This is a genomic window from Niveispirillum sp. (genome assembly GCF_017996735.1).
Classification (GTDB): domain Bacteria; phylum Pseudomonadota; class Alphaproteobacteria; order Azospirillales; family Azospirillaceae; genus Niveispirillum.
On sequence record NZ_JAGOGJ010000003.1, the window covers coordinates 112,474 to 168,291 of the forward strand.

52 protein-coding genes and 1 tRNA gene (2 of these 53 cut by a window edge) are annotated in these 55,818 nt (G+C 65.5%); 31 read left to right on the plus strand and 22 right to left on the minus strand.

Annotated features, from left to right (window positions below; all coding sequences use genetic code 11):
* On the minus strand, nucleotides 1–864 hold the 5' portion of the coding sequence (locus tag KBA48_RS02270; protein ID WP_292903305.1) for an Hsp70 family protein. It extends 387 nt beyond the left edge of the window; only the first 864 of its 1,251 coding nucleotides appear in the window; its start codon is at nucleotides 862–864; the stop codon falls past the left edge of the window.
* A gap of 246 nt (nucleotides 865–1,110) precedes the next feature.
* On the opposite strand from KBA48_RS02270, the gene KBA48_RS02275 reads away from it, so the two are divergent.
* The 3 genes from KBA48_RS02275 (at nucleotide 1,111) to KBA48_RS02285 (ending at nucleotide 2,304) form a co-directional block, all read left to right on the plus strand.
* Nucleotides 1,111–1,485 carry a helix-turn-helix domain-containing protein gene (locus KBA48_RS02275; RefSeq protein WP_292903306.1) on the plus strand — a complete coding sequence of 125 codons (375 nt, stop codon included), beginning with the start codon at nucleotides 1,111–1,113 and terminating at the stop codon, nucleotides 1,483–1,485.
* A gap of 106 nt (nucleotides 1,486–1,591) precedes the next feature.
* Complete coding sequence (locus KBA48_RS02280) at nucleotides 1,592–2,050, plus strand: Fur family transcriptional regulator (protein WP_292903307.1); 459 nt, start codon at nucleotides 1,592–1,594, stop codon at nucleotides 2,048–2,050.
* Nucleotides 2,050–2,304: a hypothetical protein gene (locus tag KBA48_RS02285; protein ID WP_292903308.1), complete on the plus strand. Its 255-nt coding sequence runs from the start codon at nucleotides 2,050–2,052 to the stop codon at nucleotides 2,302–2,304. The genes KBA48_RS02280 and KBA48_RS02285 overlap by 1 nt, the downstream gene beginning before the upstream one ends.
* Nucleotides 2,305–2,470: 166 nt before the next feature.
* Here KBA48_RS02285 and KBA48_RS02290 read toward each other — a convergent pair whose 3' ends face one another.
* From KBA48_RS02290 to purB, 3 genes are all read right to left on the minus strand, one after another.
* On the minus strand, nucleotides 2,471–2,623 hold the full coding sequence (locus KBA48_RS02290) for a hypothetical protein (RefSeq protein WP_292903309.1): 153 nt from the start codon (nucleotides 2,621–2,623) through the stop codon (nucleotides 2,471–2,473).
* Between the two features lie 47 nt (nucleotides 2,624–2,670).
* Nucleotides 2,671–2,823 (minus strand): hypothetical protein, encoded by a 153-nt coding sequence (locus KBA48_RS02295; protein WP_292903310.1) that lies wholly within the window; start codon nucleotides 2,821–2,823, stop codon nucleotides 2,671–2,673.
* 416 nt (nucleotides 2,824–3,239) lie between these two features.
* The gene (purB, locus tag KBA48_RS02300) at nucleotides 3,240–4,535 is read right to left on the minus strand and encodes an adenylosuccinate lyase (protein WP_292903311.1); all 1,296 of its coding nucleotides are present in this window, start codon (nucleotides 4,533–4,535) and stop codon (nucleotides 3,240–3,242) included.
* 414 nt (nucleotides 4,536–4,949) lie between these two features.
* On the opposite strand from purB, the gene KBA48_RS02305 reads away from it, so the two are divergent.
* From KBA48_RS02305 to KBA48_RS02320, 4 genes are all read left to right on the plus strand, one after another.
* Entirely contained in the window at nucleotides 4,950–6,206 is a 1,257-nt protein-coding gene (locus KBA48_RS02305) for a hypothetical protein (protein ID WP_292903312.1), read from the plus strand.
* A 145-nt stretch (nucleotides 6,207–6,351) separates the two neighbouring features.
* Complete coding sequence (locus KBA48_RS02310) at nucleotides 6,352–6,654, plus strand: hypothetical protein (RefSeq protein WP_292903314.1); 303 nt, start codon at nucleotides 6,352–6,354, stop codon at nucleotides 6,652–6,654.
* Nucleotides 6,655–6,659: 5 nt separating this feature from the next.
* Entirely contained in the window at nucleotides 6,660–6,893 is a 234-nt protein-coding gene (locus KBA48_RS02315) for a hypothetical protein (RefSeq protein WP_292903315.1), read from the plus strand.
* Entirely contained in the window at nucleotides 6,890–7,660 is a 771-nt protein-coding gene (locus KBA48_RS02320) for a glycerophosphodiester phosphodiesterase (RefSeq protein WP_292903317.1), read from the plus strand. Before KBA48_RS02315 ends, KBA48_RS02320 begins: the two co-directional genes overlap by 4 nt.
* Here the strand turns inward: KBA48_RS02320 and KBA48_RS02325 are convergent, their stop codons facing one another.
* Both KBA48_RS02325 and KBA48_RS02330 read right to left on the minus strand, forming a co-directional pair.
* Complete coding sequence (locus KBA48_RS02325) at nucleotides 7,661–8,671, minus strand: histidine kinase dimerization/phosphoacceptor domain -containing protein (protein WP_292903319.1); 1,011 nt, start codon at nucleotides 8,669–8,671, stop codon at nucleotides 7,661–7,663.
* A gap of 115 nt (nucleotides 8,672–8,786) precedes the next feature.
* On the minus strand, nucleotides 8,787–9,065 hold the full coding sequence (locus KBA48_RS02330) for a hypothetical protein (protein WP_292903321.1): 279 nt from the start codon (nucleotides 9,063–9,065) through the stop codon (nucleotides 8,787–8,789).
* Between the two features lie 162 nt (nucleotides 9,066–9,227).
* Between KBA48_RS02330 and KBA48_RS02335 the strand changes: the two genes are divergently transcribed.
* Nucleotides 9,228–10,445, plus strand: coding sequence for an argininosuccinate synthase (locus KBA48_RS02335; protein ID WP_292903323.1), 1,218 nt, complete (start codon nucleotides 9,228–9,230; stop codon nucleotides 10,443–10,445).
* 67 nt (nucleotides 10,446–10,512) lie between these two features.
* Here KBA48_RS02335 and KBA48_RS02340 read toward each other — a convergent pair whose 3' ends face one another.
* Together KBA48_RS02340 and KBA48_RS02345 are read right to left on the minus strand one after the other, a co-directional pair.
* Nucleotides 10,513–11,325 carry an arylamine N-acetyltransferase gene (locus KBA48_RS02340; RefSeq protein ID WP_292903325.1) on the minus strand — a complete coding sequence of 271 codons (813 nt, stop codon included), beginning with the start codon at nucleotides 11,323–11,325 and terminating at the stop codon, nucleotides 10,513–10,515.
* A gap of 138 nt (nucleotides 11,326–11,463) precedes the next feature.
* Entirely contained in the window at nucleotides 11,464–11,658 is a 195-nt protein-coding gene (locus KBA48_RS02345) for a hypothetical protein (RefSeq protein WP_292903327.1), read from the minus strand.
* Nucleotides 11,659–12,206: 548 nt separating this feature from the next.
* Here KBA48_RS02345 and dnaK point away from each other — a divergent pair.
* From dnaK to trpS, 4 genes are all read left to right on the plus strand, one after another.
* A complete protein-coding gene (gene dnaK, locus KBA48_RS02350) occupies nucleotides 12,207–14,132 on the plus strand; it encodes a molecular chaperone DnaK (protein ID WP_292903329.1) in 1,926 nt (641 codons plus the stop codon).
* Between the two features lie 190 nt (nucleotides 14,133–14,322).
* On the plus strand, nucleotides 14,323–15,468 hold the full coding sequence (gene dnaJ, locus KBA48_RS02355; protein WP_292903331.1) for a molecular chaperone DnaJ: 1,146 nt from the start codon (nucleotides 14,323–14,325) through the stop codon (nucleotides 15,466–15,468).
* A 172-nt stretch (nucleotides 15,469–15,640) separates the two neighbouring features.
* Nucleotides 15,641–17,206, plus strand: coding sequence for a murein biosynthesis integral membrane protein MurJ (gene murJ, locus KBA48_RS02360; RefSeq protein WP_292903333.1), 1,566 nt, complete (start codon nucleotides 15,641–15,643; stop codon nucleotides 17,204–17,206).
* Nucleotides 17,207–17,282: 76 nt separating this feature from the next.
* A complete protein-coding gene (gene trpS / locus KBA48_RS02365; protein WP_292903335.1) occupies nucleotides 17,283–18,284 on the plus strand; it encodes a tryptophan--tRNA ligase in 1,002 nt (333 codons plus the stop codon).
* A gap of 61 nt (nucleotides 18,285–18,345) precedes the next feature.
* On the opposite strand, the gene KBA48_RS02370 is transcribed toward trpS, so the two are convergent.
* From KBA48_RS02370 to KBA48_RS02380, 3 genes are all read right to left on the minus strand, one after another.
* Entirely contained in the window at nucleotides 18,346–21,213 is a 2,868-nt protein-coding gene (locus KBA48_RS02370; RefSeq protein ID WP_292903337.1) for a [protein-PII] uridylyltransferase, read from the minus strand.
* A 129-nt stretch (nucleotides 21,214–21,342) separates the two neighbouring features.
* Nucleotides 21,343–21,858: a hypothetical protein gene (locus KBA48_RS02375; RefSeq protein WP_292903339.1), complete on the minus strand. Its 516-nt coding sequence runs from the start codon at nucleotides 21,856–21,858 to the stop codon at nucleotides 21,343–21,345.
* Between the two features lie 145 nt (nucleotides 21,859–22,003).
* The gene (locus tag KBA48_RS02380; protein ID WP_292903341.1) at nucleotides 22,004–22,288 is read right to left on the minus strand and encodes a BolA family transcriptional regulator; all 285 of its coding nucleotides are present in this window, start codon (nucleotides 22,286–22,288) and stop codon (nucleotides 22,004–22,006) included.
* Between the two features lie 65 nt (nucleotides 22,289–22,353).
* Between KBA48_RS02380 and KBA48_RS02385 the strand changes: the two genes are divergently transcribed.
* The 6 genes from KBA48_RS02385 to cobT all read left to right on the plus strand — a co-directional run bounded on the left by KBA48_RS02385 (nucleotide 22,354) and on the right by cobT (nucleotide 28,016).
* Nucleotides 22,354–23,286 (plus strand): DMT family transporter, encoded by a 933-nt coding sequence (locus KBA48_RS02385; protein ID WP_292903342.1) that lies wholly within the window; start codon nucleotides 22,354–22,356, stop codon nucleotides 23,284–23,286.
* Nucleotides 23,287–23,400: 114 nt separating this feature from the next.
* A complete protein-coding gene (locus KBA48_RS02390; protein ID WP_292903343.1) occupies nucleotides 23,401–23,997 on the plus strand; it encodes a J domain-containing protein in 597 nt (198 codons plus the stop codon).
* 36 nt (nucleotides 23,998–24,033) lie between these two features.
* The gene (cobS, locus tag KBA48_RS02395; protein WP_292903344.1) at nucleotides 24,034–25,038 is read left to right on the plus strand and encodes a cobaltochelatase subunit CobS; all 1,005 of its coding nucleotides are present in this window, start codon (nucleotides 24,034–24,036) and stop codon (nucleotides 25,036–25,038) included.
* A 238-nt stretch (nucleotides 25,039–25,276) separates the two neighbouring features.
* The gene (locus KBA48_RS02400; RefSeq protein ID WP_292903346.1) at nucleotides 25,277–25,573 is read left to right on the plus strand and encodes a hypothetical protein; all 297 of its coding nucleotides are present in this window, start codon (nucleotides 25,277–25,279) and stop codon (nucleotides 25,571–25,573) included.
* 134 nt (nucleotides 25,574–25,707) lie between these two features.
* Nucleotides 25,708–25,998, plus strand: coding sequence for a hypothetical protein (locus tag KBA48_RS02405; RefSeq protein ID WP_292903348.1), 291 nt, complete (start codon nucleotides 25,708–25,710; stop codon nucleotides 25,996–25,998).
* A gap of 128 nt (nucleotides 25,999–26,126) precedes the next feature.
* Complete coding sequence (gene cobT / locus KBA48_RS02410) at nucleotides 26,127–28,016, plus strand: cobaltochelatase subunit CobT (RefSeq protein WP_292903349.1); 1,890 nt, start codon at nucleotides 26,127–26,129, stop codon at nucleotides 28,014–28,016.
* Nucleotides 28,017–28,035: 19 nt separating this feature from the next.
* Here the strand turns inward: cobT and KBA48_RS02415 are convergent.
* The 4 genes from KBA48_RS02415 to nth all read right to left on the minus strand — a co-directional run bounded on the left by KBA48_RS02415 (nucleotide 28,036) and on the right by nth (nucleotide 33,279).
* Nucleotides 28,036–28,112, minus strand: a tRNA-Arg gene (locus KBA48_RS02415).
* Between the two features lie 80 nt (nucleotides 28,113–28,192).
* On the minus strand, nucleotides 28,193–31,138 hold the full coding sequence (locus KBA48_RS02420; protein ID WP_292903350.1) for a methyl-accepting chemotaxis protein: 2,946 nt from the start codon (nucleotides 31,136–31,138) through the stop codon (nucleotides 28,193–28,195).
* Nucleotides 31,139–31,448: 310 nt separating this feature from the next.
* On the minus strand, nucleotides 31,449–32,615 hold the full coding sequence (hemW, locus tag KBA48_RS02425; protein ID WP_292903351.1) for a radical SAM family heme chaperone HemW: 1,167 nt from the start codon (nucleotides 32,613–32,615) through the stop codon (nucleotides 31,449–31,451).
* Between the two features lie 28 nt (nucleotides 32,616–32,643).
* On the minus strand, nucleotides 32,644–33,279 hold the full coding sequence (gene nth, locus KBA48_RS02430; RefSeq protein WP_292903353.1) for an endonuclease III: 636 nt from the start codon (nucleotides 33,277–33,279) through the stop codon (nucleotides 32,644–32,646).
* A gap of 107 nt (nucleotides 33,280–33,386) precedes the next feature.
* Between nth and KBA48_RS02435 the strand changes: the two genes are divergently transcribed.
* A complete protein-coding gene (locus KBA48_RS02435; RefSeq protein ID WP_292903355.1) occupies nucleotides 33,387–33,884 on the plus strand; it encodes a DUF2244 domain-containing protein in 498 nt (165 codons plus the stop codon).
* Here KBA48_RS02435 and KBA48_RS02440 read toward each other — a convergent pair.
* The 6 genes from KBA48_RS02440 to KBA48_RS02465 form a co-directional block, all read right to left on the minus strand.
* Nucleotides 33,877–34,347: a universal stress protein gene (locus tag KBA48_RS02440; protein ID WP_292903357.1), complete on the minus strand. Its 471-nt coding sequence runs from the start codon at nucleotides 34,345–34,347 to the stop codon at nucleotides 33,877–33,879. The two genes, KBA48_RS02435 and KBA48_RS02440, sit on opposite strands and share 8 nt — an antisense overlap.
* Nucleotides 34,348–34,369: 22 nt before the next feature.
* Nucleotides 34,370–35,137, minus strand: coding sequence for a TIGR02186 family protein (locus tag KBA48_RS02445; protein ID WP_292903358.1), 768 nt, complete (start codon nucleotides 35,135–35,137; stop codon nucleotides 34,370–34,372).
* A complete protein-coding gene (locus KBA48_RS02450) occupies nucleotides 35,134–36,051 on the minus strand; it encodes a sulfite exporter TauE/SafE family protein (RefSeq protein ID WP_292903360.1) in 918 nt (305 codons plus the stop codon). Before KBA48_RS02450 ends, KBA48_RS02445 begins: the two co-directional genes overlap by 4 nt.
* A 205-nt stretch (nucleotides 36,052–36,256) precedes the next feature.
* The gene (locus KBA48_RS02455; RefSeq protein WP_292903362.1) at nucleotides 36,257–36,865 is read right to left on the minus strand and encodes a pyroglutamyl-peptidase I; all 609 of its coding nucleotides are present in this window, start codon (nucleotides 36,863–36,865) and stop codon (nucleotides 36,257–36,259) included.
* Nucleotides 36,866–36,872: 7 nt separating this feature from the next.
* Complete coding sequence (locus tag KBA48_RS02460; RefSeq protein WP_292903364.1) at nucleotides 36,873–38,276, minus strand: hypothetical protein; 1,404 nt, start codon at nucleotides 38,274–38,276, stop codon at nucleotides 36,873–36,875.
* Nucleotides 38,273–39,382, minus strand: coding sequence for a hypothetical protein (locus tag KBA48_RS02465; RefSeq protein ID WP_292903365.1), 1,110 nt, complete (start codon nucleotides 39,380–39,382; stop codon nucleotides 38,273–38,275). Before KBA48_RS02465 ends, KBA48_RS02460 begins: the two co-directional genes overlap by 4 nt.
* Before the next feature lie 578 nt (nucleotides 39,383–39,960).
* On the opposite strand from KBA48_RS02465, the gene KBA48_RS02470 reads away from it, so the two are divergent.
* The 10 genes from KBA48_RS02470 to KBA48_RS02515 all read left to right on the plus strand — a co-directional run bounded on the left by KBA48_RS02470 (nucleotide 39,961) and on the right by KBA48_RS02515 (nucleotide 50,608).
* Complete coding sequence (locus KBA48_RS02470) at nucleotides 39,961–42,681, plus strand: EAL domain-containing protein (RefSeq protein ID WP_292903367.1); 2,721 nt, start codon at nucleotides 39,961–39,963, stop codon at nucleotides 42,679–42,681.
* A gap of 83 nt (nucleotides 42,682–42,764) precedes the next feature.
* Complete coding sequence (locus KBA48_RS02475) at nucleotides 42,765–43,487, plus strand: heme ABC transporter permease (RefSeq protein WP_292903369.1); 723 nt, start codon at nucleotides 42,765–42,767, stop codon at nucleotides 43,485–43,487.
* A gap of 4 nt (nucleotides 43,488–43,491) precedes the next feature.
* Nucleotides 43,492–43,689, plus strand: coding sequence for a heme exporter protein CcmD (gene ccmD / locus KBA48_RS02480; protein WP_292903370.1), 198 nt, complete (start codon nucleotides 43,492–43,494; stop codon nucleotides 43,687–43,689).
* Complete coding sequence (ccmE, locus tag KBA48_RS02485) at nucleotides 43,689–44,156, plus strand: cytochrome c maturation protein CcmE (RefSeq protein ID WP_292903435.1); 468 nt, start codon at nucleotides 43,689–43,691, stop codon at nucleotides 44,154–44,156. The genes ccmD and ccmE overlap by 1 nt, the downstream gene beginning before the upstream one ends.
* A 128-nt stretch (nucleotides 44,157–44,284) precedes the next feature.
* Nucleotides 44,285–44,458, plus strand: a complete 174-nt coding sequence (locus KBA48_RS02490) for a hypothetical protein (protein WP_292903372.1) — start codon at nucleotides 44,285–44,287, stop codon at nucleotides 44,456–44,458.
* Between the two features lie 348 nt (nucleotides 44,459–44,806).
* Complete coding sequence (locus tag KBA48_RS02495; protein WP_292903374.1) at nucleotides 44,807–46,795, plus strand: heme lyase CcmF/NrfE family subunit; 1,989 nt, start codon at nucleotides 44,807–44,809, stop codon at nucleotides 46,793–46,795.
* 13 nt (nucleotides 46,796–46,808) lie between these two features.
* Nucleotides 46,809–47,354, plus strand: coding sequence for a DsbE family thiol:disulfide interchange protein (locus tag KBA48_RS02500; RefSeq protein ID WP_292903376.1), 546 nt, complete (start codon nucleotides 46,809–46,811; stop codon nucleotides 47,352–47,354).
* 131 nt (nucleotides 47,355–47,485) lie between these two features.
* On the plus strand, nucleotides 47,486–47,977 hold the full coding sequence (locus tag KBA48_RS02505; RefSeq protein WP_292903436.1) for a cytochrome c-type biogenesis protein: 492 nt from the start codon (nucleotides 47,486–47,488) through the stop codon (nucleotides 47,975–47,977).
* On the plus strand, nucleotides 47,974–49,395 hold the full coding sequence (gene ccmI / locus KBA48_RS02510; protein WP_292903378.1) for a c-type cytochrome biogenesis protein CcmI: 1,422 nt from the start codon (nucleotides 47,974–47,976) through the stop codon (nucleotides 49,393–49,395). The genes KBA48_RS02505 and ccmI overlap by 4 nt, the downstream gene beginning before the upstream one ends.
* A gap of 70 nt (nucleotides 49,396–49,465) precedes the next feature.
* The gene (locus KBA48_RS02515) at nucleotides 49,466–50,608 is read left to right on the plus strand and encodes a winged helix DNA-binding domain-containing protein (protein ID WP_292903380.1); all 1,143 of its coding nucleotides are present in this window, start codon (nucleotides 49,466–49,468) and stop codon (nucleotides 50,606–50,608) included.
* Nucleotides 50,609–50,657: 49 nt separating this feature from the next.
* Here KBA48_RS02515 and KBA48_RS02520 read toward each other — a convergent pair whose 3' ends face one another.
* Complete coding sequence (locus tag KBA48_RS02520; protein ID WP_292903382.1) at nucleotides 50,658–50,894, minus strand: helix-turn-helix transcriptional regulator; 237 nt, start codon at nucleotides 50,892–50,894, stop codon at nucleotides 50,658–50,660.
* A gap of 124 nt (nucleotides 50,895–51,018) precedes the next feature.
* Here KBA48_RS02520 and ybaL point away from each other — a divergent pair, with 124 nt between their 5' ends.
* Together ybaL and KBA48_RS02530 are read left to right on the plus strand one after the other, a co-directional pair.
* Nucleotides 51,019–52,815 (plus strand): YbaL family putative K(+) efflux transporter, encoded by a 1,797-nt coding sequence (gene ybaL, locus KBA48_RS02525; protein ID WP_292903384.1) that lies wholly within the window; start codon nucleotides 51,019–51,021, stop codon nucleotides 52,813–52,815.
* Nucleotides 52,816–53,026: 211 nt separating this feature from the next.
* Nucleotides 53,027–55,818 carry the 5' portion of a GAF domain-containing sensor histidine kinase gene (locus tag KBA48_RS02530; RefSeq protein WP_292903386.1) on the plus strand. The gene runs 199 nt beyond the window's last position, so the window shows 2,792 of its 2,991 coding nt (coding positions 1–2,792); its start codon is at nucleotides 53,027–53,029; its stop codon lies off the right edge, out of view.

Here is a 55,818-nt window from a genome sequence, read left to right on the forward strand (position 1 = left end):
CAGCCGGCGGATCAGTTGCGGATGCTTCGCCTCCTTCACCAGCCGTTCGACATCGGTCAGGACGGCCGGGCTGTACAGGAAGTTGATCTTGGCCCAGGTAGCCAGATCCACATAAAGATGGTTCGGCGTCAGCAGCCCCGGACGCAGCAGCGGTGACCGATAGCCCAGATGCGGCATCACCGCTTCCAGGCTCAACAGCCGGTCGAAATCCGTGCCGCCGATGCGTACGCCGTCATTGGCCAGGATGTCATCGGCCCGTTCCGTCCGGGGCGCCCGGTCGGGACCAATGCGCACGATGGAAAAGTCCGACGTGCCGCCGCCGATATCGGCGATCAGGGCGATCTGCTCGGCATTGATCTGCGCCTCATAGGCCAGCGCCGCCGCGATCGGCTCATACTGGAAGCTGACATCCTTGAAACCGCTGGCCCGCGCAATGTCGGCCAGTGCGTTTTCCGCCCGCTGGTCGGCGGCATCATCGCCATCGACAAAATGCACGGGCCGGCCATGGACGACATGGGTCAGTTCCCGGCCGCAACGGCGCTCGCCCTCTTCCTTGATATGGCGGATGACCAGGCCGATGACCTCGCGGAAGCCCACGCGGCGACGGCCCAGCAATGTCTCCTCATCGATCAGGCTGGTGCCCAGCACCGATTTGATCGACCGCATCAGGCGCCCGTCGCCCCCCGCCACATAGGCATTGATGGCGGCCCGGCCAAAGGCGGGGCGGTGGGTCTCAAAATCGAAGAAAATGGCGCTGGGCAGCGTATCATGCTCGCCCTCCAGCGACAGCATGCGTGTGCCCGCGTCATCCGCCACGCCCAGCGTGGAATTGGAGGTGCCGAAATCCAGCCCGCACGCCACCATGATCCTGAACCCTTCAACCCGGCAAAAGGGGCCGGTTTCTAAGCTACACAGCGCCGATGGTCAACCCGTGACGGTTTCAACCCGGTTGCGCCCGCCGGTCTTGGCCCGATACAGCGCCCGGTCCCGCATCGCAGATGTAAAACTATATATCAGTGAACTCTTGTCATTTTGCCGACAGATGGTTTGCCGTCCGCGCAGACCCGGCTATGCTGACCCCCTCCATCCCGTTGTTCCACTCCGGTGCCCATGACCCCGTTTGGTAGCCGTGTCCGTCAGCTTCGCGCCCAAAAGGGCGCCAGCCTGAAACAGATGGCGGATGAGCTGGAAATATCCTCGGCCTATCTCTCCGCCCTGGAACATGGGCACAAGGGGGTGCCATCGCCGATGCTGCTGCGCCAGATCTGCACCTATTTCGGCCTGATCTGGGATGCGGCGGAGGAGATGGAGCGGCTGGCCGCCCTGTCAGACCCGCGCGTCACCGTGGATACGGCGGGGCTGACACCCGACCATACGCTGGTGGCCAATCTTCTGGCCCGCGACATCGCGCGACTGACCCCGGCACAGCTATCGGCGCTGTTGGGGCTGCTGGACAGGGAACTGCCAGCCTTGACGCCGGTATAACGTGGATTTATCGAATGAATACGTCCATCCCTCTCGCCTTGGCGCGCGGGATGGTCCATATGTTGGCGCATAATTCGCCATGAGAACCGGATCGGAGACGACGGACATGCCATCCCGCCTCGAACAGCTTTGCGTCCAAAAGGGCCTCAAGATGACTGAACAGCGCCGCGTCATCAGCCGCGTGCTGTCGGACAGCCAAGACCACCCGGACGTGGAGCAGGTTTACCGGCGGGCTGTGGAGATCGATCCGCATATTTCCATCGCCACCGTCTACCGCACCATGCGCCTGTTCGAAGAGGCGAATGTCATCGAGCGGCTGGATTTCGGCGATGGCCGCGCCCGCTATGAAGAGGCGCGGGATGAGCATCACCATCACCTGATCGACGTGCAGACGGGTGAGGTGGTCGAATTCTCCAGCGAGGAACTGGAGACGATCAAGCAGAAGATCGCCGATGAGCTGGGTTACCGCCTGATCGGCCATCGGCTGGAACTCTACGGCGTGCGCAAGGACCGTCCCGTGGTGGAACGGACCTATGTGCCCGGTGGCCACGGTTCGAAGGTCTGATGCACATGGGACGGGACGACATTCCCAAGGAATTTCTGGGCAAACCCTGCGCAGATCATTCGGCGGCGGGGACCGGTGAGTGCTGCCGCTCCGCCGTTACCCGCGCCTATCGGGAGATGCGGTCGCGCGGGGTGCCGGATACCCATTGTCTGGATGTCGCCATGGCCGTCTATCAATGGCACCACCCGGAAGCGGAGGCCGTATCCAGTGCGGCCATCGTCGGGTCCTGGGTATGGGGTCAGACCCGGCACTGAGCCCGGATCACGCATTGGTGAATGTCGGATCATCAGGCTGCCACCCCATCGGGGGCGGGCAATGGCGCCTTCGGCGGCCAGCATGCCGTCTGTACGGCGTCAGTCTCTTCTAAACGGCCGGCCTTCCGGCCGATTCCCCCCGGCGGCTGCCGATGGGGCAGGGGCATCACAGCAGCGTGTTCAGAACCATGGCGATAAAGGCGGCAACGGACAGAACCGTGGCGGCTTCGACCGCGCTGACGCCATCCTTCAGAAAAGCACCGAAGCCGGACAGGACTTCATCGGCGTCATGGGCGGCGGCGTTGATGTAAGCGGACATGGAAAGTCTCCTTGATCTCGAAGGGGGTCGGGGTAAACGGGGCTGGTTTACAGCATCATATTCAGGCTGAGCGCCACCAGGCCGGCGATGGCGAGCACAGTGGTGGCTTCGATCAGATCGGCGACGGTGGGCAGCGAGGCGAAGAAGCTTTCCACAATGTTGTCGTCGGCGGCTTCGATCTGGTTCGTCAGGCTGGTCATCTTCATCTCCGTGGGTTCGTGTCTTTCGATGACCCTGTATCAGCAAAGGGTGTGCCAACTGGATTTTTGGCATATTCTGGAAAATATCCAGGGGCTGTGACGCCATATGCGTCCACAAAGTGGCGAAAATGGCCAAATGATGGCTGGATCGCCCTGCGATCATCGCGACGATTGTCCGAAAATGAACAGGTTGGGGCGCGAGACTGTCCGTCAGCGGACGTTTGGCGCGGCGATGGGGGCCATCGCCCGCGTAGCAGAATGCAACCCCGCCATGCATGAAGTGGGGCCTTTCCAACGCCGCTGTTGGAGGGGCGGTGCCAAAGAAAAAGGCCCCTGCACTGCTGTTTCAAGCAATGCAGGGGCCCCGATCTCACCCACGCTTCACGCCGGCAGCACTTATGCTGCCGGCCCTGCGATCACTCGCCGAACACGCGGCGGAAGATCGTGTCCACATGCTTGGTGTGATAGCCCAGGTCGAAGGCGTCATCGATGGCGGCCGCCGTCAGGTGCTTCATCACATCGGCGTCGGATTTCAGCATGGTGCGGAAATCTTTGCCTTCCAGCCAGACCGGCATGGCATTGCGCTGCACCGCGCGATAGGCGTCCTCACGGCTCATTCCCGCCTGGGTCAGGGCCAGCAGCACGCGCTGCGAATTGTGCAGGCCGCCCAGCATATCCAGGTTCTTCTGCAGATTGTCCGGATAGACCACCAGCTTTTCCACCAGACCCGTGGCGCGGGCCAGGGCGAAATCCAGGGTGACGGTGGCGTCGGGGCCGATCATGCGCTCCACGGACGAGTGCGAGATATCGCGCTCATGCCACAGGGTGACATTCTCCAGCGCCGGGGTGACATAGCCGCGCACGATGCGGCTCAGGCCCGACAGGTTCTCCGACAGTACCGGGTTGCGCTTGTGCGGCATGGCGCTGCTGCCCTTTTGCCCGGGCGAGAAATATTCCTCCGCCTCGCGCACTTCACTGCGCTGCAGGTGGCGGACTTCCGTGGCCAGATTGTCCAGGCTGGCGGCGATGACGCCCAGGGTCGCGAAGAACATGGCATGGCGGTCGCGCGGGATCACCTGGGTGGAATGCGGCTCCACCGTCAGGCCCAGCTTCTCCGCCACATATTCCTCAACGAACGGATCGATATTGGCGAAGGTGCCGACCGCACCGGAGATGGCGCAGGTCGCGATCTCGGCGCGGGCGGCCTGCAGGCGCGTCTTGTTGCGGGCGAAGGCCGCGTAATGGCCGGCCAGCTTCACGCCGAAGGTGGTCGGCTCGGCATGGATGCCGTGGCTGCGGCCGATGGTGGCCGTGTACTTGTGCTCCAGCGCGCGGCGCTTCAGGGCGTCCAGCAGCTTGTCCAGATCAGCCAGCAGCAGATCGGCGGCCTGGGTCATCTGCACGGCCAGGCAGGTGTCCAGCACGTCGGAGCTGGTCATGCCCTGGTGGACGAATCGTGCCTCCGGGCCGACATGTTCGGCCAGGTTGGTCAGGAAGGCGATGACGTCATGCTTGGTCTCGCGCTCGATCTCGTCGATGCGGTCGATCTCCCAGGCCCCGCGATCCCATACGGCCTTCGCGGCCTCGGCCGGGATGACACCCAGCTTGGCCTGCGCATCGCAGGCATGGGCCTCAATCTCGAACCAGATGCGGAACCGGTTCTCCGGGTCCCAGATGCGGGTCATTTCGGGGCGGGAGTAGCGGGGGATCATGATCGTCGGCCCTGGCGCAATAGATGTGGCGGGAAAGGCGGGGCGGACCATAAGGGCATGCGGCGCCGCTGACCAGTGCCGCCCCCGACAGGGTGCCATGCCCGCCACCTGTGGCACGGATGTCACGCATCTTAACCGTACCCGGCCCCACGCCAAAGGTCGGGGTTACAGTTTAATGACACCCATTGTCACAATCATATCGTTCTGATGTGTCGGACAGTAATAGACGGCTCGATCCCATCGTCGATCCCAATCATTTCCACGGCACATCACCGCCATCACTGTTGCGATACGACCACATGTGCGTGGGAACCCGACATCTTGCACGCCAAACAGGTGGTCTGTCACATCTTTGACGCCGTACTGTAATAAACGAGTGCCCCGGAACGGGGCCGCCCACGGGAGGATTTGCCGATGAGAGTTTCGCCCCGGATCACCGCCACGTTCCTGGCCGGTGCTGCGCTGCTTGCCGTTTCCACTGCCCCGGCCCAGGCGCAGCAGGCCCCGGCCGGTGAGGTCGAGGCGCTGCGCGCCCAGGTGCAGGCCCTGATGGCCCGCATCGAAAAGCTGGAAAAGGCCCCCAGCACCCCCGCCGGCCCGCCGGCCAGCAAGGATGCCCCGCTCGTCTCCGCCGATGTCTTCAAGGCGCCGCAGGTCACGCAGTCCGGCAACAGCAAGGTGAAGCTGACCCTGTCGGGCCAGATCGGCCGGGCCGTCGAATTCGCCGATGACGGCTATGACAGTGACACGATGTTCGTGGACAACGCCCAGGCCTCCACCCGCATCCGGGTCTCTGGTCAGGCGAAGCTGGACGATAACTGGACGGCCGGTTCGGACATCGAGTTCGAAACCAGCTCCGGCTCCTCCCGCGCCACCGGCTTCGGCACGGATGCCGGCGCCTTCTCCGTGAATGAGCGCAAGGCCGAATTCTGGGTCCAGCATAAGAGCTTTGGCCGCCTCTGGGTGGGTCAGGGCGACACGGCCACCAATGTGACGTCCGAGGTCGATCTGTCGGGCACGGCCACGCTGGTCAGCCATACGGATGTCGGCTCGCTGTTCGGCGGGGTGCTGTTCCGTAACAAGGCGAACCGTGCGGCCGGCCCCAACATCAATACCGTCTTCAACAATTTCGACGGGTTGAGCCGTGACGACCGCCTGCGCTACGACACGCCCAGCTTCGGCGGCTTCATGCTGTCGACCAGCTTCATCGAAGGCGGGGCCACGGATTTCGCCGCCCGCTATACGGGCAAGATCGGTGATACCGAGGTCGCGGGCGCCATCGGCTATGCCGACAATGACAGCCGCACCGGTTTCGATACCCAGACAAACGGCTCCATCTCGGTCAAGTTCGCCAGCGGCTTCAATGTGACGGCCGCCGCCGGCACCCGCGATGTCGGTCCCCGCGACAGCGACTTCTGGTATGGCAAGCTTGGTTACCTGGCCAATGTGACCGGCCTGGGTAACAGTGCCTTCGTGGTCGATTATCTGGTGCAGAAGGATCTGGCCATCGCCGGTGGCGACGCCAAGGCCTGGTCGGTCGGGTATGTGCAGACGATCGATGCGTTCGCGACCGATTTCTATGTCAGCTATCGCAACCACAGCTATGACACGCGCACGGTCAAGTACAAGGACGTCAACGGTCTGATCTCGGGCGCCCGCGTCCGCTTCTGACCCTTGTTTTCCATCACCGCAGCCCGGTCGGTCGCGGTTCGGCCCGGTTCCTCCGCTGGCGGCGCGGGGAACCGGGTTTTTTTGTCCCGGTCGTTACCATGTTGACCCAATGCCGTTTCATGCTATCTCCCCCTGACGGTTTTTGATGGCGGATCGGGTGATGGACGGGGCGGAAGCGGGGATGGGGGGCTGGCAACTGGCCCTGGTGGTACATGTGGTCCTGACCCTTGCCGCCCTGTGGCCCGGCCGGCGGCTGTTACATCGGGCTGGTCTGCCCGTGGTCTGGCTGGTCTGGCTGGCGCTGCCTTTGCTGGGTTGGGCGGTGTTTGCCAGCCTTCTGGCCTTCAGACCCTGGCCGAACCTGCCGCCGCTTCCGGAAAAGCTGCATCCCCGCGAAAGAATGAAACGCCAGCGGGCCCGGGAACAGGCCGCGAAGGGAGAGGGCTGACAGCCATGCCGCGTTATGGCGATCTGGTGGACATACTGTGGTTCCTGCCGGGCTGGGCTTCCATTCTGGTGGTGGTGCTGACCATCACCTGGACGGTCTGCATGGCGGGCATCGCCTTGGGCAAAACGGGTCGCAACCCGCTCTGGGCCCTGGCGGCGTTTTTCTTTTTCCCGCTGCTGACGGTCGGGCTGTGGGTCGTGGCCTTCACCCGATGGCCCCGGCTTGACCGGAAACCATGAGGGCAGCGACGCGCCATCCCTATCTGGATCATCCCGGCCCCATCCCCTTTGCCCACCGTGGCGGTGGTCGGGAGGCGCCGGAGAACAGCATGACGGCTTTTGCCCGGGCCGTTGATCTGGGCTACCGCTATATGGAAACCGATGTCCAGGTGACGGCGGACGGGCGGCTGATCGTTTTCCATGATCCGGTGCTCGACGGGCTGACCGATGGTCAGGGGCGGGTGGGGACCTTGCCCTGGTCAGAGGTGTCGCAGGCTCGCGTGGGCGGGCGCGAGCCGATCCCGCTGCTGGATGAATTGCTGGAAACCTGGCCGGACCTGCGCCTCAACATCGATCCGAAATCGGACATGGCGGCCGAGGCCCTGGCCGTGGCGTTGCGGCGGCATGGGGCGCTGGACCGTGTCTGCGTCGGTTCCTTCTCCGGGGGCCGCCTGGCCGGACTGCGCCGCGCCTTGGGTCCCGATCTTTGCTCCTCCGCGGGTCCGTGGGATGTGGCGCGGATCTGGGCAGCGGGTCATGGTCTGCCGGTGCCGCCGCCGCGCGGGCCGCATTGCCTGCAGGTCCCCGTCTCTCATCGCGGCCTGACGGTAGTCACGCCCGGGATGCTGCGGGCGGCCCATGCCTGCAACCTGCCGGTCCATGTCTGGACCGTGGATGAGGTGGCGGAGATGGAACGGCTGCTGGATCTGGGGGTGGACGGCCTTATCACCGACCGGCCGACCCTGTTGCGCGATGTTCTGGTGCGGCGTGGATTGTGGGCTGGCTGATCACACGGTGAAGCACAGGCGGGCCTGTGCCCCGGCGCCGGTATCCACCATGCTGAAATCCCCGTCCAACTGCCGGGTCAGCAACTGAACCAGCCGCAGCCCCAGGCTGGACGTCGCCGCGGCATCGAAACCGGGGGGCAGGCCGGTCCCGTTGTCGCTGACCGACAGTTCCACGCGGTTGCCCTGGTCCATCCGCGCCTCCACCCGGATTGACCCGTCATGACGTCCGACGAAGGCATGTTCCAGGCAGTTGCTGACCAGTTCCGCAACCACCAGGGCGGCGGGGATCACCTTGTCGGTGGGCAGGGGAAGGGGGGTGGCGTCGACGGCAACGCTGATCCCGACCGGTGCGCCCGCCTGGACCACATCCTCAACCAGTTCCGACAGGAAGCCGGCAAAATTGCCATGGGCGTTGCCCGGATCGTGCAGCCGCCGCTGGATTCTGCCGATGGTAGCCAGGCGGTTCGACGCCTCTGTCAGGGCGCGTCGCGCCGCGGGATCGGTAACGTCGGCCTTCTGCAGGGCCAGCAAGGCGGAGACGATCTGGATATTGTTGGAGACGCGGTGCTGCAACTCCGCGAACAGCACGGCCCGGTGGGCGGCAAGTTCGCTGGCCTCCTGTTCGGCCTTCCTGGCTCTGGCCCTTTCCAGGCGCACCCGCATCAGCGCCAGGTTCATCACATGGATGATGGCGATGTCGATGGCCACGATCAGCATAAAAAACCCCAGCGCCAGGGCGCCGCGACCATTCAACCCGAACCCGTCGGGCGGAATGAAGAAATACCAGGCCGCCAGCGTGGAAAGCGCGGCCGTCAGGATGCCCGGCCACAAACCGGCAAAGAATGTGGTCAGGATCACTGCCGGAAAGAAGGTCAGGAACGGAAAGCCGGTCGGTAAGGCGTGGTTCGCCATTTTGCGCACGGCCAGCGCCAGGAGAAAGGCGGCCAGCGCAAAACCATAGGCAAAAAGCGGAGACCGTCTGCTGGTTTCGATCGCCAGGAGAAGCGCCATCTTACCGGCCTTCGTGCAAATTAAAGTTTTTCCAGGCGGGACGATAGCAACATTGCCCGATCCCGTCGCGGGGTTAATCACAATCGGCGGAGGCCTGTCCAGAGGGAGACCGGGGTCAGCCCCGGTCGCCATCCGGCGGCATCCGCCGGGTTACCTCTTCATGCACGGCCTGGTCGTGACCGCTGCGGTTGGAGAAGAAAACCAGGGCCATAAGCCCGCCCCCAACGACCAGGGAGCCCAGGATCCCAAGCCCCAGCGCGATAAAGCCATGCAGGCTGATCCCCTGTTCGGGTCCCCCGCCACCCACCGCGTTCCAGGCCATGACGCCGCCGACCGCCGCCGCCAGCAGCATCACCAGCAGGCAGGCGATCATCGCAATCCCACCCCGGCTCATGTTTCCCCCGTCATTTGTCACATGCTCCCGTGCGGGATATGGGGCCTGCCACCGGTGCCGCCCAGCCCCCCGGATGGTGCGGGCTTCACGGTCTGGACAGTTGCGACGGCCCCCGATAACTTCCGTGCCCGGTTCAACCTGTTACCGCAACGGATATTTCCCATGAAAAGCGGCGTGAAGAAAGTCGTGCTGGCCTATTCGGGCGGCCTCGACACCTCGGTGATCCTGAAATGGCTGCAGGAAACCTATGCTTGCGAGGTCGTGACCTTCACCGCCGATCTCGGCCAGGGCGAGGAGCTGGAGCCCGCCCGCAAGAAGGCCGAGCTTCTGGGCGTGAAGCCGGAGAACATCTTCATCGACGATCTGCGTGAAGAGTTCGTGCGCGATTTCGTGTTCCCGATGTTCCGGGCCAACACCCTGTATGAAGGCACGTATCTGCTGGGCACCTCCATCGCCCGGCCGCTGATCGCCAAGCGCCAGATCGAGATCGCCAAGCAGGTCGGCGCCGACGCCGTGGCCCATGGCGCCACCGGCAAGGGCAATGATCAGGTCCGCTTCGAACTGGGCTATTACGCGCTGAAGCCCGACGTCACCGTGATCGCCCCCTGGCGCGAATGGGACCTGAACAGCCGCACCCAGCTTCTGGAATTCGCCGAGAAGCACCAGATCCCCATCGCCAAGGATAAGCGCGGCGAGGCGCCGTACAGCACGGACGCCAACCTGCTGCACATCTCCTACGAAGGCAAGGCCCTGGAAGATCCGTGGGTGGAGGCGGACGAGGATATGTACACCCGCTCCGTCGCGCCCGAAAAGGCGCCGGACGAGGCCGAATATGTCGAGATCGAATATGAGAAGGGCGACGCCGTCGCCGTGAATGGCGTGAAGCTGACGCCGGCCGCTCTGTTGACGGAACTGAACCGTCTGGCCGGGAAGCATGGCATCGGCCGTCTGGATCTGGTGGAAAATCGCTTCGTCGGCATGAAGTCGCGCGGCGTGTACGAAACGCCGGGCGGCACGCTGCTGTCGGTTGCCCATCGCGGCATCGAAAGCATCACGCTGGACCGCGAGGCGCTGCACCTCAAGGACGAGCTGATGCCGCGCTATGCCAAGCTGATCTATAACGGCTTCTGGTTCAGCCCGGAGCGCGAGGCGCTGCAGGCCTTGATCGACAGCACCCAGCAGCGGGTGAATGGTGTCGTGCGCCTGAAGCTGTTCAAGGGCTCCGCCCGCGTGGTGGGCCGCAAGAGCCCCAACAGCCTCTATCGCCTGGACTATGTGACGTTCGAGGCCGACAGCGTCTATAACCAGAAGGACGCGGAAGGCTTCATCAAGCTGAACGCCCTGCGTCTGCGTCTGAACAGCATCGCCAAGGGTCTGTGATCACCCCTGGTCGTGTTGACTGATCCTGGTGCCGCCCGCGCTCCGCAAGGACGCGGGCGGTTCCATTTCAGGGGCTAATCCCCTCTATGGGGTGCAGCACGGCTCCGTCCGGCAGCTCGATCAGGAACCGGTCACGCAGGACATGGCGGAACATCGCCTCGTCCCTGATCTCCAACTCCTCCACCAACGCGCCCTGCAGACGGCGGCGATACTGGCCGTTCAGCAATGTATGCCGTTCCGTCAGGGTTGTACGCGCCGCCACCCGGTTCTGTACAAAACGGGAAGCGGGATGGGTGGAAGTGTAATGGTTGCCGAAGATCAGGTCCTGATCCACCACAGGTTCATCACCGAACCAGTAAAGCCCCACCCAGCCGCCATCGCGCCACAACGACAGTTCCCATCCCGGCGCCCAGTCGGAAAGGGACAGCCGCCAGCGTTCACCGGCGCTGTCATATTCCCCCGCTTCCAGCGGCAGCGGTTCCACCAGACAGGAGCCGCCGAACCCGACATCGGCCAGATACCGCCGTTCCCCGGCCGCGACCAGCAGGATCAGGTGGCTGCGGCCCCCCGGATCGCCGCCGAGGCGGACACGCGCCACACGCCGCGTGACATCGAAACCGATCGCGACAAGGACCGCGTGGAGCAGGCTGTTCTGTTCAAAACAGTACCCGCCCCGTCGCTGCCCCACCAGCTTGGCCATGATCGCGGCCAGTTCCAGCCGGATGGGCAGGCCCATCTGGATATCCAGATTTTCGAAGGGAATGGCGCCAACATGCGCGACATGCAGCGCCCGAAGGGTCGCATGATCAGCGGCGATGGCACCATGATGGCCGATACGGGCCAGATAGGCGGGAAGATCGAATGCCGACGGATCGTTCATGGCGGGACAGGTCCGGAAAAGGCCGCAGGTATTTTCATCCCTTAGGCCAAATCCGCGCACCCAGGCAAGCCGAGCGGCGCCCGGCGCATGAGGCACCATGGTCCCATGCCGGGAGGCATGGGACCATGGTGCCCGATATCAGCAGCTTCCCGCGACCTTGCGGTGGACAAGATCACCCGGTGCCGGGCGTGCGGCCATGACGGCATTCTTGCGCGACGATCGCGCCGCGTCATCGGCCGCCAGGACGGCCAGGGCCAGGAACTCCGCCAGATCGTCCATCTGGCTGCGGCGGGCATCCTTTACCAGGCTTTCCAGGCACCGCTTGATGGCCATGGCCACCTCCGGCGCCGGTTCGTCCCCCGTTGCATCAGAATTATTAATCGAACAGTCCATCATCGGTCGCGCCCCCTTCTCGATGACTGCCAGCTTTTTAAAGCCAATCCCTGTCTAAGATTCGATGCTACTTCGTTTCCATGAAGAAACAAAGGCATAAACATATTAATTTTTACTGATAATAAGTATAATCGCTTATTTTGTTTTAATAATCAAACATAAGTAGTCAATGTTGCGATTTTGCAACCCAGTGAACGTATGGTTTACTTATACGTCATATGAACATGTTTACACGGGATGAAATTTTGTGCGCCTATTCATGCGTGAGTGCGCATGGCTTTCCCGATCTGGGGGACCATGATCACACAGGGCAAGGCAGCCTTGACGAAAATGTCGAACCCGGGACCTTGGCAGGACAGTTGCGCAGTAAAGCGGGCCTGCCTATATCTGCTGTGCGCCAGGACGGTGATCCGTCCCGGAGATCAACGATGGGGACCATATCGCGGTGCTTTGGGCTGCGGGCGGTCTGCCAAACAAGAGAGGTCGTCATGAGCAAGGTTATCGGTATCGATCTGGGCACCACGAATTCCTGCGTGGCCGTCATGGAAGGCACGCAGGCCAAGGTTATCGAGAATGCCGAAGGCGCGCGCACCACGCCGTCCATGGTCGCCTTCACCCAGGGTGGTGAACGGCTGACCGGTCAGCCCGCGAAGCGCCAGGCCGTCACGAACCCCGACAACACCCTGTTCGCCATCAAGCGCCTGATCGGCCGCCGTTATGACGATCCGGTGACCAAGAAGGACGCGGCGCTGGTCCCGTACAAGATCGTGTCGGGCGGCAATGGCGACGCCTGGGTCGAGGCGCATGGTGAGAAGTACAGCCCCAGCCAGGTTAGCGCCTTCATTCTGCAGAAGATGAAGGAGACGGCCGAGGCGTATCTGGGTGAAAAGGTCACCCAGGCCGTCATCACCGTTCCCGCCTATTTTAATGACAGCCAGCGTCAGGCCACCAAGGATGCCGGCAAGATCGCCGGCCTGGAAGTGCTGCGCATCATCAACGAGCCGACGGCCGCCGCCCTTGCCTATGGCATGGAGAAGAAGGGCACCGGCACCATCGCCGTGTACGACCTTGGCGGCGGTACCTTCGACGTGTCGATCCTGGAGATCGGTGACGGCGTGTTCGAGGTGAAGTCCACCAACGGCGACACCTTCCTGGGCGGTGAGGATTTCGACGGCAAGATCATCGATTACCTGGCCGAGGAATTCCAGAAGGAGCAGGGCATCGACCTGCGCAAGGACCGTCTGGCCCTGCAGCGCCTGAAGGAAGCCGCCGAAAAGGCCAAGATCGAGCTGTCCAGCTCCGTCCAGACCGAAGTCAACCTGCCCTTCATCACGGCCGACGCGTCGGGTCCCAAGCACCTGAACATCAAGCTGACCCGCGCCAAGCTGGAAGCCCTGGTGGATGATCTGGTGCGTCGTACCGTCGGCCCCTGTCAGGCCGCGCTGAAGGATGCCGGTCTGAAGGCGTCGGAAGTGGATGAGGTGATCCTGGTCGGCGGCATGACCCGCATGCCCAAGATCATCGAGACCGTGAAGCAGATCTTCGGCAAGGAGCCGAACCGTGGCGTGAACCCCGACGAGGTGGTGGCCATCGGTGCGGCCATCCAGGGCGGCGTCCTGAAGGGCGACGTCAAGGACGTGCTGCTGCTGGACGTCACCCCGCTGTCGCTGGGCATTGAGACGCTGGGCGGTGTCTTCACCCGCCTGATCGACCGCAACACCACGATCCCGACCAAGAAGAGCCAGGTCTTCTCCACGGCGGAGGACAACCAGTCCGCCGTGACCATCCGCGTGTTCCAGGGTGAGCGCGAGATGGCGGCCGACAACAAGATGCTGGGCCAGTTCGACCTGATGGGCATTCCGTCGGCCCCGCGCGGCGTGCCGCAGATCGAGGTGAGCTTCGACATCGACGCCAACGGCATCGTCAATGTCGGCGCCAAGGACAAGGCCACCGGCAAGGAGCAGGTGATCCGCATCCAGGCGTCCGGCGGTCTGTCGGACAGCGACATCCAGAAGATGGTCAAGGACGCTGAAGAACACGCGGCCGAGGACAAGAAGCGCAAGGAACTGGTCGAGGCCAAGAACCACGCCGACGGTCTGATCCACTCCACCGAACGGACGCTGAAGGACAACGAGGACAAGGTGTCCCCGGCTGACAAGTCCGCCGTGGAAGCCGCCATCGCCGACCTGAAGACGGCCCTGGCTGGTGACGATGCCGCCGCCATCAAGGCCAAGACCGACGCCCTGACCCAGGCCAGCATGAAGGTCGGTGAGGCCCTGTACAAGGCCGGCCAGGAAACCGGCCCCACCAATGGCCCGTCCGCTTCCGCTTCTGCCGGTGACGACGATGCCGCCGGGGGCGAGAAGGTTGTGGATGCCGACTTCGAAGAAGTCGACGACCGCAAGAAGAACTGACGCCGCTTGACCCCCACACTTTCGGGGGCGGGACAGCCGTTCCAAGTCAGGCGCTGGCCCGCCCGGATGATCCGGGCGGGCCTGTTTCTTGGACAGGGAACAGGCAGGGAATGTTGATGAATGGGCTTCCAATCCGGGTGCGGCGCCATTGACGGGCCGCCGGGCCGGATGTGAAGGGACAGGGGCCACCATGTCGAAGCGCGATTATTACGAAGTCCTCGGCGCCCAGAAAACCGCCAGCGCCGACGACCTGAAAAAGGCCTATCGCAAAATGGCCATGCAATATCACCCTGACCGCAATCAGGGTGACAAGGCGGCCGAACAGAAATTCAAGGAAATCAACGAAGCCTATGATTGCCTGAAGGACGAGCAGAAGCGTGCCGCCTATGACCGGTTCGGCCATGCCGCCTTTGAAGGCGGCGGCGGACGTCCGGGTGCGGGCGGTGGTGCCGGTGGCTTCGATTTCGGCGGCGGCTTCGCCGACATCTTCGACGAGATGTTTGGGGAGTTCATGGGGCGCGGCGGCCGTGGCGGCCAGACCAACAACCGCGGCAACGACCTGCGCTATAACCTGGAAATCAGCCTGGAGGATGCCTTCAAGGGCTCCGCCACCCAGGTGCGTGTGCCGACCAGCGTCATGTGCGACCCCTGCGGCGGGTCGGGGGCGGAGGCGGGCAGCAGCCCCACCACCTGCGGCACCTGTAACGGGGCCGGCAAGGTGCGGGCGCAGCAGGGTTTCTTCACCATCGAACGTTCCTGCCCCACCTGTAATGGGGCGGGCCGCGTCATCAAGGACCCGTGCCGCCATTGCAACGGCCAGGGCCGGGTGCGCAAGGAAAAGACCCTGCAGGTCTCCATTCCGCCGGGGGTGGAGGATGGCACCCGCATCCGTCTGGCCGGAGAGGGTGAGGCGGGCTTGCGCGGCGGTTCGCCGGGCGATCTCTATATCTTCCTGTCGATCGGCGCGCACCGGTTCTTTCAGCGTGACGGGGCGAACCTGCATTGCCGGGTGCCCATCCCCATGACCACGGCGACGCTGGGCGGGACCATCGAGGTGCCAACCATCGATGGCAGCCGCGCCAAGGTGAACGTGCCCGCCGGCACCCAGACGGGGCACCAGTTCCGCCTGAAGGGCAAGGGCATGAGCGTGCTGCGCAGCCCGGCGCGCGGCGACATGTACATCAATGTCATGGTCGAAACCCCCGTCAACCTGACGAAGCGCCAGCAGGAATTGCTGCGCGAATTCGAAAAGGAAGCGGCGGAGAAGGGCCATAATCCCGAGTCGGAGGGCTTTTTCGCCAAGGTGAAAGAGTTCTTCGCGGATTTGAAGGATTGAGGGCAGGACGATATGCCCTGTCGTCATCCCCGCGAAGGCGGGGATCCAGCGTGAGCGGCAGGTGCCGCGACATGTGTCATATCGGCGCTGACCGCGCCTCATGCTGGGTCCCCGCTTTCGCGGGGATGACAAATGGGGGAAGCGCCAAGTCCCCAGCAGCCCGGACCCCTTCATGAGCTTCGCCCGCGCCATTGCCACTGTCGGCGGCATCACCATGATCAGCCGCGTTCTGGGCTTTGTGCGCGACATGCTGCAGGCCCGGTTCCTGGGTGCGGGCATGGAGGCGGACGCCTTCTTCGTGGCGTTCCGCCTGCCCAACCTGTTCCGATCGCTGTTCGCGGAAGGCGCCTTCACGGCGGCCTTCCTGCCCATGTTCAGCGGCACTCTGCACAAGGAGGGCGAGGCGGCGGCCAAGGGACTGGCAGAAGAGGCCCTGTCCTTCATGGTCGCCATCTTGATGATTTTCTCAATCATCATGGCGCTTGCCATGCCCTGGGTGGTGGCGATCCTGGCCACCGGCTTTCACGATGATCCGGCGCAATTCCGGCTCGCCATCTCGCTTTCCCACATCACCTTTCCTTACCTGGCGCTGATTTCCATCACAGCGCTGTTTGGCTCTATCCTCAATGCCGTTGGCCGGTTCGGGCCGTTCGCGGCGGCACCCGTGCTGCTGAATATCGTGCAGATCACGGGTCTGCTGCTGTCCGGACCACTGGGCATCGGCGCGCATTGGATGCTGGCCTATGGCGTGCCGGTGGCCGGGCTGGCGCAGATGCTGTGGATGATCATCGCGGCCAAACGGGCCGGCATGGGGCTCAGCTTGCGCCGCCCGCGCCTGACGCCGCGCGTCAAGAAACTGTTCGCGCTGCTGGCGCCCGGCATCCTGGGGGCGGGGGTCTATCAGTTCAACCTGCTGGTCGGCACCAATCTGGCCTCCTGGCTGCCCACGGGGTCGGTGTCCTATCTGCAATATGCCGACCGGTTGAACCAGTTGCCCATGTCGGTGATCGGCGTGGCGGTGGGCACGGCCCTGTTGCCGCTGCTGTCGCGGCAGATGGCGGCGGGCGACCATGACGGGGTGAAGGCCAGCCTGTCGCGGGGCCTGGAATTCGCGGCCCTGTTCGGCCTGCCGGCCACGGTGGCGCTGATGGTCATTCCGGCCCCGCTGGTGCATGTGCTGTTCAAGGGCGGGGCCTTCACGGCCGCCGATGCCAGCGCCACGGCGGCGGCGCTGCAGGCCTTCGCCATCGGCATTCCCGCCTTCATCGTGGCCAAGATCCTGTCATCGGCCTATTTCGCCAAGCAGGACACGAAGGGGCCGGTGCGCATCGCCATTGTGGTGCTGATCGGCAATGTGCTGGTGTCGTTGGCCCTGATCGAACCGCTGGGCCATGTCGGTCTGGCCCTGGCGCCGGGGTTGACGGCCTGGTTGAATGTGGTGCTGCTGGCCATCGGGCTGCGGCGGCGCGGGCTGCTGTCGTTCGATGCGCGGTTGAAGGGCCGGCTCTGGCGCATGGGGCTGGCTGCGATCGGCCTGGGCCTGGCCGGCATCGGCCTGACAGAGCTGTTGGCCCGCTGGCTGTTCGTCGGCACCGCGCCGGAACGGATCGGGGCGCTGACCCTGGTCATTCTGGGCGCGTCGGTCACCTATTTTGCGCTCTGCTTCCTGTTGGGGGCCACCCGGATTGCGGAGATCAAGGGGCTGCTGCGCCGGGGCAAAACCACGCCGCCGGCTTGACCGCGGATCGGCTGGCGCGCGATACAGGCAGCCCGGCATTTCGCCTTCCACAAGCGACCGATAGAGACCCATAGCGATGAGCCTTATCTTTTCCGGCATGCAGCCGACCCGCCAGCTCCACCTCGGCAATTATCTCGGCGCGCTGAAGAACTGGGTGAAGCTGCAGAACGACATGGACGCCATCTTCTGCGTCGTCGATCTGCACGCCATGACCATCGAACATGACCCGGAAACCCTGCGGTCCAATATCCGCGAGGTCGCCGCCGCCTATATCGCGGCCGGCATCGACCCGGAGAAACATATCCTGTTCAACCAGTCGGCCGTGTCCGGCCATGCCGAGCTGAACTGGATCCTGGCCTGCCACACGCCGCTGGGCTGGCTGAACCGCATGACCCAGTTCAAGGAGAAGGCGGGCAAGCAAAAGGACAATGCCGTCCTGGGCCTCTATGCCTATCCGGTGCTGATGGCTGCCGACATCCTGCTGTACAAGGCCACGCATGTGCCGGTGGGCGAGGATCAGAAGCAGCATCTGGAACTGGCCCGCGACATTGCCGGCGCCTTCAACCGCTATTACAAGGCCGACGGCTTCTTCCCCCTGCCGGAACCGCAGATCCTGGGCGAGGCGACCCGGGTGATGAGCCTGCGTGACGGCACCAAGAAAATGTCGAAGTCGGATGAGAGCGAATATAGCCGCATCAACCTGACCGACGATGCCGACACCATCGCCCTGAAGATCCGCAAGGCCAAGACCGATCCGGAGCCCCTGCCCGACACGGTGGAGGATCTGGAAAAGCGGCCGGAGGCCAACAATCTGGTCACCATCTATGCCGCCCTGTCCGACACGAACCGCGCCGCCGTTCTGGCGGAGTTCGGCGGGCAGCAGTTCAGTGCCTTCAAGAGCGCGCTGGCCGACCTGTCGGTGGCCAAGCTGGCGCCCATCGCCGGCGAGATGAACCGTCTGCTGGGCGACAAGGCGGAGCTGGACCGGTTGCTGAAGAAGGGCGCCGACCGTGCGGGCGAGATTGCCGCGCGCACCGTGAACGAGGTGAAGGATCTGGTGGGTCTGGTGCGCTTCTGACCACCAGATTTCCGGTTGCGGATCACACGGGATGGACGGGCGACCGTCCATCCCGTTTTCGTTACGCCGCCTTTTTCTTCGGCTTCGCCGTCCTGACCGGTTCCGGCTCACCCTCCGGGTCGCCCAGGGCCGTCAGCAACGAAGCGCGGATTTCGGCCAGCTTGCGTTCATGCGTGACTTTCAGGCCGAACACATCCTTCACATAGAACACGTCGATGGCGACATTGCCGTAGGTGGAGATCTTGGCCGACGCGATCTGCAGGTTGGCCTGGGTCAGGGTCCGGGTCAGCAGATAGAGCAGGCCGGGCCGGTCGCGGCCATTGACCTCGATCACCGTATGGTTGCCGGTCACGGTATTGTCGACCAGCACGCGCGGCGCCACCTTGAAGGCGCGGATGCGGGCCGTCTGCTGCGGGCGGCGGCGGGCCAGTTCGTCGGCCAGGCGCAATTCGCCGGCCAGCACCTTGTCCACCATCACCGACAGCCGGGCCAGCTTGTCCCCACTGTCGAACGATCCGCCACCGGCCGCCTGCACCGTGAACACGTCCAGCGCCATGCCGTTGGTCATGGTGAAGATACGGGCATCCATGATATCCGCCCCGGCCAGGGCCAGCGCCCCGGCCAGCCGGGAGAACAGGCCCGGATGGTCGGCGGTATAGACTGTCACCTCCGTCACCACGCGACCCCGGTCGATGCGGGTATCCAGCGTCAGCGGCGCCTTGGTCCGCTCCGCCTCTCGGATCAGGCGGGCATGGTGGGCCAGGGTGGGGATGTTCAGCGACAGCCAATAGCCGGGATAGGCCCGCGCCAGATGGGCATCGATATCCTCGGCCGGCCAGTCGGCCAGTTGCACGCGCAGGGCGGCCTGGGCGGCGGCGACGCGGCTGTCACGGCCTTCGGTGCCGACAACGCCCGACATCCGCTCCTCGCTGCGGCGGAACAACTGGCGCAGCAGGGTGGCCTTCCAGCCGTTCCAGCGGCCCGGACCCACGGCCCGGATATCGGCCACCGTCAGGCAGAGCAGCAGTTTCAGACGTTCCGGGGATTGCACCAGATCGACAAACTTGCTGATCGTGTTCTCGTCATCCAGGTCGCGTTTGAAGGCGGTGTCGGACATGGCCAGGTGCCAGCGCACCAGCCAGACCACGGTTTCCGTCTCCTCCTCGCTCATGCCCAGACGCGGGCAGAGCTTTTCGGCGACCTTGGCGCCCAGGATGGAATGGTCGCCGCCCCGGCCCTTGGCAATGTCATGCACCAGCATGGCGACATAGAGCGCACGGCGGGAATTGACGGTGTGGATCACTTCCGATGCCAGCGGCACCTCGTCCGTCAGCGCACCCTTTTCCACCTGATGCAGGATGCCGACAGCGAACAGCGTATGCTCGTCGACCGTGAAATGATGGTACATGTCGAACTGCATCATGCCGACGATGCGGCCGAAATCCGGCACGAACCGGCCCAGAACCCCCGCCTCGTTCATGCGGCGCAGCGCCACTTCCGGGTCCTTCCTGGAGGACAGGATTTCCAGGAACAGGCGGTTGGCCTCCGCATCCTCGCGCAGTTTCGGCCCGATGCTGGACAGGGCGCGGGTGATGGCGCGCAAGGCGTTGGGATGGATGTCCAGATCGTTTTCCTGCGCCACATGGAACAGGCGGATCATGTCGATGGGCTGATCCTTGAAATGCCGGTCGGACTTCACGTTCAGACGGCCAGCGTCCAGCGTGAAGCCGCTGAATTCCGCCCCCCGCTGGAACCGCTTGCGCAGGAAGGCGAATCGGGGCGCGCGTTTGCTTTCATGCTCCAGCGCGGCACAGAAGATGCGGGTCAGGTCGCCCACATCCTTGGCGATCATGAAATAATGCTTCATGAACCGCTCGACCGCGTTCTTGCCCGCATGCTCGGTATAGCCCAGCCGGCGGGCCATCTCCATCTGCAGGTCGAAGGTCAGGCGGTCTTCCTGACGGCCCGTCAGGTAATGAAGCTGGCAGCGGGCGGCCCACAGGAAACTTTCGGCCTTGGCAAAGCGTTGCGCCTCCTCCGGCATCAGCACGCCCTTGGCGACCAGCCCCTCCACCTCGTCCACCTGATAGGCGTATTTGGCGATCCAGAACAGGGTCTGCAGGTCGCGCAAACCGCCTTTGCCTTCCTTGATATTGGGTTCCAGCATGTAACGGCTGTCACCGATCTTGCGATGACGCTCGTTGCGCTCCCCCATCTTGGCTTCGATGAAGGCGGTGACGCTGCCGCCCGCACCCACCACATCCTTGGCAAAACGTTTGCGCAATTCGCTGAACAGGGCGTTCTCACCCCACAGGAACCGGGCCTCCAGCAGGCTGGTGCGGATGGTCATGTCGTCCAGCGACAGGCGGATGCATTCATCCACCGACCGCACGGCGTGCCCCACCTTCCAGCCCAGATCCCAGAGCAGGTAGAGCATGTATTCCACCACCTGCTCCACGCGCGGCGTGCGCTTGTAGGGCAGCAGGAACAGCAGGTCCACGTCGGAGAACGGTGCCATCTCGGCGCGGCCATAGCCGCCGATGGCGGCGATGGCCAGCCTTTCACCCTTGGTCAGTTCGGCTGTCGGGTAGACATGGTCCAGGGTGAAATCGGCCAGCGCCTGCACGATGCTGTCGGTCAGCCGGGCCGTCTGATGCACGCAATCATCGCCGCGATGCGACGCCTCGAACCGGGTGCGGATGGCGGCCCGGCCCTCGGCCAGGATTTCCTTCAACAAGGACAGCAGCGGCCCGCGCAGCCTTTCAATGCTGCCATCATGGTTTTCCACCAGGGCGTTCAGCCGTTTGCTGATACTGCCGCGTCCGGGGATGGAGGGGTGCCGCACGCCATCGGGGCGGCGGGGGGCGCCGTCGGACGGGGTGGCATTGCTGCCGGCACGGGGGGAGATGGTAGGAATGGTATCTGGCATCGCGCGGGTTCCGGGACTGTCCCTGCGCGACATTATGGCACGAAACATCTGTCCAGGCTTGGGCCTTCCGTATACGAACAGCCCCATATAGCCCCTCCCTGCGTTGATTTTTTGTTTAGGCGCGGTGGTTCAGCCCTCTCCGGCGGCCTGCATCAGGCGCCGCGCATTCTCGTTGGTGGCACGGTGGTAGGGGGCAAGCCCCCGTCCGCCCAGGCGCGACGCCTCCAGCGCCATGCGCCCGCAGGCGATTTCCGCCGCGTTCAGGCTGGTTTCGACATAATCGCTGGCGACGCCGCCATAACGGATGGGATCGGGCGGGGCGGCCATGTCCAGGCCGGCCTGGGCCGTGGCCCTGACCTGCTGCGCCAGCCATTCCAGCCAGACATCCGACAAGGACCAGAGCCCGGCCACCAGGGCATTCTGTGCCTCCAGCGCCGCGTCCAGCTTTTCCCAGATCATGGTGGTGAATTCGGGATCGCGCAGCTTGTCCGGATCGAAGCCGGCGGCCGCCAGACGGACCGCCCGCAGGCCGATGGTCTGCTGCGCCGCCCACAAGGTTTCGCCCAGAACCATGGTCGTGGCGGCCAGTTCGGCTGCGACCTCGGCCCCACGGGCCGCCAGGGGCGTCGGGGTTTCATGGCTCATGGTCTGTCCCCCTTATATCAAACGGGGGAGGTACCCCCGCCAGAACAGGGTACAGAGTGTCATGTTGCAATGCAACATACCCTGCGACGGGTGGTCGCTGGGTACAGGCGTCGCCCCCGTCAATGCGGCGCGGTGGCGGCCGGCTTCAGGCCTTGGCCGCTTCCGCCGGGGTCAATGCCTGGATCGACAGGGCGTGGACACGTTCGGTCAGCTCAGCGGACACCGCGCCATACACCAGACGCTGACGTGCCACGCGCCCCAGCCCCTCGAACCGGTTGGAAACGATGACCACATCGAAATGCGTCTCGCCGCCCGGCTGGTCGGCGCCCGCATGGCCGGCATGATGATGCGAGACATCCTTGATGGTCAGGGCCTGCGGGTTTAGAGCCTCTGTCAGCTTGTCCCGCATACGGGTCGCATAGATCGCCATGATGTCTTCCGGGGCCAGGTCGGCCCCCCTTGCGGTGGAACATGGCCAACAGGTAGTGGATCATCATGCCGGATGCCAGTCCGCCGACACCGGCGGCGCAAAAGACCCCATCCCCGGTGGCGCGGCCCATGGCCGTCACCTTGCTGGTGCTGGTCATCCTGCTCTGGGGTGTCAACTGGCCCGTGATGAAGCAGGTGGTGGGCCATATGCCGCCCATCAGCTTCGTGGCCTCCCGCCTGCTGCTGGGAACCCTGTCGCTGCTGATCTTCACCGCCGCCCGGCGGCAACTGCGCCTGCCAGCCCGCGCCGACCTGCCTGTGATCCTGTCGGTGGGGGTGCTGCAGATGGGCCTGTTCATGCTGCTGGTGACCATCGCCGTACAGTATGTGCCGGCGGGGCGGGCCGGTATCCTGGCCTATACAACGCCGCTCTGGGTCGTGCCGCTGGCGCTGGTCTTCCTGAAGGAGAAGGTGGGTTGGGCCAAGGCGGGCGGGCTTCTGGTCGGACTGTCCGGGGTGGCGGTGCTGTTCAACCCGGCGGCCTTCGACTGGACACAGCGGCCGGTGCTGCTGGGCAATGGCCTGCTGATGCTGGCGGCGCTGATCTGGGCCTTCAACATCGTGCATGTGCGCCGGCACCGCTGGGTCGGCACACCGCTGCAACTGGCGCCGTGGCAGATGATGCTGGCGGCTTCCATCGCCACCATCGCCGCCCTGGTGACGGAGGACCAGTCCCATATCGACTGGTCGGGACAGTTGGTGGTGTTGCTGATCTATAACGGTCCCATCGCCACGGCCTTCTGTTTCTGGGCCATGGTGACGGTGAACCGCGCCCTGCCGGCCATCACCACCTCGCTGTCCGTGCTAGGTGTGCCCGTGGTCGGGCTTCTGTCTTCGGCAATCTGGCTGCATGAACCGCTGACGGTCACCAATCTGGTCGGGCTGGGCCTGATCGGGGGCGGGCTGGTGCTGGTGGCCTTGTCGGAACGGCGGGCATAGACGGCTTGGCCCGTCAAGCCCGGCCCGACTGCATGGCAGACAGACGCGCAACCGGGCCCGGGCCTTATCGGCGTCCTTGTCAGCTTCGCCCTTGCCACCCATAATCCGCTGGTTATGCAGAAGAACCGGCCCAACCTCTCCTTCGATTTCCGGGAAGCACCGCGCGCCCATCTGCGCGCGTGCGATCATCCCGGCTGTCGGGAGGCCGGGGAACATCGCGCGCCCAAGGGCCGCGACAAGCTGAACGAATATTACTGGTTCTGCCTGGATCATGTCCGCGATTACAATAAATCGTGGGATTTCTATGCCGGCATGAGCCAAGACGAGATCGAACGCCATGTGCGCCAGGACACGACCTGGCAGCGGCCCTCCTGGCCCATGGGTGACTGGCGCACGCGTGAACGGCGTGCCCGCGACAAGGTGTTCAATGGCGGCTTCGCCTTTGGCGCCGACTGGACGGGGGAGGAGGGCGAAAGCCGGCGCACCGCCCCACGGCCCAAGCCGCGCACGGCCGAGGAAGAAGCGTTGATGGCGCTGGATCTGCCGCCCGACGCCGATTTCACCGCCATCAAGACCCGCTACCGCCAGCTCGCCAAACAGCACCATCCCGACGCGAACGGGGGCGCGAAGGAAGCGGAGGAGCGGTTGAAATCCATCAACCAGGCCTACAACATCCTGAAAGCCGCCTTTGGCGGTGGTCAGCAGGCCTGACCGACCCCGGCATCAGAGATCAGAAGCAGCGCAAGAATGGCACCCGACATGGTTTCCAACAGCACGGCCACCCATCCCGAACTGCCCGACATCACCGTGTCCGTGCGCGAGGTTTTCGGCATCGACAGCGATATGCGTGTTCCGGCCTTCTCCGTCGCGACGGAGCATGTGCCGGAGCGTGACAAGGCCTATCGTTTCGACCGTGAGACGACGATGGCCATCCTGGCCGGCTTCGCCTACAACCGCCGCGTCATGATCCAGGGCTATCACGGCACGGGCAAATCGACCCATATCGAACAGGTCGCGGCCCGCCTGAACTGGCCCTGCATCCGCGTCAACCTGGATAGCCATATCAGCCGTATCGACCTGATCGGCAAGGACGCGATCGTGCTTCGCGATGGCAAGCAGGTGACGGAATATCGCGAAGGCATCCTGCCCTGGGCGCTTCAGCATGCCTGCGCCGTGGTCTTCGACGAATATGACGCCGGCCGCCCCGACGTGATGTTCGTGATACAGCGTGTGCTGGAACTGGAAGGCAAGCTGACCCTGCTGGACCAGAACAAGGTCATCCGCCCGCATCCGGCCTTCCGCCTGTTCGCCACGGCCAACACGGTGGGCCTGGGCGACACGACGGGCCTTTATCACGGCACGCAGCAGATCAACCAGGGCCAGATGGACCGCTGGAACATCGTGGCGACCCTGAACTATCTGCCGCATGGCGACGAGGTGCGGATCATCCTGGCCAAGGTGCCGGATTACGACACGGATGAGAAGCGGGGTACCGTTTCCGCCATGGTCCGTCTGGCCGAAATGACGCGTAGCGGTTTCATCGCCGGTGACATTTCGACGGTGATGAGCCCGCGTACCGTCATCACCTGGGCCCAGAACGCGGCGATTTTCGGCGGCGATGTCGGTTTCGCCTTCCGCGTTTCCTTCCTGAACAAGTGTGACGAGGTCGAGCGCGCCACTGTGGCGGAATATTATCAGCGCTGTTTCGGCCATGAATTGCCAACCGGTACATTCAAGGGCACGCTGGTCTAAGCATAACGATGTGGAAGTGTAAAAGGCGACCGCCATCATCCAGGCGGTCGCCTTTTTCTTTGATCTATTTCTTTGCAAACATGCAATGAATCGAAGTCACTTGATTCCGATGGTGGCGGTACCAGGGGAACTCTGCCTTAGGTATTAGCCGAAGTTTGCGCTGCGGCAATTGCTGAGGCATCAAAATTCCGTTATGTTTCTCCATGGGGCATGTATTGTTATTCTGGAGAATGTGACGATGACGAAGTTTGGATTGGGGGTGGCCGCGTTGTTGCTGGCTGCCCAGCCGTTTGTCGCTGGCATGGCCATGGCGCAGCAGACGGCACCCACGGGCAATGCGCCCGCCGCCGGTGTCTCCGCCGATGATGCCGACAAGGAAATCTGCAAGGGCGAAAAGCCCACCGGCACCCGCCTGGCAAAGAAGAAGGTCTGCCGCACCAAGGCTGAATGGGACGAGTATTATCGTCTGCAGCGGACGGAGACGGAGCAGATGCAGCGCAATGACATGGCGAACAAGACGCCGAAGAGCGGCTGACAGTCTACCGCGTAAGGATGGACCGATGGGGGTCCCTTGGCGAACGGATGGGTAGGAAACTACCCATCCGTTGCCTGTTTCAGGCGCCGCCAAACAGGAGTATGGTCTAGGTCATTACCGCCAGGGAGGAAGGAATGACAAAGATCAACGCGCTCCTATTGTCCGCGACGCTCCTCGCCATGCCGCTGGCCGTTTCCGGTCAGGCTCAGGCCCAGCAGGACACGAAGGATGCCCCGGCCGCCGGCGGGGTTGCCGCCTCGGCGGCGGAAAAGCAGATCTGCAAGAAGGACAAGGAGATTGGAAGCCGCCTTGCCTCCAAGAAGGTCTGCCGCACCAAGGCAGAATGGGACGAATTCTATCGCCAGCAGCGCGCGGAAACCGAACAGATGCAGCGCAATGACATGGCGACCAAGACGCCCAAATAGGTTCCACCATCCCGACGCATGAGCAGGGTCGATAGGCGACCCTGGCAAAACGGATGGGCGCAACCGCTTCCATCCGTTATTGTGGGTTATTGCCCTGTCGATGCGGGCGGATGGAACAGTGACGGATCATGACCCAGGAATCCCCCGTTGAGATCTTCAAGCGCGCCACCACCGCCACCGTGCGGGCCATGGCGGACCGCAAGGATCTGGTGGTGGGCTTTTCGTCCGAACCGGCGGGCGTGGCGGGCGCGCGGGTGCGCGTGCCCCTGCCGCCGCGCGACCTGAACCCGCGCGAACTGGCCAATGTGCGCGGATCGGCCGATGCCGCCGCCCTGCGCCTGCGCCATCATGATACCGCCATCCACGCCAACCGCATGCCGGTCAGCGAGCAGGCCCGCCTGTCCTATGACGCGCTGGAACAGGCGCGGGTGGAGGCGATCGGCGCCACCCAGATGAAGGGCGTGGCCGGCAATCTGGCTGCCAGCCTGGAGGAGAAGTACCGCAAGGCGGGTTTCGACCGGCTGAACGATCCCGAACAGGTGCCGGTGCCCGATGTGCTGCGCCTGCTGGCGCGGGAGGCCATGACGGGCGCGGCCCCGCCGGACAGTGCCCGGGCCGCCGTGGATCTCTGGCGGCAGAAGGTGGCCGACAAGCTGGGCACCGGGCTGGATACGCTGTCCGGCGTCATGGAGGACCAGGACGCCTATGCCAGGGCTGTGCGCCGTCTGCTGTCCGACATGGACATGGAAGTGGGCGCCGAACCGGAAAGTGACGAGGGGGAGCAGGATAACGCCCCTGAAAACCCGGACAATGGCGACAGCGACAAGGAGATGGACAGCCAGGGCGGCCAGCAGCAATCCGGCGAGGACCAGTCGCAGGAGATGCAGGACCAGCAGCAACAGCAGCGCCGGTCAGAGGAGGCCGCCGAAGGCGAGGATGGGGAGAAGGCCGAGGGTGAGCTGAGCGAGGGTGAAGGGTCGGAGGAGCCGGGCAATCCTGGCCAGCAGCCCCGTCCGGAGCGCGGCCGCAACGAACCCGATGCCGGGCTCTATAAGGCCTATACCACCGCCTTCGACGAGGTGGTGGACGCCGCCGACCTGTGCGACCCGGACGAGTTGACCCGTCTGCGCCTGATGCTGGACCAGCAGCTTCAGCACCTGCAGGGCGTGATCTCCAAGCTGGCCAACCGCCTGCAGCGCCGGTTGCTGGCCAAGCAGACCCGGTCCTGGGAATTCGACCTGGAGGAGGGGATGCTGGACGCAGCCCGTCTGGCCCGCGTCGTCATCAACCCGACGGTGCCGCTGTCCTTCAAGCGCGAGAACGAGACGGATTTCCGCGACACCGTCGTCACCCTGCTGATCGATAATTCCGGATCCATGCGCGGGCGCCCCATCTCCATCGCGGCGATGAGCGCCGATATCCTGTCGCGTACCCTGGAACGCTGCGGGGTGAAGGTGGAAATCCTGGGCTTTACGACGCGTGCCTGGAAGGGCGGGCAGTCGCGAGAGCGCTGGATTGCTGCGGGCAAGCCGCCACAGCCCGGCCGCCTGAACGACCTGCGCCACATCATCTATAAGGGCGCGGATGCCCCCTGGCGCCGGGTGCGCCGCAATCTGGGCCTGATGCTGCGCGAAGGCATCCTGAAGGAGAATATCGACGGTGAGGCCCTGATGTGGGCGCATCAACGCCTGCTGGCCCGCCCCGAACAGCGCCGCATCCTGATGGTGATCAGCGATGGCGCGCCCGTGGATGACAGCACCCTGTCGGTGAATAACGGCTCCTACCTGGAAAAGCATCTGCGCGCCGTCATCGACTGGATCGAGACAAAAAGCCCGGTCGAGCTGGTGGCCATCGGCATCGGCCATGACGTCACCCGCTATTACCGCCGCGCCGTCACCATCATCGATGCCGAACAACTGGGCGGCACCATGATGGAAAAGCTGGCCGAACTGTTCGACGAGGATAACCGTCGCGGCTGGGGTGCGGCCCCAAGGCGGGCGGCGGGGGGCCGGCGCTGATCTTTTTTTGGGGGAAATGTGGCGCGCCCGGCAGGACTCGAACCTGCTGCCTCCAGTTTAGGAAACCGGCGCTCTATCCTGATGAGCTACGGACGCCAACCACGACCCCCATATAGCGGCATTCGCGCGCCCGGAAAAGCCCCTATGGTAAGGAACCATGGGGGCATGCCCGCCGGTTACTTCTTGTAGGCCAGCCGCAGGTTGCCCCAACGGCGGCCGGCCACGATGATGGGGGCGTCCACTTCCTTCATCCGCACCGTCACCCCGCCGCCCATGTCACGCGTATAGGCCTGCATCAGGAAGGGCCGGCTGTTGCGGCTGGCGGCCAGGCCGGCCCGGTCGTCGAAGATGCGGCGGTTGCGGCAATGACCGATATTCCAGTCACGCTCGCCCGGCCGCTGCGCCTCGCTGAATTTCCGGTTATGGGTGGGCAGATAGCCGATATTGGTCACGGCGGCGCAGAACTGTACTGACGGGTCCAGCGCCAGGGCGGATTCCTGGATCGGGGTGAAAAGCTCGTCGGTCAGGGCCGTGAAGGGAGAGATGAACTGCTCCGGATTGGACCCCGGCACCAGTTGCATGTCGGTGGAGAACAGGTCTTCTTCGCTGACCCGGCCGGCCGCCAGGGCCTGTTCCAGGGCGGCGGACAGTTTGCCCGCCGTTTCCTGTGCCGCCATGACAAATTTCGACTCCGCATTGACCAGGCGCTGCACAAAATTCTCCAGCGCCTCCTGTTCCTGCGCCCGTGGTTCGAAATTCACGTGCAGGCCCAGATCGCTGCCGCCCACCAGACGGGCGGAAATGGTGCCCAGTTCCGGCAGCTTCAACTGAGCGCGCGCACCGGGGTCCGCCTTGAACCCCGGGGGCATGGTCAACAGGGCGCCATCGGTGGAGAGGTCCAGCAGCGTCACCTTCTGGTCGGTACCGCCGCTGATCAGATGGGCGGGCAGGTCGGTCGGGATACGGTCATGGCCGCGACGGTCACCTGCTACCGACTGGCGCAGCGTGGTCAGCAGCCGTGTGCGCAGGGCGGAAACGGAACGCTGCGTATCGGCGATGCGGGCTTCCACCTCACCGGCAACCTCGCCGGCCTGATCGATATCGCCGCTGATGTGGGTCACGCTTTCCGACACCTGGGCCGCGCCGCTGGCCGACTCCTCGGCGTTGCGGCCGATCTCGGCACTGGCGGCGGATTGTTCCTCCACGGCGGCGGCGGTGGCCGTGGCGGTGTGGTTGATCTCCTCCACCACCCGGATCACGGCATTGATGCCATCGACGCTGCCTTCCACGGCGCTGTGCACCGCTTCGATGCGGCGTGCGATATCCTCCGTGGCATTGCGGGTCTGGTTGGACAGGCTTTTCACCTCCGACGCAACCACGGCGAAGCCTTTGCCGGCCTCTCCGGCGCGGGCCGCCTCGATCGTGGCATTCAGGGCCAGCAGGTTGGTCTGCTCCGCGATCTCCGCGATCAGGCCGACAACGGAGCGGATTTCGCCCGTGGCCTCGGCCATGCGCGACACGGCATCCTGGGCATCGCGGGCGCTGGCCACGGCGCGGGCCACCACCTGGCTGGACAGGGCGGCCTGTCGCGCGATCTCTGTTCCCGACACGCCCAGTTCCTCCGTCGCGGCGGCGACATTCTGGGCATTGGCAGAAGTCTGTTCGGCGATGGAAGCCAGCAGCACGGCATTTTCCCGCACCGATCCCATGGAATGGCCCAGCCGTTCCATGCCGCCGACCACGCGCTGGCAGCTTTGTTCCACCCCTTGCCAGGTGGAGATCAGGTCGGTTTCGATGGCGTCGCAGGTTTCCAGCAGCCGCAGACGGGTTTCCGCCCGCGACTTGGCCTCCGTTACCTGCCGCTCCTCCCGCGCAAAGGCAAGCTTGGCGCGGGTGGCCCGCAACTGTGCGAACACACCGCGGAATTCCCGCGCAGCCGGCATCTCGATGGGTTGGTCCATACGGTTGGCGGCAATGGCGTCGAAGGCGGTATGCATCCCTTCCATGGGCCGGCGGATGGTCAGCAGCAGCCACAGGCCGGCGGCGATGGTCAGCGCCAGACCCAGCAGCCCGATGATGGATTGCGCCCACAGCAGGGCGGTGTGTTCGGCCTCGCTATCGGCCAATGCCTCAGGTCCGTGGGCAAGCTGGATGTCAACCAGTTGGCTGATGATGTCGGACACCGGGTCGATGGTCTGATACAGCTTTTCACGGACCAGTTGGTCCAGCGCCGCGCGGTCCTGTGCCTTCATGGCGGCCAGCAGGGCATTGACGGTGCGGTCGGCTTCCCCCAGCAGCGGCGCGACCTTGGCGATCAGCGCGCGTTCATCCGGGTCCATGTCCGATCCGGTGAAGTCGCCCCATTCCCGCCGGATATCGGTATGGGCCTTGTCGATGGACCTCACCCCTTCATCCCAGGTGAAGTTGCCGTTGCGCACCTTATGCGAGGCATCAACGATGAACACGGCATAGGCATCCGACACGATCTTCAGCCGGCGCATATGGACGACCGCTTCCTCGTTCAGATGGGCGATGCGGTCATGGCCATCGTCGGTCGCCTTCATGCCCAGGCCGCCGATCAGCACCTGCAGCGCCAGCATCAGGGTAAAGACCAGCACCAGCCGGCCGCGCACCGAATTGAACCAGTGACGCGCCATGGCCAACGGGCCCGTGGCCTCGGCCACCCCCTGGCGGATATGGATATTGCCACCCCGGCCGGCGCGCATGGCGCCGTACAGCGCGTCGGCTGCCGCGACATCGGCCCGCGAGGGTTTCGACCGGATGGAGATGTAACCGACGACCTCTCCATCCTCCATCAGCGGGGTGACATTGGCCCGGACCCAGTAATGGTCCCCGTTCTTGCAGCGGTTCTTGACCAGCCCTTCCCAGGGACGGCCCGCCTTTGCCGTGGCCCAAAGGTCGGCAAAAGCCTCCTTCGGCATGTCGGGATGGCGGATGACATTGTGCGGGGCACCGATCAGTTCCTGTTCGGAAAAGCCGCTGATGGCGATGAACGCATCATTGACGAAGGTGATGCGGCCGCCCGTGTCGGTCTTCGACACCAGCAGTTCGCCTTCCGTCATTTCGACTTCGCGGTTCGTCACCGGCCCATTGTCACGCATTCCGTCCCCACCGAAGGATTACCGGACAGGCAACGAAAAGGTTTCCCGGAGATACGAAGAAAAATGGTTCGCTTAATAAATCAAACCGCTTCAACTTCGACATCAACAAACCAGTCGGCCGCATCACGGAATATGATCACCGTTCATGCATCAACAGTCCTTGGCGATAACCCGCCATGACATGTCGAAGTGCATGGATGTGCCGAAAATTAACGTAGTTTTTTATCTACTTCATTGCGCCGTGCCTATCCTGCAGGATAGGCGGGGTTTCTTTAAGGCTCCCTCGGCGCCGGCTGCCACCGGGTCGGGATCATCCCAAAAGCCGGGACAGGACCGCATTCAGCCGTTCGCGCCCGTCACGGGTTGCGGCCAGGACATCGCCGCGCCGTTCCAGCATGCCGTGGCGGATCAGGCTGTCCAGCCGGGACGGTTCGATCCAGTCGGCCAAGGGCTGGCCCGTTTCCGCCGTGACCCGGTCCAGCGCCACCCCTTCCGACAGGCGCAGGCCCATCATCAGCATCTCGGTCAGCCGGTCGGCGGCCGCCACCGCTTCGAACGGCTTGGCGCCGGTACCGGTGGCCAGCGTCCGGTCCAGCCAGATTTCCGGTGCGCGGTGGGTGCGGGTGGCGACCTTGCCCTGGCCGGGCAGGGTCAGGCGCCCATGGGCACCCGGCCCGATGCCGACATAGTCGCCATAGCGCCAATAGGTCAGGTTATGGCGGCTTTCCTCGCCCGGCCTTGCATGGTTCGACACTTCATAGGCGGGAAGGCCGGCCGCGTTCAGCACGTCCTGCGTGGCGGTGTAAAGTTCGCCCTGTACCTCTTCCTCCGGCAGGACCAGCTCGCCACGGGCATGCAGCGTGTGGAACTGCGTGCCCTCCTCGATGGTCAACTGATAGAGCGACAGGTGGCCGACGGCATGGTCCAGGGCGCGCGACAACTCTTCCCGCCAGGCCGCCACGGTCTGGCCGGGCCGGGCATAGATCAGGTCGAAACTGTAGCGGGGGAAGATCGACCGGGCCAGACCGATGGCGGTCAGGGCCTCGTCCGCCGAATGCCGGCGGCCCAATGCCTTCAGGTCGGTCTCGTTCAGGGCCTGGATGCCCAGGCTGACCCGGTTGACCCCGGCGGCACGGAAGGCACGGAACTTGTCGGCCTCGACGCTGGTCGGATTGGCTTCCAGCGTCACCTCTGTCCCGGCCGGCAATCCCCAGCGCTGGTCGGCCCGCTTCAGGATGGCTTCCACCGTCGATGGCGGCATCAGCGACGGGGTGCCGCCGCCGAAAAAGACAGAAGTCAGCCTGCGGCCCGCCGTCAGGTCGGCGAAATGATCCAGCTCGCGCAGCATGGCCTCTGCCCAGCGCGGCTGATCCACCTTTTCCCGGACATGGGAATTGAAGTCGCAGTAAGGGCATTTGGACGCGCAGAACGGCCAATGCACATAAAGCGCGAAACCCGGGTCGGGCGCGGTGGTCATTCAATCCTATCCTTGACCGGCGGGCGCCCTATTCCAGCACCTTCGCCTCGAATCCGCAAAGATCACGGACGATGCAGGCGGGGCAATCCGGTTTGCGCGCCTTGCAGACATAACGTCCGTGCAGGATCAGCCAATGATGCGCGTTCAGCCGCCACTGCTTGGGCACCCGCTTCAGCAGCGCCTGCTCCACCGCCTCCACGTCCTTGCCGGGCGCCAGACCGGTGCGGTTGGACACGCGGAAGATATGGGTATCGACGGCGATGGTCGGTTCCCCGAAGGCGGTGTTCAGCACGACATTGGCGGTCTTGCGGCCCACGCCGGGCAATTCCTCCAGATCCTCCCGCCGTTTGGGCACTTGCCCGCCATGCTTCTGCACCAGGATTTCCGACAGCTTGATCACATTGGCGGCCTTGGTCTTGTAAAGACCGATGGTCTTCACATGGTCACGTACCACCGCCTCGCCCAGGGCCAGCATGGATGCCGGATTGTCGGCCTTTTCGAACAGCGCGCGGGTCGCCTTGTTCACGCCGACATCGGTGGCCTGCGCCGACAGCACCACGGCCACCAGCAGCGTATAGGGGTTGGAATATTCCAGTTCCGTCTTCGGCTCGGGATTATGGTCCGACAGGCGGCGGAAGAATTCGTCGATGGCGGCGCGCTTCAATTGGGTAATCCGGGCAGGAACATGGGGTCCCCACCATAATCGGCGGGACAGCCTGTCGCAATCGCCCCACCTTGCCGGGCGGTCCTTCCCGCCCTATCGTCTTGCCCATGAACCATGCGGCCGCCCCATCACCTGATGACGGCACGGTCCTGTTCCGGGCCGTCATCCATCCCCACCGCAGCCTGAGCCCGACCGGGTTCCGGCGCCTGATCTGGTGCGTGGGTGCGCTGAGCCTGACCACGGGGCTGGGTTTCTACCTGTCGGGGGCCTGGCCCGTCATCGGCTTCATGGGCGTCGACGTGGCCCTGCTCTATTGGGCGTTCAAGGCCAGCTACCGCAGCGGGACGGCGTTCGAGACGGTGGAGCTGACCGACCGGGCGCTCAGGGTGGAACGGGTGGACCCGTCCAACCGGCGTCAGGTCTGGACTCTGCCGCCCGGCTGGCTGCGCGTGCATCTGGACGAACCGCTGAAGCCCGGCAGCCAGATCACCCTGACCAGCCATGGACGGCATCTGGTGGTCGGCAGCGACCTGTCGCCCGATGAGCGCAGGGACTTCGCCGATGCCCTGCGCAAGGCCCTGGAAAGCTGGCGCGGGGTCAGGTGATGGCGTCCAACTGCTCGTCCGACAGATAACCCGGCACCACCGTGACGGGGATACGCAGATTGCCCGCCATTTGACCCACCACATAGCTGATCAGCGGACCCGGCCCGCCCCGTCCCGTGCCGGCCGCCAGCACCAGGATGGAGATGCTGGGCTCCTCCTGGATCAGCTTCATCAATTGTTCGCTGGCCTGACCGTCACGGATATAGAGCATGGGCATGGAGCCGGCGATATCCACCACCTCCTTGGCCAGCCGCTGCATTAGCTGCTCAGCCTCCTCCCGCTGCTCCTGCTTCATCAATTCCTCGATGGCGCCCCAGTGCTGCAGCTCCGACGGCGGGATGACATGCAGCAGCGCCACCTTGCCCCCCGTGGTGCGGGCCCGGCGGGCGGCATAGTGCAGGGCGACGGTCATTTCCTCCGACTCGTCCACGACAACCAGGAAGATGCGGGTCTTGTCGGTCATGGTTGCCTCCCCCCGAAGGCCATTATGATTTGCGGAAGACGATTCCGGCCAGCCAGCCCGAGGTCACCGCCAGCATGATGCCCAGGATGGCGTAGAACACGGAATTGCGCTGCGCGAACTCGAACACGTTGGCGGAAAAGCCGATCTTGGAGACCAGCAGCGGCGTCGTCTGGGCACTGACTACGTCGCCGTCACGGATCAGGAAGACCGATGCCGTATAGGTGCCCGTGGCCACATTGGCCGGGAAATAGATGCGGGTGCGGAACAGGCGCTGGCCCAGGAAGGACACTTCGCCCACTTCCGTGGTGTACAGCCCGGCCCGCTGCTTGTTGCGGATCAGGGCGGCGCGGAATTCCGCCAGCTTTTCCGGCGTCAGCTTCGCCTTTTCCGGCAGCAGGCGGACATAATCCAGACCAATCTCATGCCGTTGCAACACCGTCGGCGGCACCACCCCGTCCAGGGGCGCGGTGACGGCGACATTGTAATAGGCGGGCACGCGGGCAAAGGCCACATCCTCGACATTCATCCAGATGCCGGCCACCCTGCCTTTACGCCGGACCGTCACTTCCCCTTCCGGACCCTGCACCACCACGGCCACATCGCCATCCCCGTCAACGGCGCCGAACAGCACCACATCGGTACCCGTGAAGCCCGTGGTGATGGCGATCAGGTGGCTGGACAGGTCGGCCACCAGCGACTGTGCCCAAGCGGGGCGGCTGGCCTGCCACAGGCAGAAACCGGCCAGGATGGCGACGGGCAGGGCCAGAAGGCGGCGGGACCGGCGGGTCATCGGATCACCGGCAGGGTGATGGAATAGATGTCTTCCGGCCGGATGATCAGGTCCACGGCCAGCTTCACCGCCACCGCCAGAACCATCAGGGCCAGCAGGGCGCGGGCCTGCTCACCGCGCAGCTTGGCCCCGGCCCGGGTGCCGAACTGCGCCCCGATGACACCGCCGACCAGCAGCAGCAGGGCCAGCACGATATCGACCGTCTGGTTGCCCACCGCCTGCAGGAAGGCGGCAAGGCCCGTGGTGAAGATGATCTGGAACAGGGACGTGCCGGCCACCAGCGCCGTCGGCATGCCCAGGATATAGATCATGGCCGGCACCAGCAGGAAGCCGCCGCCGATACCCATGATGGCCACCAGCACGCCACCCACGAAGCCGATGAAGGCCGGCAGCAGCGCCGAGATGTAAAGGCGCGAGCGCGGGAACCGCATCTTGAAGGGCAGGCCGTGCAGCCAGGTATGGTGGTGCAGCTTGGACCGCACCGGCGCGCCCCGCCCCTTCACGATGGCCCGCACGCTTTCCGTCAGCATCAGGGAACTGACCGTGCCCAGGAACAGCACATAGGAGAGCGAGATCACCAGATCGATATGGCCCAGCTTCTGCAACAGGCCGAACAGCCAGACGCCAAGCCCGGTGCCCACGGCACCGCCGATCAGCATGACGCTTCCCAGCTTCACATCGACATTGTTACGCCGCCAGTGGGCCAGCACGCCGGAGACGGAGGCGCCGACAAGCTGGTTCGCCTGGGTGCCCACGGCGACGGCCGGCGGCACGCCGATGAAGATCAGCAGCGGCGTCATCAGGAAGCCGCCGCCCACCCCGAACAGGCCCGACAGGAACCCCACACCGCCGCCCAGCATCAGGATCAACAGGGCGTTGACCGAGAGTTCGGCGATGGGAAGATAGATCTGCATGATCCCGGAAAATCCCTTGGCGGGGGCGGGTGACGAAGGTCAGGCCATGCTACCGGCTTTCCCCGGCAGGGGGAAGCAAATGCGTCCCGCCCCGCCCCATTCGGAGACGAGGGCATTCGGACTCCGGGTCCTGTGAAACATCATGCAACGTAAAACAGGGGGGCGTTTCACCGCGCTTGGCGGGTCTGGTGATAAGAAAATAAACCTAACATACTCGGGCGATCCGCGCCAGGATGAGGTGGGCCGCCTGTTGCAGCCGGTCCGGGTCCATGCCCGTGCGGTGGCCCCGATCCTCGGGTTTCAATCCATCGGGGAAGGGCGGCACATGGATGAAGCCGGCCGGCAGATCGGGATGGGCGTGCCGCATGCCGAAGAACAGGTGATTGCAGATATAGCCGCCGGCATCGCGGCTGGTCTTCACGGTGAACCCGCCCTGTTCCAGATCGTCGATGATGGCGTCCAGCGGCAGTGACGACCAGTAGCCCATGGGACCGGCCGGATCGATGGGCTGGTTGCGGCGGATCACCCCGTCATTGTCGGGGGCCGTCGCATCGTCCAGATTCAGCGCCAGCCGCTCGGGCCGGATATTGTCGGTATCATAGGCCAGGCCGAACATAAGGACGGCATCGGGCCGATGCACCGCCACCGCGTCCAGCAGCGCCGGAACGGCGCCGGTGAAGGTGACGGGCAGGCAAATGCCCACCAGATCGACCCCGGCCACCGCCGACCCGTGCAGCCGTTCGGCCAGCCAGGCGGTGGGGTTCACCGCATGGCCCAGGAAGGGCGCGAAGCCCGTGACCAGGATGCGCGCCATGGCGGGGTCAGAGACCCAGATCGGTCAGCGCCGCCATCAGGTCACGCGGCTGGGCAAAGCCCCCATGGCCCGACTGATCCGGCGCGCCGACCACCAGCAGCCGTTCGGCGGCCACGGCCACACCCAGCTTTCCGGCATGGGCGGCCATATCTTCCCGCGATGGCAGCTTGTCGATGGTGCCATGGCCATAGACCAGGATGGGAAGCACCTTGGTGCCCGGCTGCTGCTGTTCCACCAGGGCGGTCGCGGCCAGCAGGGCCCGCCAGCAGGGCGTGCGCACGGCGGCCGGCTTGTCCCCATCGGCCCCGGCGGCCATTTCCGCCCCATCCGCACCCAGGGTCCAGGCCCGGCCGCACAGATCCTCCGTGGCCAGCAGGGCGGTGATGGGCGTGCCGCCGCGCGTCGCCGTGGCGACGGCCACAATACCCGACCCCTTGGCCACCTGCGGCGACCGGGTGGTTTGATCGAAGGTGCGCGACAGGGCCGACGACACAACCTCCACCGTCTGGGAAAGGGCCTTGTCCCCGGCCGGCAGCGACAGGCGGTGCCAGGCACCGAAGACCAGGGCCGCGACATCGGACTGGATTGCGGCGGCAACCGGCGCCGGGGGCGCGACGGGTGCGACGGGCGCAGGTGCCACGCTGACCGGACGGTCCTCCAGCGCCTTCAACCGGCGCTCCAGATCGGCCAGGGCCTGACCGCTGGCCGGGGTCGGGCGGTTTTCCAGGGCGGCCAGCCGCCGGGACAGCTCGGCCAGGGCCGGGCCATGGTCCGGCACCGGAACGGCCGGGGCCGGCTCGGGTGCCGCGACGGTTTCGGCCGGAAGGGTGGGGACCTTGCGCAAATCACTGCGGATGTCGCGCACATCAAGTTGCAGGTCGCGCACCGCGCCGACAACGCGCAGGATGCTTTCATGCACCTGGCCGATAATGGCCTCGAACTGGTCATGGCCGACAAAGCCGCCCGACGGGATGGGCAGGTTGGGCGCTTCGCCCCCCTGCGCCATGGTCTGGCGGGCCGCCGCGATCCAGCTTTCCAGCCCCGCGACCCGGTTCAGCAGTTCGGAGGCGGATTTCGAAACCCGGTCCAGTTCCTCCGGATAGCGCGTGACCTGCTGGCTGACCACCCCGGTCAGGTGGGCCAGCCGTTCGCGCAGTTCCTGGATGTTCTGCCCCAGGGCGTTGATCTTCATCGTCTCCGGCAGTTGCACCACGGCGGAATGCATGGCGGCCAGATCGGAGCGGAAATCACGCAGCCGCGACCCGACATGCAGGGCTAGGTCGCGGACAATGGTTTCCGCGTAATCGAACGCATCCACACTGTCCTGAACCTCTCCGGTCAGGGGGGCGCCACCGGCCCCCGCCTCCGCCAGCTTGCGCGCGTCGGTGGTGTCGCTGGACGGCATGCTCATGGGGCGGCCTCGCTGGAGGAGAGTGTATCGTTCAAGGATGCCAACAGGCGCGCCCGCCGTGCCTCCGCGTCCTGGCGGCCCAACCGGGGCACCGACGGGGTGGGTGCGGGCGGCTCCGGCAATGAAACGGGTTTTGGTGGTTCCGCGGCCGTCCGGACAGGCTCCGCCGCCTTTGCCGGCTCCGGTGCTTTCGGCGCTGGCGGGACGGGGGCCGGTGGCGGCGGGGGGGGTGAAGCAATGGCAGCCTTGGCTTCCGCCGGTGGCATTACCGGCTTTGGCGGGGCTGGCGGCGACACCGGCTCGGCTGCCGGCTTTTCGACCGCCTTGGCGGGGGCTTCCGGTGCCTTGGGCGGCGCCTTGGCCGGTGCCGGTTCCGCCAGCCGGGCCTCCACCGGTTTTTGTTCCGGTGGCTTCGGCGGCGGGGCGGCGGCCCGCAGAGGTTCGGGCGCCTTTTCCACCACGGTTGCCGCCGCTTGCGGTGCGGTCGGAGCGGGGGCAACCGCGACGGGTGTAACCGGGACCGACGGCCGTGATGGCGGCTGCGGGGGTGGCGTCACCGGCTTGGTTGGGGCCGGCGGGATCGGGCGCGTGGCCAGCGGCGGTGCCGTGGTCAGGCTGGGCGTCCCCGTGGCGGGTGCCGTTGCCGGGGCGATCGTGCCGGTAACGGCGGCGCCCGTTGTGTCGGATACGGCACCGACCGAACGCGGCTGCAGCGACGTCAGAGGCGGTATGATCGGTCCCTTGGGCAGGGACAGCGGATTGGTGCGATCCAGCGGTTCGGGGATGGCCCCGCCGACCAGATCGGTCAGCAGTTTGCGCAAGGCGGCGGCCTTCGCGCCCTTGATCGCCTCGCTTCGGGTCTGTGCCCGCTGGATCAGGCCGGGTTCGGCCGACAATTGCAGGAAATTCACCTGATCGGGGGTCAGGCTTTCCAACCGCCAGGTCAGGTCGTCCAGCACATCCTGCCCACCCACGAATCGGGTCAGCGACTCGATCGTTCCCGTCACGACAGTGGCGTCACGCACGGCGCGGGAGGAGAAGACGGGGCTTTTCCCCATGCCGCCCGCCGGTGCTTCCAGGGTGGAGACCAGCAAATCCGTTTCCACAGGCGCCTCCGCGGGCGCCGGTATCTCGGGTCGTACATTATCCATGACGGGCGGGGCGGGAACGGCCTGGGGCGCCGGTTCCGCGCGGTGACCGGTCAGTCGACGAAGAAGGGAGCCTAGCATCGCATACTCCGCCGCCCCCGGTCCGGGGACGGGACCAAGGCACCAGAAAGCCGCGAGGCGAAGAAGGCACCTCGTCTACCGGCCGGCACACTGCATTTGATCCACATGGTCCGGGCAAACTCCGACCAGAACATTCTTTTGCCACTATCGTTATCACGTCCCGTGCCGCCGACGCAATTTCCCAGCGGATCAAGAAGCTAGCCTCCATACCCCTTTTGGGCACGGACCGGGAAAAATCGGGGTGGCGCAGGCCGAATAGTTTGTTGCCAATATGGATACGGACACGGCATGCTGGTTTCCCGTCGCGGCATTTTGATTCACCGCAATTACCAGACCAGTTCAACGCAATATTAACGCATCGACACTTATGTGATTGCTCTCACCGACAGATGGGTGGTTATCCGCTTCCCTGTCGTTTCCGCCTTTCCCGTCCCGCTGCCTGGTCCCCTCTGCCGATGCTGGTTCCCCCCGCCCAAGGATGGTCAGATCCCCTGTCGCTGATCGCGGCGGGCGGCGATGCATCCGGCGAAAGGCTGGATCTGATCCAGCCGCACGGATGGATGCTGGTGCTGGATCCCGGCGATCGCCGGTTGATCCAGGCCGGCGCCAATCTGCCGGCCCTGCTGGGCATGACCGTGGAGGAGGCGCTGGGCAGGACGGTGGCGGACCTGCTGGGCCCCGTGGCGGCGCGGGCCCTGGACCGTGCCATTGCGCAGGCCGGGGCCGATGCCATTGGCCCCGTGCCCCTGCGCCTGGATCGGGACGGCCAGAGGCGCCGGCTGATCGCCCATGGGCAATGGGACGATGGTGGCCTGATCCTGGAACTGGAAGAGGCGTCGCCCCTGGGGGATGCCGGCATGGTGGCCGCCGGTTTCGGAGCGGCCATCCGCCGGTACCGGCATATCGGGACCGTGGCGGACCTGGCGCCGGCCGTCGCGCAGGATCTGCGCCGTCTTACCGGTTATGACCGTGCGCTGTTCGTGCGCATGCCGGAAGGCGGGCAGGCCGAAATAGTGTCCGTCGCGGCGGCGCCGGGCAGCGGGGAACTGCCGGCCGTCGGCTTCGTCCCGCTGCGGCCGTTGGAAACCACGCTGCTGGAACTGAACCGCGCCCGGCTGGTGCATGACATGGGGGCGGAACCGGTGGCGCTGCTGCCGGCGGTCAATCCCTTGACATCGGCGCCCCTGGACCTCAGCCGCGTCAGCCTGCGCCATCCCACCAGCCTGTTCCAGGGCCATGGGCATCGGCGGCAGGTGCGGGGCGTGCTGGCGGTCACCCTGCTGGTCGGGGGCCGCATGTGGGGATATCTCTGGTGCGAAAGCGTCGCCCCCCATGCGGTGAGCCCCTCCGTGCGCGCCCTGTGCGAGGCGCTGGGCGAGATCGTGGCGGCACAGATCGCGACGCTGGAGGAACGGGCCAGCATCGCCGCGCGCACGGCGGCGGCCCGTGGCCTGACCCGCCTGTCGCGGCTGCTGCGCCAGGGCGTGCAACTGACCGACGGGTTGATGGCGGCGCAGCCGGTGATCCGCGAGCTTCTGCCCCACGCTTCCATGATCGCGGGGATCGAGGGCAGCCATTGGGCCAGCCATGATCTGGCGCCCCTGTCACACTGGCTGGAAGCGCTGGGCGCGCCGGGTGCGGCGCGGCGCGAGGGCATCGCCTGGCGGCAGGGGGTGCTGGGCATCGATGTGCCGGACGGGCATGTCGTCCTGCTGCGGGACGGGCAGGCCGGGTGGAGCCATATCGAACTGGAACTGGCCCAGGAACTGCACCATCTGCTGGCCGAGCGCCAGGCGGAGATCTATCGCCGCCGCACAGAGCAGCAACTGCATGTCATGGCCAATTTCGACAGGGTCACGGGTCTGCCCAACCGCGCCCATATCCTGCAGGCCCTGCAGCAGGCGCTGGGCGTGGAGACGGAGACGGCCGTCACCGTGATCGGCCTGGACCGGTTCCGCGCCCTGAAGGCGACGCTGGGCGAGGCGGATTCCGACGCGCTGCTGGCCGCTGTCGGAAAGCGGCTGCGGGATTGTGTGCCGGCGGGGGACCTTCTGGGCCGCATCGATACCGGTGAATTCGCCGTCCTGTCCTTCGATGGCGACGCGGCCGACCGTGCCGAGCGCATCGCCCACACGGTTCGCGACGCGCTGCGGGCCCCCCTGTCGGTGGCGGGGCGGGAGATGTTTGTGACGGCCAGTCTGGGCGTGGTGCCGGAAGCGCAGGGGGCCAGCGATGCCACCACCCTGCTGCGCGATGCCGAGATTGCCAGCGCGGAGGCCGAAGCGGCGGGCGGCGGCGGACGGCGCGTGTTCGACGCCGCGATGCGGGCGCGGCTGACCGAACGCCATGTCATCTATGACCGGCTGCGCCAGGCCATCTATTTCACCAACGGCGTGCGGCCGGTGTTTCAGCCGATCGTGCGGCTGGCCGACGGGGAACTGGCGGGGTTCGAGGCGCTGGCCCGCTGGACCGACCCCGACCATGGCCCCATCCCGCCCACCACCTTCGTGTCGGTGGCGGAGGAGACGGGCCTGATCGTGCCGCTGGGCAACCATATCCTGGTCCAGTCCTGCCGCCAGATCGCGAAATGGAACCGGGGGCGGGCCGGCAAGCCGCTCTATGTCTCGGTCAATCTTTCGCCCTATCAGCTTGACCCGTCGCGGCTGGATATCGTGCGCTGGGTGACGGGCGTGCTGGAGATGACGGAATGCCGGCCGGAATGGCTGCGGCTGGAGATCACCGAAAGCGGGTTGATCGGCCAGGGCGGGGAGGCGATCACCATTCTGCAGGGGTTGCGGGACCTGGGCATCGGGCTGGCCATCGATGATTTCGGCACGGGCTATTCGTCCCTGGCCTACCTCCAGAACCTGCCCGTCGACACGATCAAGATCGATCGCAGCTTCGTGACCGGCATGGCAAGGGACGAGAAAGGCCTGGCCCTGGTCAGCGCCATTCTGCATATCGCCGGCATCATGGAATTCGGTGTCGTGGCCGAAGGGGTGGAGACGGAGGCGCAGGAGGCGCTGCTGCGCCAGATGGGCTGTGACCGGGCGCAGGGGTACCTGTTCGCCAAGCCGCTGGAAGCCGACATGGCCACCGCCCTGGTCCATCACGCCATCGACCTGCATGAACAGGTGGAGGAGATCCGGAGCCTGCGCGCCGGCCGCTGGGGTTAGGCATCCTGTGCTGGATCAAATCAGCGCATGAGGCTCTGCCACCGGTGTGAAATTGCGGGGGTCCATGCTACATAAGGACCACCATGCATCGCTTCGCCAATCCCGCCCGCTTCCTGCGCCTGGCCGCCCTGGTCCTGCCCTGGGTCTCGGTCCTGTCCGCCCTCCTGTTCGCTGCCGGCCTCTATCTGGCGCTGTTCGTCAGCCCGGAGGATTACCAGCAGGGCGATACCGTCCGGATCATGTATATCCATGTGCCCGCCGCCTGGATGGCCATGTTCGCCTACAGCTCCATGGCGGTGGCGGCGGCCTGCGCGCTGGTCTGGCGTCATCCGCTGGCGGAGGTCTATTCCAAGGCCGCCGCCCCGCTGGGGGCGGGCTTCACCCTGCTGTGCCTGGTCACGGGCAGCCTGTGGGGGGAGCCGATGTGGGGCACCTGGTGGGTGTGGGATGCGCGCCTGACCTCTGTCCTGATCCTGTTCTTCCTCTATCTGGGTTATATGGCGCTGGTCGATGCGTTCGATGACCCCCAGCGCGGGCACCGGGCCGGATCGATCCTGCTGCTGGTCGGTGCCATCAATGTGCCCATCATCAAATTCTCCGTCGACTGGTGGAACACGCTGCATCAGCCGGCATCCGTCCTGCGCATGGACGGGCCGTCCATCCATGGCGACATGCTGTGGCCGCTGCTGATCCTGGCGCTGGCCTTCAAGACCTATTTCGCGGCCACGGTCATCCTGCGCATGCGGGCCGAACTGGCGGAGCGCAAGATCCAGACCCTGCGTCTGACCCAGGCCGGGGGGGTGTGACAGGATGGCCGACTTTTTCCACATGGGCGGATACGCCATCTATGTCTGGTCCAGCTATGGGCTGGCGCTGCTGATCCTGGTCGGTCTGCTGGCGGCCAGCCTGGGGACCTTGCGCCGCAAGGAACGGATGCTGCGCAGCCTGGAACAGACATTGCCGCGCCGCCGCCGGGCCGTGGCGGGCGACGGGGAGGGAAAACCATGATGACGCGCAAGAAGCGCCGTCTCTACATGCTGCTGCTGGCCCTGGCCGGGCTGGGCACCGCCACGGCGCTGACCCTGACCGCGTTCGAGGAGAATGTGGCCTTCTTCTTCTCCCCCTCCGATCTGGTGACCAAGCCGCCGGGCGACAAGCGGGTGCGGGTCGGCGGGCTGGTGGAAGGCGGGTCGGTGGTGAAGGTGGATGATGGCGTGTCTACCCGCTTCACCATCACCGATACGGCCCATTCCGTGACCATCACCACCGACCGCCCCCTGCCGGACCTGTTCCGCGAGGGCCAGGGCGTACTGGTCGAAGGCCGCCTGGGCGCCGACGGCGTGTTCGTGGCCTCGGAAGTGCTGGCCAAGCATGATGAGAAATACATGCCCAAGGAAGTGGCCGACGCCCTGAAGGCCTCGGGCCAGTTCAAGCCGGAATTGCCGGGCAAGCCGGTCTATGAGGCGGGGAAGTAAGGGTGGGCATCCCTTTCGTTCCCAGTTAGGCTTTATGTCGGTTGCTGACATCATCATGGTGAGCGGACATGCAACATCGGTATCGTTTGAAATCCAGCATTGATGCTGGTTCCCGTTGGGGCCGGGCGTTGGCCGACAGCATCGACGCTGCCGCTGTCGAAGGCTTGGCTGCAGGTCCGGTACCGGTCGCGCAAGTTGCCGAGATCATGCGTCGCCTGGATGCCGAATGGGACGCCGCCGACGAGTTGGACAAGCGGATGTCCGATATCGCACGAGATTCCGCACGCACTTCATTGCGGTGAGTGCTGTCAAAATGGAGCCGGCTTTACCCAGCAACCTGTACCCGCCCGCCTTAAGGGACTTGGTGCGGATATTGCGTGAAAGCCGGCGACAGTTCGGTACGATCGTCGCCCGTCAAAGCCGTGACAGATTATATGCGCGCTGCGAAGCCATCCGGACAGGAAACGAAAAAGGGCATCTGCGTGCCGATGTCCAGCCCCGTTACCCCACACGATTTGCCAACGAGACCCCTTGGGTAATCGCTTTCGATCCGGAGACCCGGAACATATACCGCATTGTGCATGGACACCGACATCTGTCATCGATGTTCACCCGTTCAAGATCAAAGTAGCGAAGCGGAAAGCCTGCCCATGATCCCCGAGATCGGACATTACGCCCTGGTTCTGGCCCTGCTGCTGGCGGTGGTGCAGTCGGTGATGCCGCTGGTCGGGGCGGCCCGGCGGGATGTGGCCTGGATGGAGACGGGGCGGATGGCGGCGTTCGCGCAGCTTGCCGCAATCGCCATTTCCTTCGCGGCCCTGATGCAGGCGCATGTCGTCTCGGACTTCTCCGTCCTGAATGTCGTGAATAACAGCCACAGCCTGAAGCCCATGCTGTACAAGGTGGCGGGCGTGTGGGGGAACCATGAAGGTTCCATGCTGCTCTGGGTCTTCATGCTGGCCCTGTTCGGGGCGGCGGTGGCCGGGTTCGGGCGCAACATCCCGCCGACGCTGAAGGCCCGTGTGCTGGGCGTGCAGGGGTTGATCGGTGTGGGCTTCCTGCTGTTCATCCTGCTGACCAGCAATCCGTTCGCCCGTATCCTGCCCGCCCCCCTTGATGGCAATGACCTGAATCCACTGCTGCAGGATCCCGGTCTGGCCTTCCATCCGCCCTTCCTCTACATGGGCTATGTCGGCTTCTCCGTCGCGTTCAGCTTCGCTGTCGGCGCCCTGATCGAGGGCCGGGTCGATCCGGCCTGGGGACGCTGGGTGCGGCCCTGGACCCTGCTGGCCTGGACGTCGCTGACCATGGGCATCGCCATGGGCTCCTGGTGGGCCTATTACGAGTTGGGCTGGGGCGGCTGGTGGATGTGGGACCCGGTGGAAAACGCCTCCCTGATGCCCTGGCTGGCCGGAACGGCGCTGCTGCATTCCGCCATCGTGGTGGAAAAGCGCGATGCGCTGAAGACCTGGACCATCCTGCTGGCCATCCTCACCTTCTCGCTCTCGCTGCTGGGCACGTTCCTGGTGCGGTCCGGCGTGCTGACCTCGGTCCATGCCTTTGCGGTCGATCCGCAGCGCGGGGTGGCGGTGCTGGGTCTGCTGATCCTGGCGACGGGTGGCGGGCTGCTGCTGTTCGCGCTCCGGGCGCATGCGCTGAAGATCGGCGGGCTGTTCGCACCGCTGAGCCGGGAAGGGGCGTTGGTGCTGAACAATCTGCTGCTGTCGGTGTCGGCGGCGGTGGTGCTGATCGGGACCCTGATGCCGCTGCTGCTGGACGCGTTCGGGCACAAGATCTCGGTGGGCGCGCCCTATTACAATTTCATCACGCCGTTTCTGACCATCCCCCTGATCCTGGTCATGGCGCTGGGGCCGTTCATGCCGTGGAAGCGGGCCGACCTGCCGGGCGTGCTGTCGCGCCTGTGGGTCGTGGCGCTGCTGACCCTGGTGTCGGTGATGCTGGCCCTGTGGCTGGCCGGCGTGAAGCCGGTGATGGCGCTGGTCGGCATCGCCATGGCCGCCTGGGCCGGGTTCGGCGCGCTCTGGGAAGTGGCGGACCGGGTGAAGCTGTTCCGCGTGCCGCTGCGCGATAGCCTGAGCCGTGCCAAGGGCTTGCCGCTGGGTGCCTGGGGCACGGCGGTGGCCCATGCCGGCATGGGCATCGCCATCGCCGGCATGGTGGGCACCACCTTCTGGCTGGCCGAGGATGTGCGGGTCATGAAGCTGGGCGACAAGGCCAGCATCGCCGGCTACGAACTGGTGCTGGACCGGGTCGAGGATCTGAATATCGCCAATTACCGGACAGAGATGGGCCATTTCAGCGTCAGCCGCGACGGGGCGCCGGTCGCCCGGATGAAGGCTGAGCGTCGCTGGTACCCCGTGGCCAAGATGCAGACGACGGAAGCCGCCATCCACACCACCTTCTATTCCGACCTGTATGTGGTGCTGGGGGAGGAGAGCGGGGCCGGTGGCGGCTGGGTCGTGCGGCTCTACCACCACCCGCTGGTGCCCTGGATCTGGATCGGCTCGCTGATCATGGTGCTGGGCGGCTGTCTCAGCCTTTCCGACCGGCGTCTGCGGGTCGGTGTGCCGGCCCGCCGCACCGCACCGGTCGCCCCCGCCCTGCAACCCGCCGAGTAAAGGGCGAGACAAGATGAGCGCCGTGACCCGTCACCGTCTGCTGCTGCTGCTGCCGCTGGCCGTGTTCCTGATCCTGGGCGGTTATTTCGCGCTGGGCCTGACCCGCGATCCGTCCAAGCTGCCCTCCATGCTGATCGACAAGCCGGCGCCCACCTTTTCCCTGCCGGGCCTGACGGAGGGGGAACCGGGTTTGTCGAACGCCGACCTGACGGGCAAGGTGCGGCTGCTGAATGTCTTTGCAAGCTGGTGCGCGCCCTGCCGGGTGGAACATCCGCTGCTGATGCGGCTGGCGCGGGAGGAGGGGGTGACCATCCACGCCATCAATTACAAGGACAAGCCGGAAGCGGCCAAGGCCTTCCTGGACCAGATGGGCAATCCCTTCACCGCCATCGGTGCGGACAAGGATGGCCGCGTCGCCATTGATTTCGGCGTCTATGGCGTGCCGGAAACCTATGTCATCGACAAGGATGGCCGCGTGCGTTACCGCCATGTCGGGCCGCTGATGCCGTTCGACCTGGAAGAGAAGATCCTGCCGATGATCCGGGAACTGTCCAAATGAGGGAGTGGCTCGGGCGGCTTTCTCTACCGTCATCCCCGCGGAAGCGGGGACCCAGCATAAGCGGCGTCAGCCGCGACATGACCCATATCGGCGCTGACCGCGCCTCACGCTGGGTCCCCGCTTTCGCGGGGATGACGGTGGTTAAGGCCGTGGCGGTGTTTACCTTCATAGCCGTCCTCTCCCTTCCCGCCCTGGCCGTCATGCCGGACGAGAAACTGTCCGATCCGGCGCTGGAGGCCCGCGCGCGGGAGATATCCAAGGAACTGCGCTGTCTGGTCTGTCAGAACCAGTCCATCGATGACAGCAATGCTGATCTGGCCCGCGACCTGCGGGTGCTGGTGCGCGAACGGCTGGTGGCGGGCGACAGCAATGATCAGGTCCTGAACTATGTCCATGACCGCTATGGCGATTTTGTGCTGCTGCGCCCACCCGTGACGGGTTACACGGCGCTGCTCTGGGGCGGTCCGTTCGTGCTGCTGGCGCTGGCCGGGATCGGCACCGCGCTTTACATGCGTCAACGCCGGCGGGATGTGGAAACCATGCCCGCCCCCGCCCTGACGGCGGATGAGGAGGCGCGGCTGGCGGACCTGTTGAATGAAGACAAGCCGGGGGATGGGCGATGATCGGTTTCTGGCTGGTCGCGGCCGCCCTGACGGCGCTGGCCCTGCTGCCCTTGCTGCGCGCCCTGCTGCGCCCCGCCCCGCCGCTGGAAGGGGCGGCGGATTTTGCGCGCGGTGTCTATGCGGCTCAGGTGGCGGAGATCGACCGCGACCTGAAACGCGGCATCCTGTCCGACGATCAGGCCCGCGCCGCGCGGGCGGAGGTGGGTCGCCGCCTGCTGTCGGCCGCGGACGAGGCGGCGACGCTCACGCCCGCCGCTATGGAGGCGAAGCCGGCCCAGCGGATGGCATTGCTGGTCACGCTGCTGCTGCCCGTGGCGGCGCTGGCGATCTATCTGCCGCTGGGCCATCCCAACATGCCGGCCGTGCCCTTTGCCACCCGGCCCAAGGAGGCCCCCGTACCACCGCAGGTGCTGGAGGCTGTCGCCAAGCTGGAAGCGACGCTGAAGGATAATCCGGACGATGCCGGCGGCTGGGGCCTGCTGGCCCAGACCTATGGCGCCATGAGCCGGCCCGACGATGCCGTCAATGCCTGGCGTCAGGTGCTGCGCCTGACGCCCGACGATGCCGCCGTGAAGGGCACGCTGGGTGAGGCGCTGACCGTTGCCGCCGACGGCGTGGTGGGGGAAGAGGCCGTGCGCCTGTTCACCGAAGCGGTGGCCGCCGACGCCATGGATGCCCGCGCCCGCTATTATCTGGGCATGGCGCGGGTGCAGGCGGGCGATATAAGGGGCGCGCTGGACCGCTGGACGTCCCTGGTCGCCGACAGCCCGGCCGATGCGCCCTGGCTGCCGACCGTGCGGGCGCGCATCCATGATGCCGCCACCCAGGTGGGCCTGGACCCCATCGCCATCACGCCGGCACCCCGGCCCGCCAGCGCCCCGCCGCCGCCCGCCATGGCTCAGGCCGGTGGCCCGGGTGGGGGCGGTGCCGCCCCGGCCCTGTCGCCCGAACAGATGCAGGCCATGGCGGGGATGAGCCAGCAGGACCAGCAGGCCACCATCAACAGCATGGTGGACGGGCTGGAAGCCAAGCTGAAAGACAATCCCGGCGATGCCGATGGCTGGATGCGTCTGGCCCGCGCGCGGGAGGTGCAGGGCAAACTGGATGCCGCCCGCGCAGCCCTGCGCGGGGCGGTGAAGGCCGATCCCGGGCGGTTGCTGGCCTGGCTGGACCTGTCCCGCCTGACGGCACCCGACAATGTGCAGACCCAGGGCAGTGCCGAATTCCTGACCGCCATGGGCAAGGTGCTGGAACTGGCGCCCGATAATCCGCAGGCGCTTTATTATCTGGGCCAGCAGGCGGCGAACGAGGGTAAGAATGACCGGGCGCGTGACTTGTGGGGACGGCTGCTGAAACAGCTTCCCGCCGACGCGCCGCAGCGCCCGGAACTGCAACGGCGGATGGACGGGCTGAAATAGGGTCTGTTCCCCTATTGTTCCCAACCATATTCTCCGGCATCCTGCGGTGGTTTCCCGAGCCGCAGGATGGATGATGACCGCGATCACGCTGCCCCAGGCGCTTTCTTTCCGGCTGGACCGGCAGAACCTGACCATGCCGGCGGCGGATGCCCTGATCGCGGCGCGCAGCCTGATCGGGGCGCAGGCACAGGTGCATTCGGCCGCCATCCTGCAATTGCGGGCGCGCAGCGATGGCGGGACGGCGGATGCCGATATCGACCGCGCCCTCTATCAGGACCGCAGCCTGGTGAAATTGTGGGCGCAGCGGTCGACCCTGCATCTGATGCCCGCCGATGACCTGCCCATGATCCTGGGCCTGCGCCGCGAACATGTGCAGGGTTACCAGAACTGGTACGCCAAGGAAGGGTTGAGCCTGGAACAGGTTGACGCCCTGGTCGCCGCCGTCGTCGCCGCCCTGGAACAAGGCGCGCACAGCCGTATGGACCTGTCGCGCCGGCTGGTGCCGACCCTGGGCGAATGGGCGCGGCCCATGCTGGAACATAGCTGGGGCGGCATCATCAAGCTGGCCTGCGCGCTGGGCCATGTCTGCCACGGGCCGGCGGAAAAGCCGGACGGGGAGGGCGCGCGGGAGGCCTTGTTCGTGCATCTGGCGCAGTGGCTGGGCCAGGCGCCGGCGGTGCCGGACGGGCGCACGGCCATGGCCGCGCTGGCCCGCCGCTATCTCTCCGTATTCGGGCCGGCCACACCGGCGGATTTCAAGAAATTCGTCGGGTTCTATGCCGGCCCGGCGCAACAGGCCTTCGCCGATCTGGCGGACGAGATCGTTCCGGTGGCGCTGGGCTCCAGGAAAGCCTATCTGCTGGAAACCGATCTGGAGGCGCTGAAGGCGTCGGCGCCGGCCGAGGGGCAGATCACCGTTCTGGGCCTGTTCGACCCCTTTCTGCTGGCCCATGCCGATACGGGCCAGTATCTGGAGGAGAAATTCCGGCCGGCCGTTTATCGCACGGCCGGCTGGATCAGCCCCGTCATCCTGCGGCAGGGAAAGGTCATCGCCACCTGGACGCACAAGCGGGTGGCGGGACCCAAGGGCAAGGGCGCCTGGGAGGTGCAGGTAACGCCCATGGAACGGGTCTACAGAAAGGAGCTGCCGGCGATCACGCGGGGGCTGAAACGTCTGTCAGGCGGCATTCCCGTATCCGTTGCGCTGACTTGATGCCGGCCTGCCGCTGCGGGCCAACATGGGGGCATGGCGCCGCTCGCCCTTACGCCCGGAACCGCACGCCCTCTCCGGTGCCGTCGCTGGCAGGCACCGGTTCCACGCCCTGTGCCGCCAGCGTTTGCAGGATCAGCACCATGCTGCCCCGGTGCGGTTCGTGGCGGCCGCTTTCGAAATCGCGCACCGTGCTGCGGGACAACCCGGCCGCCAGCGCCAGTTGTTCCTGACTCCAGTCCAGCAGGCCGCGCGCGGCGCGGCACTGGGCTGGGGAAATCTGGACCATAGAAAGTTCCTGGGGCACGGGTTGCAATCCGAAACGTCTCAACCATATTGGGTGATATTGGATTAAATGGTTGAGAGGTCAAGGCCTGCCCGGTCATTGGCCCGGATGAAAGGCAGCCTTCCCCATGCATGATGTGCCCCTGATCACGATGATTGTCGCGGCGCTGGCGCTGGCTTTCATTTTCGGGGCGATCGCGCAGAAGCTGAAAATCTCTCCCCTGGTCGGGTATCTGCTGGCGGGCGTCATGATCGGTCCCGGGACGCCGGGCTATGTCGCCGACATGAACCTGGCGCCGCAACTGGCGGAAATCGGCGTCATCCTGCTGATGTTCGGGGTGGGGCTGCATTTTTCGGTCAAGGATCTGATGTCGGTGAAGGGGATCGCCATCCCCGGCGCCATCGGCCAGATCGGCATCGCGACGCTGATGGGCATGGGCCTGTCCTGGGCCCTGGGCTGGACCCTGGGCGCGGGGCTGGTGTTCGGCCTGGCCCTGTCGGTCGCGTCCACCGTCGTGCTGCTGCGTGCCTTGCAGGAACGCCGTCTGGTCGAGTCGAAAAGAGGGCGCATCGCTATCGGCTGGCTGATCGTGGAGGATCTGGCCATGGTCCTGGCGCTGGTCCTGCTGCCGGCGCTGGCCGGGCTGCTGGGTGACAAGGCCGGCGCCGACGGGGCGGAGGCCGTCACCCTGACGGGTACGCAATTGCTGACCGTGGTCGCCATTACGCTGGGCAAGGTGGCGGCCTTCGTCGCCCTGATGCTGGTGGTAGGCAAGCGCGTCATTCCCTGGGTGCTGCACGAGATCGCGCATACCGGCTCGCGTGAGCTGTTCCGGCTCGCCGTGCTGGCCATCGCCCTGGGTGTCGCCTATGGCGCCGCTGAACTGTTCGGCGTGTCCTTCGCGCTGGGCGCGTTCTTCGCCGGCATGGTCCTGTCGGGATCGCCCCTGTCGCACCGCGCGGCGGAGGAGTCGCTGCCCCTGCGCGACGCGTTCGCCGTGCTGTTCTTCGTGTCGGTCGGCATGATGTTCGATCCGGCCATCCTGCTGCAACGGCCGGTGCCCGTGCTGGCCACGCTGTTGATCATCGTGCTGGGCAAGTCGGTGGCCGCCTATCTGATCGTGCTGGCCTTTGGCCATCCGCGCAGCACGGCGCTGACCATTTCGGCCAGCCTGGCGCAGATCGGCGAATTCTCCTTCATCCTGGCGGCGCTGGGCGTCAATCTGGGCCTGCTGCCGCAGGAGGGCCAGGATCTGGTGCTGGTCGGCGCCATCCTGTCGATCCTGCTGAACCCCGTGATGTTCTCCTTGATCGACAAGTTCGGCCACAAGCTGGAACCCGGCGGCGTGGACCCCGCGACGCTTGCCGTCGCGGTCGAGCCGACGCGGGAGCCGATCCCCCCCACCAGCCTCAGCGGCCATGCCGTCATCATCGGCCATGGCCGGGTCGGCAGCCTGATCTCCGCCCGGCTGCAGGAGGAGGGGGTGCCCTATCTGGTGGTCGAGGATAACCAGAAACGCATCGACACCCTTCGTGCCGCGGGAGTGGAGGTGGTGGTGGGCAATGCCGTGCTGCCGGAGGTACTGTCGGCCCTGAACCTGCCGGCGGCCCGGCTGATGTTCATCGCCATCCCCGGGTCGTTCGAGGCCGGCCAGATCATTCGCCAGACGCGGGTCGCCAATCCCGGCCTGCCCATCATCGCCCGTGCCCATGCCGACGAAGAAGTCGTGTACCTGACCCAGAATGGTGCCAGCACGGTGGTGATGGGCGAACGGGAAACGGCGCGCGGCATGATCGCCGAAGGTCTGGCCAGCATGAGGCCGCCGCCCGCCGCCTCCGCCCTTGCGGAAATTGAGGCCGCGCCGGCGCCCGACCGGCCGGCACAAGCCGGCGGACCGGACACGCCGGCCCCCCAGCCCCTGTGATGCCACAGCGCGGGACCCTGGATTTCAGGCGGGATTCCATTGCGGCGACGGCCTGTTTCCATGGCAATGCGACCACAGATGGTGGCAAAAGCCGGGAATCGTAATGTTGCCCAAGGAACCTATTTGCCACCCGGTCCCAGGTTGCGTAGCATTTGATTGAAATGCCGTCGGCGTGGTGGGGCGCGGAAGCGGCAGGCGATCTGGGCGGTCCATGGCGGACAGTGTGACGGACAGGGATGGCGATGAGGAGGCGGCTGACGAAGCGTCGCTGCTGGCCTGTCTTGACGAATTCGCGGGCGAGATGCCGCCCGTTGCCGATTGCCCGACGCTTCCTGGTTCTTCCCTTGTCGGTCCGCTGGATCTTTATGGTCTGGCCGAACAGGTTCTGTCGGCCGAACATCACCTGGCCAATGCACAGGACCCGGTGCAGCGGCTGCTGCTGCTGACCACGCTGGCCTGGTACAACCGGCAGCGCGACACCCGCCTGGCCCTGGAGATGATGGGCGAGGCCATGGACCTTCTGCCCTATGCCACCTTCGCCAACGAACGCGAACTGCGCCGCCTGACGGCGCGGCTGCTGTTGATCAAGGCGGAGGCGAAGGCCCTGTTTGCCGAACTGGATCAGGCGGAGGCGCTGCTGGAAAGCGCGCGCGCCACCTTCCGCCAGATCGGCGACCTGCTGGGCGAGGGTGATGCCGCCATGACGGAGGCGCTGCTGGCCCTGGACCGGGGACAGACCCGACGCCGCATCCTGGCCCACCGCAATGCCAATAGCCTTTACCAGCGGGCGGGCGACATGATGCGCCAGCAGATCGCCCAGGCCTGGATGGCGCGTGACGCCCTGTTCGGCGATGCGGCCGCAGCGGCGGCGCAATGGGCGCCGATCCTGCCGGAGGGGCCGCTGCTGGAACATCCCGGCCTGGATGCGGTGGCCGCCTATTTCCATGGCGGGCTCTGCTTCTCCCGCGGGGATTTCATGAAGGCGCTGCGCCATTATCAGCGGGGCTGCGATCAGGCCATGCTGGCGGGGCAGATGCGGCTGGCGGTCCTGCTGGCCGGCAATGTCGGCGCGGCCCATGCCAACCTGAACGACTATGTCAGCGAATTCCTGTGGCGCGAACGGGCGCACGGGCTGGCGCGGGCCACCGGCTGGCCGGCGGCGGTGGGGCAATGCCTGCGCGGCATGGGCGATACGCTGCGCCGGTTGCAGCAGACGGGCCGGGCCCGGCACCTGCTGCTGGAATCGCTGGAATGGCTGGCGCCGTTCGGCCGGTCGCGCAACCATGCCATCGCCTGCCAGTATCTGGGGGATCTGGAACTGGATGTGGGGGACCCGGCGGCGGGTCTGCGCTGGTTCGACGATCTGCTGGACATTGCCCGCGATCTTGAACAGGGCGATCTGCAGGTGGAGGCCCAGTGCGGCCGCGCCCGCGCCCTGACCCTGCTGGGCCATTGCGACCCGGCCCTGGCGGCGGCCGATCAGGCCCTGGCCCTGGTGCATCAGCGGTGCGACCGCTGGCGGGAGATCGATGTGCTGCGGGCCAGGGCCGGCATCCATCAGCGTTTTCCCGATCTGGCGCCCCCTCCCGGCCTGGCTGACGGGGAAACCGCGCCCATCCATTACCTGCGTCAGGCGCTGGATCTGGCGGGCTCGATCCAGGGATACACTGTTTCCGCCGATCTTCTGTCCGCCCTGGCCAACGCCTATGAGGCGGCGGGCGACATGGGGGCGGCCCTGCATTGGGAACGCAAGGCCGGTCAGGCGCGCGGCATCATCCATAGCCGCGAGGTCAGCGACCGGCTTCTGGCTATGCAGGCCGGGTTCGAGACGGAGCGGTTGAAGGCCGAGGGCGACTATCACCGGCAACTGGCCGCCGCCGAGGCGGCCCGCGCGGCCGCCCTGCACGAGGCGACGCAAACGCTGGAGCAGTTGGGCCGGATCGGGCAGCAGATCACGGCCACGCTGGACGCGGAGGCGGTGTTCCACGCCCTGCACCGCCATGCGGGCACGATGATGGAAATGGATGCCTTTTCTATCTATGTCGTTGATGAAACCGGAGAAAATCTGGATCTCCGCTATGGTCTGGAATTCGGGCGGCCGCTGCCTGCCATCCGGCGGGCATTGTCCGATTCCGTGTCGCTGGTCGCCCGCTGTGCGCGGGAACGCCACGAACTGCTGGTGCTGCGCGGCCCGCATGAACAATCCTCTCCGTCCCATATTCCGGGCACGCGTTTCATGCGCACGCTGCTGCTGGCCCCGCTGGTGGTCGGCGCGCGGCTGTGGGGGGTGATGACGGTGCAGTCGGCAGCGGAAAACGCCTATGGCGAGCGGGAGAAGCTGGTCTTTCGCACGCTTTGCGCCTATGGCGCCATCGCCCTGTCCAATGCCGCCGCCTATGCGAAGGTGGACAGCACGCTGTCGGAACTGCGCGCCACGCAGGGGCGGCTGGTGCAGCAGGAAAAGCACGCGTCGCTGGGCCAACTGGTGGCCGGTGTCGCGCATGAGATCAATACGCCGCTGGGCGTGGCCTTCACCCTGGCCACCCACCTGCAAAGCGAGCGTGACGATATCGCCAGGGCCTTCGGCGTCAATCAGCTCAAGCGCGGCGCCCTGGAACAGTTCCTGGAGAAGCTGGACGAAGGGCTGCGCATCCTGACCGGCAATCTGGAACGGGCAGCCGACCTGATCCGCAGCTTCAAGCAGGTTTCCGCCGATCGCAGCAGCGAGGCCCTGCGCACCGTCGACCTTGTCGCCTATGTCGGCGACGTGCTGAAAAGCCTGGAACCGATCATACGTCAGCGGCGGGTCAATGTTGCCGTGGATGGCATGCCGGGCCTGACCGTCACCACACTGCCGGGTCTGCTTGCCCAGGTGGTGGCCAATCTGGTGCAGAATGCCATCGTGCATGGCTTTGCCGGGGTGGAAAGGCCGGAAATCCTGATCGCCGTCGGCCGGGCCAGCCCCGACAGGGTCTCCATCGCCATCACCGATAATGGCGTGGG

What these genes read in the sequence shown, in the direction of transcription:
- cobT (WP_292903349.1), top strand. Translation starts at nt 26,127, where the DNA reads ATGACCCAGGAATCCCCCGTTGAGATCTTCAAGCGCGCCACCACCGCC.
- KBA48_RS02340 (WP_292903325.1), bottom strand. Translation starts at nt 11,325, where the DNA reads ATGAACGATCCGTCGGCATTCGATCTTCCCGCCTATCTGGCCCGTATC.
- trpS (WP_292903335.1), top strand. Translation starts at nt 17,283, where the DNA reads ATGAGCCTTATCTTTTCCGGCATGCAGCCGACCCGCCAGCTCCACCTC.
- KBA48_RS02390 (WP_292903343.1), top strand. Translation starts at nt 23,401, where the DNA reads ATGCAGAAGAACCGGCCCAACCTCTCCTTCGATTTCCGGGAAGCACCG.
- KBA48_RS02500 (WP_292903376.1), top strand. Translation starts at nt 46,809, where the DNA reads ATGAGCGCCGTGACCCGTCACCGTCTGCTGCTGCTGCTGCCGCTGGCC.
- KBA48_RS02460 (WP_292903364.1), bottom strand. Translation starts at nt 38,276, where the DNA reads ATGAGCATGCCGTCCAGCGACACCACCGACGCGCGCAAGCTGGCGGAG.
- KBA48_RS02320 (WP_292903317.1), top strand. Translation starts at nt 6,890, where the DNA reads ATGAGGGCAGCGACGCGCCATCCCTATCTGGATCATCCCGGCCCCATC.
- murJ (WP_292903333.1), top strand. Translation starts at nt 15,641, where the DNA reads ATGAGCTTCGCCCGCGCCATTGCCACTGTCGGCGGCATCACCATGATC.
- KBA48_RS02475 (WP_292903369.1), top strand. Translation starts at nt 42,765, where the DNA reads ATGCATCGCTTCGCCAATCCCGCCCGCTTCCTGCGCCTGGCCGCCCTG.
- KBA48_RS02345 (WP_292903327.1), bottom strand. Translation starts at nt 11,658, where the DNA reads ATGGCCATCAAGCGGTGCCTGGAAAGCCTGGTAAAGGATGCCCGCCGC.
- hemW (WP_292903351.1), bottom strand. Translation starts at nt 32,615, where the DNA reads ATGACCACCGCGCCCGACCCGGGTTTCGCGCTTTATGTGCATTGGCCG.
- KBA48_RS02520 (WP_292903382.1), bottom strand. Translation starts at nt 50,894, where the DNA reads ATGGTCCAGATTTCCCCAGCCCAGTGCCGCGCCGCGCGCGGCCTGCTG.
- KBA48_RS02290 (WP_292903309.1), bottom strand. Translation starts at nt 2,623, where the DNA reads ATGTCCGCTTACATCAACGCCGCCGCCCATGACGCCGATGAAGTCCTG.
- KBA48_RS02505 (WP_292903436.1), top strand. Translation starts at nt 47,486, where the DNA reads ATGACGGTGGTTAAGGCCGTGGCGGTGTTTACCTTCATAGCCGTCCTC.
- KBA48_RS02375 (WP_292903339.1), bottom strand. Translation starts at nt 21,858, where the DNA reads ATGAGCCATGAAACCCCGACGCCCCTGGCGGCCCGTGGGGCCGAGGTC.
- KBA48_RS02305 (WP_292903312.1), top strand. Translation starts at nt 4,950, where the DNA reads ATGAGAGTTTCGCCCCGGATCACCGCCACGTTCCTGGCCGGTGCTGCG.
- KBA48_RS02440 (WP_292903357.1), bottom strand. Translation starts at nt 34,347, where the DNA reads ATGACCGACAAGACCCGCATCTTCCTGGTTGTCGTGGACGAGTCGGAG.
- purB (WP_292903311.1), bottom strand. Translation starts at nt 4,535, where the DNA reads ATGATCCCCCGCTACTCCCGCCCCGAAATGACCCGCATCTGGGACCCG.
- KBA48_RS02335 (WP_292903323.1), top strand. Translation starts at nt 9,228, where the DNA reads ATGAAAAGCGGCGTGAAGAAAGTCGTGCTGGCCTATTCGGGCGGCCTC.
- KBA48_RS02455 (WP_292903362.1), bottom strand. Translation starts at nt 36,865, where the DNA reads ATGGCGCGCATCCTGGTCACGGGCTTCGCGCCCTTCCTGGGCCATGCG.
- dnaJ (WP_292903331.1), top strand. Translation starts at nt 14,323, where the DNA reads ATGTCGAAGCGCGATTATTACGAAGTCCTCGGCGCCCAGAAAACCGCC.
- KBA48_RS02495 (WP_292903374.1), top strand. Translation starts at nt 44,807, where the DNA reads ATGATCCCCGAGATCGGACATTACGCCCTGGTTCTGGCCCTGCTGCTG.
- KBA48_RS02470 (WP_292903367.1), top strand. Translation starts at nt 39,961, where the DNA reads ATGCTGGTTCCCCCCGCCCAAGGATGGTCAGATCCCCTGTCGCTGATC.
- KBA48_RS02310 (WP_292903314.1), top strand. Translation starts at nt 6,352, where the DNA reads ATGGCGGATCGGGTGATGGACGGGGCGGAAGCGGGGATGGGGGGCTGG.
- cobS (WP_292903344.1), top strand. Translation starts at nt 24,034, where the DNA reads ATGGCACCCGACATGGTTTCCAACAGCACGGCCACCCATCCCGAACTG.
- KBA48_RS02405 (WP_292903348.1), top strand. Translation starts at nt 25,708, where the DNA reads ATGACAAAGATCAACGCGCTCCTATTGTCCGCGACGCTCCTCGCCATG.
- ccmE (WP_292903435.1), top strand. Translation starts at nt 43,689, where the DNA reads ATGACGCGCAAGAAGCGCCGTCTCTACATGCTGCTGCTGGCCCTGGCC.
- KBA48_RS02295 (WP_292903310.1), bottom strand. Translation starts at nt 2,823, where the DNA reads ATGACCAGCCTGACGAACCAGATCGAAGCCGCCGACGACAACATTGTG.
- KBA48_RS02380 (WP_292903341.1), bottom strand. Translation starts at nt 22,288, where the DNA reads ATGGCGATCTATGCGACCCGTATGCGGGACAAGCTGACAGAGGCTCTA.
- KBA48_RS02315 (WP_292903315.1), top strand. Translation starts at nt 6,660, where the DNA reads ATGCCGCGTTATGGCGATCTGGTGGACATACTGTGGTTCCTGCCGGGC.
- ccmI (WP_292903378.1), top strand. Translation starts at nt 47,974, where the DNA reads ATGATCGGTTTCTGGCTGGTCGCGGCCGCCCTGACGGCGCTGGCCCTG.
- KBA48_RS02285 (WP_292903308.1), top strand. Translation starts at nt 2,050, where the DNA reads ATGCACATGGGACGGGACGACATTCCCAAGGAATTTCTGGGCAAACCC.
- KBA48_RS02435 (WP_292903355.1), top strand. Translation starts at nt 33,387, where the DNA reads ATGAACCATGCGGCCGCCCCATCACCTGATGACGGCACGGTCCTGTTC.
- KBA48_RS02330 (WP_292903321.1), bottom strand. Translation starts at nt 9,065, where the DNA reads ATGAGCCGGGGTGGGATTGCGATGATCGCCTGCCTGCTGGTGATGCTG.
- KBA48_RS02280 (WP_292903307.1), top strand. Translation starts at nt 1,592, where the DNA reads ATGCCATCCCGCCTCGAACAGCTTTGCGTCCAAAAGGGCCTCAAGATG.
- KBA48_RS02445 (WP_292903358.1), bottom strand. Translation starts at nt 35,137, where the DNA reads ATGACCCGCCGGTCCCGCCGCCTTCTGGCCCTGCCCGTCGCCATCCTG.
- KBA48_RS02420 (WP_292903350.1), bottom strand. Translation starts at nt 31,138, where the DNA reads ATGCGTGACAATGGGCCGGTGACGAACCGCGAAGTCGAAATGACGGAA.
- KBA48_RS02370 (WP_292903337.1), bottom strand. Translation starts at nt 21,213, where the DNA reads ATGCCAGATACCATTCCTACCATCTCCCCCCGTGCCGGCAGCAATGCC.
- KBA48_RS02450 (WP_292903360.1), bottom strand. Translation starts at nt 36,051, where the DNA reads ATGCAGATCTATCTTCCCATCGCCGAACTCTCGGTCAACGCCCTGTTG.
- KBA48_RS02385 (WP_292903342.1), top strand. Translation starts at nt 22,354, where the DNA reads ATGCCGGATGCCAGTCCGCCGACACCGGCGGCGCAAAAGACCCCATCC.
- dnaK (WP_292903329.1), top strand. Translation starts at nt 12,207, where the DNA reads ATGAGCAAGGTTATCGGTATCGATCTGGGCACCACGAATTCCTGCGTG.
- ccmD (WP_292903370.1), top strand. Translation starts at nt 43,492, where the DNA reads ATGGCCGACTTTTTCCACATGGGCGGATACGCCATCTATGTCTGGTCC.
- ybaL (WP_292903384.1), top strand. Translation starts at nt 51,019, where the DNA reads ATGCATGATGTGCCCCTGATCACGATGATTGTCGCGGCGCTGGCGCTG.
- KBA48_RS02325 (WP_292903319.1), bottom strand. Translation starts at nt 8,671, where the DNA reads ATGGCGCTTCTCCTGGCGATCGAAACCAGCAGACGGTCTCCGCTTTTT.
- KBA48_RS02275 (WP_292903306.1), top strand. Translation starts at nt 1,111, where the DNA reads ATGACCCCGTTTGGTAGCCGTGTCCGTCAGCTTCGCGCCCAAAAGGGC.
- KBA48_RS02515 (WP_292903380.1), top strand. Translation starts at nt 49,466, where the DNA reads ATGATGACCGCGATCACGCTGCCCCAGGCGCTTTCTTTCCGGCTGGAC.
- KBA48_RS02400 (WP_292903346.1), top strand. Translation starts at nt 25,277, where the DNA reads ATGACGAAGTTTGGATTGGGGGTGGCCGCGTTGTTGCTGGCTGCCCAG.